Source organism: Rubrobacter aplysinae (assembly GCF_001029505.1).
GTDB classification, from domain to species: Bacteria; Actinomycetota; Rubrobacteria; order Rubrobacterales; family Rubrobacteraceae; genus Rubrobacter_A; species Rubrobacter_A aplysinae.
In genome coordinates, this window is sequence record NZ_LEKH01000015.1 from 1 (window position 1) to 56,246 (window position 56,246).

At 65.7% G+C, this 56,246-nt stretch carries 53 protein-coding genes; 8 read left to right on the forward strand and 45 right to left on the reverse strand.

The annotated features are described in order from the left end of the window. Nucleotides 1-369: 369 nt before the first annotated feature. The 4 genes from ABD53_RS12675 to ABD53_RS12690 form a co-directional block, all read right to left on the reverse strand. Complete coding sequence (locus ABD53_RS12675; protein WP_047866187.1) at nucleotides 370-1,761, reverse strand: dihydrolipoamide acetyltransferase family protein; 1,392 nt, start codon at nucleotides 1,759-1,761, stop codon at nucleotides 370-372. Next, entirely contained in the window at nucleotides 1,761-2,759 is a 999-nt protein-coding gene (locus ABD53_RS12680; RefSeq protein ID WP_235401600.1) for an alpha-ketoacid dehydrogenase subunit beta, read from the reverse strand. The genes ABD53_RS12675 and ABD53_RS12680 overlap by 1 nt, the downstream gene beginning before the upstream one ends. A 1-nt stretch (nucleotide 2,760) precedes the next feature. After that, nucleotides 2,761-3,816 carry a thiamine pyrophosphate-dependent enzyme gene (locus tag ABD53_RS12685; protein WP_047866188.1) on the reverse strand — a complete coding sequence of 352 codons (1,056 nt, stop codon included), beginning with the start codon at nucleotides 3,814-3,816 and terminating at the stop codon, nucleotides 2,761-2,763. Between the two features lie 123 nt (nucleotides 3,817-3,939). Next, on the reverse strand, nucleotides 3,940-4,512 hold the full coding sequence (locus ABD53_RS12690) for a non-canonical purine NTP pyrophosphatase (protein ID WP_160309694.1): 573 nt from the start codon (nucleotides 4,510-4,512) through the stop codon (nucleotides 3,940-3,942). A 360-nt stretch (nucleotides 4,513-4,872) separates the two neighbouring features. On the opposite strand from ABD53_RS12690, the gene ABD53_RS12695 reads away from it, so the two are divergent. Together ABD53_RS12695 and ABD53_RS12700 are read left to right on the forward strand one after the other, a co-directional pair. Beyond that, on the forward strand, nucleotides 4,873-6,198 hold the full coding sequence (locus ABD53_RS12695; protein WP_047866190.1) for an aminotransferase-like domain-containing protein: 1,326 nt from the start codon (nucleotides 4,873-4,875) through the stop codon (nucleotides 6,196-6,198). A 6-nt stretch (nucleotides 6,199-6,204) separates the two neighbouring features. Then, nucleotides 6,205-7,161, forward strand: a complete 957-nt coding sequence (locus ABD53_RS12700) for a D-alanine--D-alanine ligase family protein (RefSeq protein ID WP_047866191.1) — start codon at nucleotides 6,205-6,207, stop codon at nucleotides 7,159-7,161. 48 nt (nucleotides 7,162-7,209) lie between these two features. Here ABD53_RS12700 and ABD53_RS12705 read toward each other — a convergent pair whose 3' ends face one another. From ABD53_RS12705 to ABD53_RS16130, 13 genes are all read right to left on the reverse strand, one after another. Continuing rightward, the gene (locus ABD53_RS12705; protein ID WP_047866192.1) at nucleotides 7,210-8,028 is read right to left on the reverse strand and encodes an SDR family oxidoreductase; all 819 of its coding nucleotides are present in this window, start codon (nucleotides 8,026-8,028) and stop codon (nucleotides 7,210-7,212) included. A 93-nt stretch (nucleotides 8,029-8,121) separates the two neighbouring features. After that, on the reverse strand, nucleotides 8,122-9,471 hold the full coding sequence (gene trmFO, locus ABD53_RS12710) for a methylenetetrahydrofolate--tRNA-(uracil(54)-C(5))-methyltransferase (FADH(2)-oxidizing) TrmFO (protein WP_047866193.1): 1,350 nt from the start codon (nucleotides 9,469-9,471) through the stop codon (nucleotides 8,122-8,124). 256 nt (nucleotides 9,472-9,727) lie between these two features. Further along, nucleotides 9,728-10,153, reverse strand: a complete 426-nt coding sequence (locus ABD53_RS12715) for a hypothetical protein (protein WP_047866194.1) — start codon at nucleotides 10,151-10,153, stop codon at nucleotides 9,728-9,730. Between the two features lie 262 nt (nucleotides 10,154-10,415). After that, nucleotides 10,416-10,844 (reverse strand): hypothetical protein, encoded by a 429-nt coding sequence (locus ABD53_RS12720; protein WP_047866195.1) that lies wholly within the window; start codon nucleotides 10,842-10,844, stop codon nucleotides 10,416-10,418. 20 nt (nucleotides 10,845-10,864) lie between these two features. Further along, the gene (locus ABD53_RS12725; protein ID WP_047866196.1) at nucleotides 10,865-11,641 is read right to left on the reverse strand and encodes an SDR family oxidoreductase; all 777 of its coding nucleotides are present in this window, start codon (nucleotides 11,639-11,641) and stop codon (nucleotides 10,865-10,867) included. A gap of 123 nt (nucleotides 11,642-11,764) precedes the next feature. Further along, a complete protein-coding gene (locus ABD53_RS12730) occupies nucleotides 11,765-13,411 on the reverse strand; it encodes a long-chain-fatty-acid--CoA ligase (protein ID WP_235401603.1) in 1,647 nt (548 codons plus the stop codon). A 122-nt stretch (nucleotides 13,412-13,533) separates the two neighbouring features. Then, nucleotides 13,534-14,070 carry a PaaI family thioesterase gene (locus tag ABD53_RS12735; RefSeq protein WP_053058047.1) on the reverse strand — a complete coding sequence of 179 codons (537 nt, stop codon included), beginning with the start codon at nucleotides 14,068-14,070 and terminating at the stop codon, nucleotides 13,534-13,536. A gap of 49 nt (nucleotides 14,071-14,119) precedes the next feature. Continuing rightward, the gene (locus ABD53_RS12740; RefSeq protein WP_047866197.1) at nucleotides 14,120-14,596 is read right to left on the reverse strand and encodes a MaoC/PaaZ C-terminal domain-containing protein; all 477 of its coding nucleotides are present in this window, start codon (nucleotides 14,594-14,596) and stop codon (nucleotides 14,120-14,122) included. Continuing rightward, nucleotides 14,593-15,048, reverse strand: coding sequence for a MaoC family dehydratase N-terminal domain-containing protein (locus ABD53_RS12745; protein ID WP_047866198.1), 456 nt, complete (start codon nucleotides 15,046-15,048; stop codon nucleotides 14,593-14,595). Before ABD53_RS12745 ends, ABD53_RS12740 begins: the two co-directional genes overlap by 4 nt. An 8-nt stretch (nucleotides 15,049-15,056) precedes the next feature. Next, nucleotides 15,057-15,812, reverse strand: coding sequence for a 3-oxoacyl-ACP reductase FabG (gene fabG, locus ABD53_RS12750; protein ID WP_047866199.1), 756 nt, complete (start codon nucleotides 15,810-15,812; stop codon nucleotides 15,057-15,059). After that, nucleotides 15,805-16,683, reverse strand: a complete 879-nt coding sequence (locus ABD53_RS12755) for a 3-hydroxyacyl-CoA dehydrogenase family protein (protein ID WP_235401607.1) — start codon at nucleotides 16,681-16,683, stop codon at nucleotides 15,805-15,807. The genes fabG and ABD53_RS12755 overlap by 8 nt, the downstream gene beginning before the upstream one ends. A gap of 2 nt (nucleotides 16,684-16,685) precedes the next feature. Continuing rightward, nucleotides 16,686-17,768: a phosphotransferase family protein gene (locus ABD53_RS12760; protein ID WP_047866200.1), complete on the reverse strand. Its 1,083-nt coding sequence runs from the start codon at nucleotides 17,766-17,768 to the stop codon at nucleotides 16,686-16,688. A 111-nt stretch (nucleotides 17,769-17,879) separates the two neighbouring features. Continuing rightward, complete coding sequence (locus ABD53_RS16130) at nucleotides 17,880-18,632, reverse strand: 2-phosphosulfolactate phosphatase (RefSeq protein WP_053058048.1); 753 nt, start codon at nucleotides 18,630-18,632, stop codon at nucleotides 17,880-17,882. A gap of 142 nt (nucleotides 18,633-18,774) precedes the next feature. On the opposite strand from ABD53_RS16130, the gene ABD53_RS12770 reads away from it, so the two are divergent. Then, nucleotides 18,775-19,179 (forward strand): hypothetical protein, encoded by a 405-nt coding sequence (locus ABD53_RS12770; RefSeq protein ID WP_047866201.1) that lies wholly within the window; start codon nucleotides 18,775-18,777, stop codon nucleotides 19,177-19,179. 37 nt (nucleotides 19,180-19,216) lie between these two features. On the opposite strand, the gene ABD53_RS12775 is transcribed toward ABD53_RS12770, so the two are convergent. Beyond that, nucleotides 19,217-19,669, reverse strand: a complete 453-nt coding sequence (locus tag ABD53_RS12775; RefSeq protein WP_047866202.1) for a universal stress protein — start codon at nucleotides 19,667-19,669, stop codon at nucleotides 19,217-19,219. Nucleotides 19,670-19,763: 94 nt separating this feature from the next. Further along, complete coding sequence (locus ABD53_RS12780) at nucleotides 19,764-21,164, reverse strand: deoxyribodipyrimidine photo-lyase (RefSeq protein WP_047866203.1); 1,401 nt, start codon at nucleotides 21,162-21,164, stop codon at nucleotides 19,764-19,766. Between the two features lie 212 nt (nucleotides 21,165-21,376). Between ABD53_RS12780 and ABD53_RS12785 the strand changes: the two genes are divergently transcribed. Then, entirely contained in the window at nucleotides 21,377-22,309 is a 933-nt protein-coding gene (locus ABD53_RS12785; protein ID WP_053058049.1) for a YidC/Oxa1 family membrane protein insertase, read from the forward strand. A gap of 52 nt (nucleotides 22,310-22,361) precedes the next feature. Here the strand turns inward: ABD53_RS12785 and ABD53_RS12790 are convergent, their stop codons facing one another. The 13 genes from ABD53_RS12790 to ABD53_RS17835 all read right to left on the reverse strand — a co-directional run bounded on the left by ABD53_RS12790 (nucleotide 22,362) and on the right by ABD53_RS17835 (nucleotide 38,848). Continuing rightward, nucleotides 22,362-23,165: an enoyl-CoA hydratase/isomerase family protein gene (locus ABD53_RS12790; RefSeq protein WP_047866204.1), complete on the reverse strand. Its 804-nt coding sequence runs from the start codon at nucleotides 23,163-23,165 to the stop codon at nucleotides 22,362-22,364. Between the two features lie 117 nt (nucleotides 23,166-23,282). Then, nucleotides 23,283-24,677, reverse strand: coding sequence for a short-chain fatty acid transporter (locus ABD53_RS12795; RefSeq protein ID WP_047866205.1), 1,395 nt, complete (start codon nucleotides 24,675-24,677; stop codon nucleotides 23,283-23,285). A 198-nt stretch (nucleotides 24,678-24,875) separates the two neighbouring features. Further along, entirely contained in the window at nucleotides 24,876-26,915 is a 2,040-nt protein-coding gene (locus ABD53_RS12800; protein ID WP_047866206.1) for an acetoacetate--CoA ligase, read from the reverse strand. After that, nucleotides 26,915-28,969, reverse strand: a complete 2,055-nt coding sequence (locus ABD53_RS12805; RefSeq protein WP_235401610.1) for an acetyl-CoA carboxylase biotin carboxylase subunit — start codon at nucleotides 28,967-28,969, stop codon at nucleotides 26,915-26,917. Before ABD53_RS12805 ends, ABD53_RS12800 begins: the two co-directional genes overlap by 1 nt. After that, nucleotides 28,966-29,757 (reverse strand): enoyl-CoA hydratase-related protein, encoded by a 792-nt coding sequence (locus ABD53_RS12810; RefSeq protein WP_047866207.1) that lies wholly within the window; start codon nucleotides 29,755-29,757, stop codon nucleotides 28,966-28,968. The genes ABD53_RS12805 and ABD53_RS12810 overlap by 4 nt, the downstream gene beginning before the upstream one ends. Nucleotides 29,758-29,763: 6 nt before the next feature. Next, on the reverse strand, nucleotides 29,764-31,386 hold the full coding sequence (locus ABD53_RS12815; protein ID WP_047866208.1) for a carboxyl transferase domain-containing protein: 1,623 nt from the start codon (nucleotides 31,384-31,386) through the stop codon (nucleotides 29,764-29,766). Beyond that, nucleotides 31,383-32,576 carry an acyl-CoA dehydrogenase family protein gene (locus ABD53_RS12820; RefSeq protein ID WP_047866209.1) on the reverse strand — a complete coding sequence of 398 codons (1,194 nt, stop codon included), beginning with the start codon at nucleotides 32,574-32,576 and terminating at the stop codon, nucleotides 31,383-31,385. Before ABD53_RS12820 ends, ABD53_RS12815 begins: the two co-directional genes overlap by 4 nt. A gap of 32 nt (nucleotides 32,577-32,608) precedes the next feature. Next, entirely contained in the window at nucleotides 32,609-34,279 is a 1,671-nt protein-coding gene (locus ABD53_RS12825) for an AMP-binding protein (RefSeq protein WP_047866210.1), read from the reverse strand. A 240-nt stretch (nucleotides 34,280-34,519) separates the two neighbouring features. Then, on the reverse strand, nucleotides 34,520-35,263 hold the full coding sequence (locus tag ABD53_RS12830; protein WP_047866233.1) for a 3-hydroxybutyrate dehydrogenase: 744 nt from the start codon (nucleotides 35,261-35,263) through the stop codon (nucleotides 34,520-34,522). Nucleotides 35,264-35,422: 159 nt separating this feature from the next. Next, nucleotides 35,423-36,778, reverse strand: a complete 1,356-nt coding sequence (locus ABD53_RS12835) for an MFS transporter (RefSeq protein ID WP_047866211.1) — start codon at nucleotides 36,776-36,778, stop codon at nucleotides 35,423-35,425. A gap of 65 nt (nucleotides 36,779-36,843) precedes the next feature. Further along, nucleotides 36,844-37,977 (reverse strand): zinc-binding dehydrogenase, encoded by a 1,134-nt coding sequence (locus tag ABD53_RS12840; protein WP_200900382.1) that lies wholly within the window; start codon nucleotides 37,975-37,977, stop codon nucleotides 36,844-36,846. A 45-nt stretch (nucleotides 37,978-38,022) separates the two neighbouring features. After that, nucleotides 38,023-38,634, reverse strand: coding sequence for a 2-hydroxychromene-2-carboxylate isomerase (locus tag ABD53_RS12845; RefSeq protein ID WP_047866213.1), 612 nt, complete (start codon nucleotides 38,632-38,634; stop codon nucleotides 38,023-38,025). 79 nt (nucleotides 38,635-38,713) lie between these two features. After that, on the reverse strand, nucleotides 38,714-38,848 hold the full coding sequence (locus ABD53_RS17835) for a hypothetical protein (RefSeq protein WP_268778291.1): 135 nt from the start codon (nucleotides 38,846-38,848) through the stop codon (nucleotides 38,714-38,716). A 271-nt stretch (nucleotides 38,849-39,119) separates the two neighbouring features. On the opposite strand from ABD53_RS17835, the gene ABD53_RS12850 reads away from it, so the two are divergent. After that, on the forward strand, nucleotides 39,120-40,748 hold the full coding sequence (locus ABD53_RS12850; protein WP_047866214.1) for a long-chain fatty acid--CoA ligase: 1,629 nt from the start codon (nucleotides 39,120-39,122) through the stop codon (nucleotides 40,746-40,748). Between the two features lies 1 nt (nucleotide 40,749). Here ABD53_RS12850 and ABD53_RS12855 read toward each other — a convergent pair whose 3' ends face one another. Together ABD53_RS12855 and ABD53_RS12860 are read right to left on the reverse strand one after the other, a co-directional pair. Next, nucleotides 40,750-41,271 (reverse strand): acyl-CoA thioesterase, encoded by a 522-nt coding sequence (locus tag ABD53_RS12855; RefSeq protein WP_200900386.1) that lies wholly within the window; start codon nucleotides 41,269-41,271, stop codon nucleotides 40,750-40,752. Next, nucleotides 41,180-41,953 (reverse strand): enoyl-CoA hydratase/isomerase family protein, encoded by a 774-nt coding sequence (locus tag ABD53_RS12860; RefSeq protein ID WP_047866216.1) that lies wholly within the window; start codon nucleotides 41,951-41,953, stop codon nucleotides 41,180-41,182. The genes ABD53_RS12855 and ABD53_RS12860 overlap by 92 nt, the downstream gene beginning before the upstream one ends. Nucleotides 41,954-42,154: 201 nt before the next feature. On the opposite strand from ABD53_RS12860, the gene ABD53_RS12865 reads away from it, so the two are divergent. After that, entirely contained in the window at nucleotides 42,155-43,465 is a 1,311-nt protein-coding gene (locus ABD53_RS12865; RefSeq protein ID WP_047866217.1) for an APC family permease, read from the forward strand. A 101-nt stretch (nucleotides 43,466-43,566) separates the two neighbouring features. On the opposite strand, the gene ABD53_RS16135 is transcribed toward ABD53_RS12865, so the two are convergent. Further along, nucleotides 43,567-43,875 (reverse strand): thiol-disulfide oxidoreductase DCC family protein, encoded by a 309-nt coding sequence (locus tag ABD53_RS16135; RefSeq protein WP_053058052.1) that lies wholly within the window; start codon nucleotides 43,873-43,875, stop codon nucleotides 43,567-43,569. Between the two features lie 180 nt (nucleotides 43,876-44,055). Then, complete coding sequence (locus tag ABD53_RS12875) at nucleotides 44,056-44,949, reverse strand: 1,4-dihydroxy-2-naphthoate polyprenyltransferase (protein ID WP_047866218.1); 894 nt, start codon at nucleotides 44,947-44,949, stop codon at nucleotides 44,056-44,058. Nucleotides 44,950-45,054: 105 nt separating this feature from the next. Between ABD53_RS12875 and ABD53_RS12880 the strand changes: the two genes are divergently transcribed. Further along, nucleotides 45,055-45,693, forward strand: a complete 639-nt coding sequence (locus tag ABD53_RS12880; protein WP_200900383.1) for a M23 family metallopeptidase — start codon at nucleotides 45,055-45,057, stop codon at nucleotides 45,691-45,693. Between the two features lie 6 nt (nucleotides 45,694-45,699). Here ABD53_RS12880 and ABD53_RS12885 read toward each other — a convergent pair whose 3' ends face one another. The 9 genes from ABD53_RS12885 to ABD53_RS12925 all read right to left on the reverse strand — a co-directional run bounded on the left by ABD53_RS12885 (nucleotide 45,700) and on the right by ABD53_RS12925 (nucleotide 53,703). Further along, nucleotides 45,700-47,070 (reverse strand): FAD-binding oxidoreductase, encoded by a 1,371-nt coding sequence (locus tag ABD53_RS12885; RefSeq protein WP_047866219.1) that lies wholly within the window; start codon nucleotides 47,068-47,070, stop codon nucleotides 45,700-45,702. Nucleotides 47,071-47,085: 15 nt separating this feature from the next. Next, complete coding sequence (locus ABD53_RS12890) at nucleotides 47,086-47,931, reverse strand: fumarylacetoacetate hydrolase family protein (RefSeq protein ID WP_053058054.1); 846 nt, start codon at nucleotides 47,929-47,931, stop codon at nucleotides 47,086-47,088. Between the two features lie 89 nt (nucleotides 47,932-48,020). Then, entirely contained in the window at nucleotides 48,021-48,665 is a 645-nt protein-coding gene (gene pdxH, locus ABD53_RS12895; RefSeq protein WP_047866220.1) for a pyridoxamine 5'-phosphate oxidase, read from the reverse strand. A gap of 1 nt (nucleotide 48,666) precedes the next feature. Next, nucleotides 48,667-49,161, reverse strand: coding sequence for a DUF427 domain-containing protein (locus ABD53_RS12900; protein WP_047866221.1), 495 nt, complete (start codon nucleotides 49,159-49,161; stop codon nucleotides 48,667-48,669). Nucleotides 49,162-49,277: 116 nt separating this feature from the next. Further along, the gene (locus tag ABD53_RS12905; protein ID WP_047866222.1) at nucleotides 49,278-49,673 is read right to left on the reverse strand and encodes a RidA family protein; all 396 of its coding nucleotides are present in this window, start codon (nucleotides 49,671-49,673) and stop codon (nucleotides 49,278-49,280) included. A 101-nt stretch (nucleotides 49,674-49,774) separates the two neighbouring features. Then, nucleotides 49,775-50,776 carry a glycine betaine ABC transporter substrate-binding protein gene (locus ABD53_RS12910; RefSeq protein ID WP_047866223.1) on the reverse strand — a complete coding sequence of 334 codons (1,002 nt, stop codon included), beginning with the start codon at nucleotides 50,774-50,776 and terminating at the stop codon, nucleotides 49,775-49,777. A 95-nt stretch (nucleotides 50,777-50,871) separates the two neighbouring features. Continuing rightward, entirely contained in the window at nucleotides 50,872-51,702 is an 831-nt protein-coding gene (locus tag ABD53_RS12915; protein WP_047866224.1) for an ABC transporter permease, read from the reverse strand. A gap of 55 nt (nucleotides 51,703-51,757) precedes the next feature. Further along, nucleotides 51,758-53,059 carry an ABC transporter ATP-binding protein gene (locus tag ABD53_RS12920; RefSeq protein ID WP_327287049.1) on the reverse strand — a complete coding sequence of 434 codons (1,302 nt, stop codon included), beginning with the start codon at nucleotides 53,057-53,059 and terminating at the stop codon, nucleotides 51,758-51,760. Next, the gene (locus ABD53_RS12925; RefSeq protein ID WP_047866225.1) at nucleotides 53,056-53,703 is read right to left on the reverse strand and encodes an ABC transporter permease; all 648 of its coding nucleotides are present in this window, start codon (nucleotides 53,701-53,703) and stop codon (nucleotides 53,056-53,058) included. Before ABD53_RS12925 ends, ABD53_RS12920 begins: the two co-directional genes overlap by 4 nt. A 787-nt stretch (nucleotides 53,704-54,490) precedes the next feature. On the opposite strand from ABD53_RS12925, the gene asnB reads away from it, so the two are divergent. After that, on the forward strand, nucleotides 54,491-56,035 hold the full coding sequence (gene asnB, locus ABD53_RS12930; protein WP_084709653.1) for an asparagine synthase B: 1,545 nt from the start codon (nucleotides 54,491-54,493) through the stop codon (nucleotides 56,033-56,035). The last annotated feature ends 211 nt before the right edge of the window (nucleotides 56,036-56,246 follow it).

Sequence of the window (56,246 nt, forward strand, 5' to 3'; positions counted from 1 at the left end):
GGTCCGGGCAGCCTGGGCTTTTGACCTCCCGCGCTCCACGGCAGTGGCTATCTTGCTTCGCAGGTCTTCTGAGTAACCGTTCATGCAGCGATGTTCTCACCAGTCCATCTCTACCGCAACATGCTGTGAGGCTATTGGCGAGTACGCACACGAACAAAACCAACAGTTGATCAAATCTGTAAACCTCGCTCGCGCTATGTTAGTTTCGACGTTACAAACCCTGGTCACAAACGGCTGGACTGAACCACGTTTTTATTATCAAGTAGAAGGCTCTTCGGAAACGTAATAGCAGCTCTGCAGTATCAAATCGTAAGATCATCAGGATGTCCTCTACCTTGGCGAGGACATCCTGACTCGACCCACTTACCTTTAAGCTACGAGTAGCATCGGGCTCTCCAGCAGCCGCTTTACCTCGGCCATGTACTGCGCGCCCTCCGCGCCGTTCGCTATGCGGTGGTCGGCGGAGAGGGTGAGCTTCATCATGTTCGCCGCCACGACGTTACCCTCGTCGTCGAAGTCCGGGCGTCGCTGGATGCTGGAGACGGCGACTATCGCGGCCTGGGGCTGGTTGATGATCGCCGAGAAGCTCTCCACCCCGAACATGCCCATGTTGGAGACCGTGATCGTGCCGCCCTGGTACTCGTCGGGCATTAGCTTACCGTCGCGGGCGCGCTTTGCGAGGTCCTTGGAGGCCCGGGAGATGGCCGAGAGCGACTTCCCGGCGCAGTCCTTTATGACCGGGGTAATGAGTCCGGCCTCTAGCGCCACGGCCATCGCCATGTTAACCGTCTCGTGCACCTCGATGCCTTCAGAGGTGTACAGAGAGTTGATCTTGGGATACCCGGCGACGGCGAGCGCCACGCCCTTCATTACGAAGTCGTTTACGGAGAGCTTGTCCCCCTGCTCTTCGAGGGCCGCGTTTAGCTGCTTGCGCAGGGCGAGTGCCTCGTCCATCCGCACCTCTACCGTGGCGTAGAAGTGCGGGACCTCCTGCTTTGACTGCTGCATCCGCTCGGCGATGACCTTCTGCATCCTGGAGGTCTCCAGGATCTCGGTCCCCTCCGCCCCGGTCGGCGGCGGTAGCTGCGTCTCTCTGGGAGCAGACTGTGCGGCGGCCTGGGGCTGTGCCTGCTGCTGTGCCTGCTGCTGGCCGTCTCCGGTCTCTTCGGGCGCGGACTCTGGCGCTCTCTTGGCGGTGCCGCTCTCCATCGCGGCCCGCACGTCACGCTCGACGATGCGTCCGGCGGGACCGCTCCCGTCTACCCGTGAGAGGTCGAGGTCGTTCTCCTTCGCCAGCCGCCGGACTATCGGGGAGGCGCGGAACTGTCCATTCGAGCTTCCGTTCGCGCCATCTCCTGGAGGCGCCGCCGGCTGTGTCCCGGACTCTGCGCTTTCGCCGCCTCCGCCGCTCCCGGTCGCGGTAGCCGTTTCGCCGCCGCCTGAGGCGCCTTCTTCCCCGCCGGCCTCTGCCTCGCCGCCACTCGCGGAAGCGCCTCCGGCGCCACTTTCTGCGGGCGGCTCTTCGCCTTCGGCCAGGATCACGGCCACCGCGTCGCCGACGGGGATGTTGTCGCCTTCGGAGGCCCGGAGCTCGTGCAGCGTGCCCGAGTTCTCGGCCTCTAGCTCAAGGGTTACCTTGTCGGTCTCTATCTCGGCGAGCGGGTCGCCCTCATTCACCTCGTCGCCCTCGGAGACGATCCAACGTACGAGGGTGCCCTCCTCCATCGCGTCGCCCATCTTGGGCATAATGACCTCCGGCATTACACCACCTCCTGATAAAGCACCCGTTTTGCAGCCGACGCCACCTGTTCCTCACCCGGGAACGCCTCTATCTCCAGGTTCCTGGCGTACGGTGCCGGTACCTCCGCGCCGCTCACGCGCTCCACGGGGGCGTCGAGGTGATCGAACGCCTGCTCCTGGATAATGGCGGCCACCTCGCTGGCAACCCCGAACCACTTCCACTGCTCCTGCACCACGACGGCCCGGTGGGTCTTCTGGACCGACTCCACGATGGTCTTCTCGTCGAACGGCCTCAGGCTCCGCAGGTCTATGACCTCCGCCTGTATACCCTCGTCCGCCAATGTATCGGCGACGCGTAACAGCAAGTTCACCTGCCGCCCGTAGGAGATCAGCGTCACGTCCGATCCCTCGCGGGCTATGCGCGCCTGCCCGAAGGGGACGGCGTTATCTCCGTCCTCGACCTCGCCCTTGGTGCCGTAGAGCGCGCCGGCTTCGAGGAAGATGATGGGGTTCGGATCCCGGATGGCGGTCAGCATCATGCCCTTGGCGTCGTTCGGGGTTACCGGGGCCACGACCTTCAGACCCGGGAAGTGGCCGTAGAAGCTCTCCAGGGAGTGGGTGTGCTGGGCGGAGAGCTGCACGCCGCCTCCGTTGGGGCCGCGAATGACCATCGGCACCTGTACCTGACCGCCGGAGAAGTACCTTAGCTTCGCGGCGTTCTGGATGATCTGGTCCGCCGCCAGAAACGAGAAGTTCCAGGTCATCATCTCCACGACAGGCTTCAGGCCCATCATCGCCATGCCGATAGCCGCCCCGGTAAAGCCGCCCTCGGATATAGGAGTATCCATTACGCGCTTGGGGCCGAAGGTGTCTATGAGGCCGTCGGTTATGAGGTGAGTGCCGCCGTAGACGCCGATGTCCTCGCCCATGAGCAGGACGTCCTCGTCGCGCTCCATCTCCTCGGACATCCCGGCCCGCAGGGCTTCACGATAAGTCCTTGTTTCGCTGCTCTCAGCCAACCTACTCCTCCCCCATGTACTCGTCGGCTCCGGCGTAGACGTCGGTGTAGAGCTCGCTTATGTCCGGCTCCTCGCTCTCGTCGGCAAACTTTACGGCCTCGTTCACCGTCTCGCGGGCCTCGTTCTGGTACTCCTCCAGATCGCCCTCGGTAACGGCCTCTCTATCCAGCAGCTTCTTCTCCAGAAGCCCTATCGGATCGCGCTCGCGCCACTGCTCGACCTCTTCCTTCGTGCGGTACTTCTCGAAGAAGTCGCCCGCGCCGTGGGGGGCGGTGCGGTAGGTTATGACGTCCACGGCGTGGGGCTGTCCGGTCTCGCGCACCTTCTGCGTGACCCTCTCGGCGCACTCCAGCACGGCCTCGAGGTCCATGCCGTCGACCTTCTCGTTCTCGATGCCGTAGGCGTCGAACTTCGCGGCGAGGTCGGTCATCGCCGTGGACCGCTCCACCGAGGTGCCCATGCCGTACTGGTTGTTCTCCAGAATGAACAGGCACGGGTTCCAGCCTTCCTTGCCCCACAGCCCGGAGAGGTTGGCGGCCTCGTGGAAGGCGGCGTTGTGCATGGAGCCGTCCCCGAGGTAGAGCTGCACCATCGAGTCTTCATCAGACTCCTCGGAACCTTCGTGGTAGCGCATGGCGTAGGCCATCCCCACCCCGAGCGGTATGTGCCCGGCGACGATGCCGTAGCCGCCCATCAGGCCCCGCTCGACGTCGAACAGGTGCATCGAGCCGCCCTTGCCCTTGACCATCCCGGTGCCCTTGCCGTACAGCTCGGCCATGACCTCCTTGGGGTCCGCGCCGAGCAGGAGGGCGTGGGCGTGGTCCCGGTAGGCGGTTATGACCTTGTCCCCGTCCTGCTTGTGGTCGATGAAGCCTGTCGCCACCGCCTCCTGGCCGATGTAGACGTGTAGATAGCCCCCGACCTTACCCTGCCGGAAGCCCTTCTGAGTCGCCTCCTCGAAGGTGCGGATCTCGACCATCTTGCGATACAACTCGACGAGACGCTCGCCGTTCGTGGCTACGGAACCACTCTCGGCCTGCTTTTTACCCTCTGACATAAAGAGTCCCCTTCCCTGGAGGTCACACCCGGCAGCTTACCCTATACCTTTGTCTGTTGTACGTTCCACGAAGCAGTATATACTTTTCCTATATCTGGAATCAAACTTTTCTATACCCCGGTCTCATTCCGCTTTTTGCAGTCTTATAAGGTGCTCGCGGGCGGCTTTGAAGGCGCGGGCGCGGTGGGAGTCGGCGTGCTTGGCGTCGCCCATCTCGGCGTAGGTGCGAGCGTCTCCCTCCGGGATGAAGATGGCGTCCCACCCGAAGCCGCCCTCGCCGCGGGGAGCACTGGCGAGGCTCCCGGAGACCTCGCCGGGGAAGACCTCCACGCCGTTCGCGGCGGCTATGGCGACGGCGCAGACGGCACGGGCGTCGCGGGGCAGGCCGTCGCGCAGCATGCCGCAGATACCCTCGTTGCCGACGGCGGACATGAACCACTTGGTAAACGCCCCCGGCAAACCGTTCCAGGCTTCGATCACGAGCCCGGAGTCCTCGACGAGCACGGGGAGGTCGGGAGAGCCCAGGGCGCGACGGGCCTCGCGGGCCTTTTCTGCGGCGACCTCCCGCGGGTCCAGGGCCTGTATCTCCGGCACTTCGGGGCTCTCGGAGCGGAGCTCCACGCCCAGGATGCCCGCCGCCTCCCGGCGCTTGTTCTCGTTCGAGGTTACGAATACGGCTTCCACGTCGGCTTCCACATCGGCTCCCATAGCTCCCATGTGCGCATCATCTCACGGTGCGAGGTTTCGGGCGCGGCCCGGCATCAGCGCCGGACCCGGTCGCTTTATACGCTTACCTATACTACGCGCGGCGCGTATGGTACAGTCGCCGTCATGCTCGTCGCCAGGGTCGCAAGCTCGAAACGAGACGGGGGTCGGGTCTACCCCGCAGATCCCCGCTCCAGATCTTATGCGGGTCCGGCGCGGCGCTTTTGCGGTACTTATGTAGATAGTCGTGTAGGTAGCTATGTAGGTGCTCGTGCAAGGTATTTACGAGATGTACACGTTAATTCCGTGACCTCCGCGTAAGAGACGCTACCGGGAAGAGGTAAGTCAGGTATGGCACTGGTTGATCTGGATCGTTTCGACTTTCTGTACGCCAACAGGGTAAAAGGCATGAAAACGGCGGCGACCCGCGACCTCATGGCCACGCTATCGCGGCCCGGGATCATCTCGCTGGCCGGAGGTTTCCCGGATACCAAGGCATTCGGCGAGGAGGCTTTCAAGGACCTCTCGGACGACGTGGCCCAGGGCTTCGCCCAAGCCCTGCAGTACGGGCCGACCGGCGGTCTGGAGACCATAAAGGACGTCATAGTGGACGTGATGGAGGCCGAGGGAGTCTCCACGCGCCAGGAGGACGTCTTCATAACCACCGGAGGGCAGCAGGGCCTGGACCTCGTCGCGAAGACCTTCCTGGACGAGGGTGACGGGATAATCTGCGAAGGCCCGACCTACGCCGGGGCGCTCAACGCCTTCGCCGCCTACCGGCCCAGGATCATGCACGTCCCGATGGACCGTGCGGGCATGATCCCGGCCGCCGCCCGCGAGTCGCTGGAGAAGGCGCGCAAGCAGGGCGTACACGTGAAGTTCATCTACACCGTGCCCAACTTCCAGAACCCGGCCGGGGTGACGCTCGCCAAAGAGCGCCGACGGGAGCTACTAGAGCTTGCCAGAGAGTACGATCTCGTGATCCTGGAGGACAACCCGTACGGCATGCTCCGCTTCGAGGGCGAGAGCCTGCCCACGCTCGCCTCGCTGGAGCAGGAAGACAACGGCGAGGTCGAGCGGGTGGTATATCTGGGGACCTTCTCGAAGATATTCGCCCCCGGCGTGAGGCTCGGGTGGGTCCACGCCCAGCCGGGGATACTGCACAAGATCAACGTCGGCAAGCAGGGAGCGGACCTCTGCTCCTCGAACCTCTCGCAGATGATGATCTCCTCCTTCTTCCAGAACTCGGACTGGCGTGGCTACGTGAACCGCCTGAACGACATCTACCGCGAGCGGCGCAACGCGATGCTCGACGCTTTAGCGGAGTTCATGCCCAAGGACGTGCACTGGACCCACCCCGAGGGCGGGCTCTTCGTGTGGGCCACCCTGCCGAGCTACATAGACGCCACGGCGATGCTGCCCCAGGCGATAGCAAAGAACGTCGCCTACGTCCCCGGCGAGGGCTTCTACGCCGGAGACGAGGGCAAGAACTGCATGCGGCTGAACTTCTCGTTCGTGGAGTCGGACAAGATCCGGCGCGGCATCGAGCTTCTGGCGGAGGTGATCCGGGAGCGCATGGAGCTGCGCGGCAGCCTGGAACGTGGCTCACACTCGGGCTCGCACGCCTCGCAAGCCTCACAGGCTGCGGAGAAGTCCTCCAGCAGAAAGTCCGGGTAGCGGTAGATGGCCCGGGTAGCCGTCCTATCCGGCGGGCACTCGATGGAGCGGGAGATCTCCATCGTGACCGGCACCCGTGTACGCCGGGCGCTGGAGCGTCTTGGACACGAGGTCCATAGCCTGGACCTGGACGAGAGCACCACCGATACCTTGATGCAGAGCCGCCCAGACGCCGCCTTCGTGTGCCTGCACGGCGTCGGTGGCGAGGACGGCACGGTGCAGGCGGTGCTCGAAACCCTCGGCATCCCCTACACCGGCAGCGGCCCGCTCTCCAGCATCCGCTCGATGGACAAGGACTACGCCAAACGGATGATGCTCGCCGGGAACGTCGCGACCCCGCCTTTTCGCACCTTCCTCCGGCGCGCCATGCGCGAGATGGGCGCGGCGAGCGCGCTGGAGGAGGCGGCGGAGTCAATCGGCTATCCGCTGCTCGTAAAACCCGCCCGCGGCGGCTCCGGGATGGGCATCTCGACCGTGGAGTCCGGGGAAGGTCTGCTCGACGCCGCGTACGAGGCCCTCGGCTACGACGCCAAGATCATCCTGGAGAAGCTGGTATCCGGGACCGAGATCACGGTCCCCGTAATAGAGCCTCACGGCGAGCCCCCGCGCGCGCTCGGCCTGGTCGAGATAAGGCCCCAGGACGGGGCCTACGACTACGGGGCCCGCTACACCCCCGGCATGACCGACTTCGCCATCCCCGCCGAGATCCCGGCCGAGGCGGCGGTGAAGGTCGAGGAGGCCGCGCTCGACGCCTACCGCACCCTGGGATGCTCGGGATTTGCGCGGGTGGATATGATCCTGTCGGACGACACGCCCTGGGTGATAGAGGTCAACTCCATTCCAGGCTTTACCGAGACCTCCACGCTACCCATCGCCGCCGAGGCGGCGGGCCTCTCCTTCGACGACCTCGTCGAGACCATCCTTGAAAGCGCCCTCCACACGGAGGCGACGGCCAAGCTGTAGCTCAACCCGCTTCTTGTCGCGGATGGGGCAACGTTATGGGTGTGCTCTCTAACCCCCGTGGGCCTCGACCGAGACGGGTTGCCACTCGTTCCACTCGGCCAGGCGCGACTCGTAGTCCTCGGTTGCGATCTCAATCGGCTTCTCGCCGAAGAAGATCCGCAGCGGCGGCTCTTCGGCGTCTACCACCTTGAGGATCGCGCTCCGGGTCGCCGCCGGATCGCCCGGGCTGGCGGCCGACGGACGGTTCTTTGCCGCCTCACGGACCTCAGCGTAGGCCGGGTTCTCCTCGCTTTTCGCCGCGGACGCTCCGGACCATTCCGTCGAGTACGGGCCGGGCTCTATCAGGGTTACGTTGATGCCGAAGCCCGCAGCCTCCCGTGAGAGCGACTGAGAGAATCCTTCGAGAGCCCACTTGGAAGCGTGGTATGCGCCGACCGTCGGGAACGCGCTGATGCCGCCGATGCTCGACACCTGGATGATGTGTCCCGAGCCCTGCTCGCGCATGATCGGCAGCGCCGCCTGCGTGATCCACAACGCACCAAACAGGTTCGTCTCCATCTGGCCCCGGATCTCACTCTCGCTGAGCTCCTCGACCATGCCAAAGTGCCCGTAGCCAGCGTTGTTCACGACCACGTCGAGCCGGCCAAAGTGGTCCGCGGCCCTCTTCACGGCGTCGAAGTCGGCGTCGCGGTCGGTAACGTCGAGCTGTATCGGCAGGAAAGCATCGCCGTAGGCGTCGACGAGCCCATCCAGGGTATCGAGCTTACGGGCGGTCGCGGCCACCCTGTCTCCCCGCTCCAGGGCGGCCTCCGCCCATTCCCGTCCAAAGCCCTTCGACGCACCGGTGATAAACCATGTCTTGGTCAAGGTAATTCCTGTCCTTTTGGATAGCTAAGCAGGCCCAGTACCCGAGTCTAAACTATCAATCCTCTACGTCAGATAAAACAGGGCCGCGACGCTCTAGCTTACGGCCTCTTCCGCCGCCACGGCCGAAGACTCCGATACGAAGCGATCCAACTCCGCCAGGGCCATCTCGGATTGGCGCTCACGGCGCTCGGGCTTCGAGAGCCGGCGGCCATTCTCCTTTTTCGGGGCGGTCGGGACGAGGCCCCAGTTGGAGTTTATTGGCTGTAGGGTGCCGTCCTTTACGGTGATGTAGCGGGAGAGGGCCCCGATCATGGTCTCCTCCGGCAGCCGTACCTCTTCTTCGCCCCGGGCGGCGCGGGCGGCGTTTACCCCCGCGATGAGACCCATCGCCGAGCTCTCGGTATAGCCCTCCACGCCGGTCAGCTGTCCGGCGAAGTACAGCGGGGGGCCTCCAGAGTCACCCGAGCGGACGCGCATCGTCTCGGTGAGCATCCGGTTGGAGGGGAGGTAGGTGTTGCGGTGCATCACGCCCATGCGCGCGAACTCGGCGTTTTCCATGCCGGGGATCGTGCGGAACACGCGCCGCTGCTCGGGCCACTTGAGCCGGGTCTGGAAGCCGACGAGGTTGTATAGCTGGCCCTCGGCGTCGTCCTGACGGAGCTGCACGACGGCGTAGGGCTCCTCGCCGGTTCGCGGGTCGGGCAGCCCGACGGGCTTCATCGGGCCGAAGCGCAGGGTCTCGGGGCCGCGGCCGGCTATGACCTCGACGGGCATGCAGCCCTCGAAGTACATGTCCTCCTCGAAGTCCTTTATCGGGGCGAGCTCCGCGTTCGTCAGCTCCTCGACGAAGGCGTAATATTCTTCTTCGTTCATCGGGCAGTTGAGGTAGGCGGCCTCACCCTTGTCGTAGCGGCTCGCGAGGTAGACCCTCTCCTCGTCCACGGACTCGCGGAAGATTATCGGGGAGGCGGCGTCGTAGAAGTACAGCGTCTCGCCGGATAGCTCGGCTATGTGATGCGCCAGCGCGTCCGAGGTGAGCGGGCCGGTCGCGATCACGGTCGGACCGGACGGGATCTCCTGCATCTCTTTTCTAACGAGCGTTATGTTCGGGTGGGACTCAATCGCCTCGGTGACGGCGGCGGAGAAGTCCTCGCGGGCCAGGCCGAGCGCGCCGCCGGCGGGGACGCGGGTCCTGTCGGCACAGCGCAGGATCATGGACCCCAGCCTGCGCAGCTCCTCCTTCAAAAGACCGGACGCGGTGGTTAGCGAGAGGTTGCCCAGAGAGTTGGAGCACACGAGCTCCGCCAGGCCCTCGGTGTGGTGCGCCGGCGTGGGCTTCTCGGGACGCATCTCCCAGAGCTCGACCGAGCAGTCGGCCTCCGCCGCCTGCCACGCCGCCTCGCTACCGGCAAGCCCCCCACCGATCACCGTTACATCCGCCATGTCCAGACCCCGTCCGTCTCGTTTGCACTATGCAGCGCCATGCAGCGCCGTGCAGCGCCACGCCACGCTCTGCCCGCGTTCCGCTGGCGCGCATTCTACGTCAGGGTAGCGGGATTTCAAACAGAGCTTTGCGAGCATAGCAGGCTCCCGGAGCGGGGACCGCGGGTGAGCCGGGGCGGGGCCGGAGACCGGGAGGCTCAGAGGGGAAACCATGGTGCCAGATGCGACCTGGCGGAGCATCCGGGGGTTCTAGCGCTCAGCTCTGCTCCTCGGAGTCCTTGTCCTCGGCGAGGGTGAACTCCAGGCCCAGCATGCTCAGGTACGTGCCCGTGGCGAGAAAAGGGCACAGAAACCACGCGAGGCCGCTGCTCACGAGATACCCGGTCAGGGTCGCCACCGCCACGCTCAGGCCCACGGCGGGGATGTGGAAGTTGCCCCAGAGCTCTACGCTGTGCAACTGCCCGCCAGAGTGCCCCCGGATGCCACCGTAGGCCAGCGCCCCGACCACCGCGAAGGCCAGTACCACCCCCACGATGAACACCAGGACCTGGGGAGGACCCGGTGAGCTCCGAAAGCTCGACGTGACCGCGCCGGTACTCCAGACGGCCAGCGTGAAGCCGTACGGGGCGGCGCTGGTGCCGATCGCCGAGCGCAGGTTCCTCCAGTACTCGTGGCCTTCCACGTCTCCCCTTTCCGCTAGCCCTCTCTGCCCGTTTACCCCTCCGAGAGCCGAATAAACCCAGCCCCCCCACGAGGCCGCCTCCCGGGCAGGGATCGTGAGCTTCGTAAGAACGAGACACGGGCAAGACGTACGGCATCCCCAACGATGGTACAAATCGGGCCCGGACGTTTTACGGGCAACGCGTCCAGACACCGGTTAATCTGGACGTTTCCCTATCTTCCGCGGGGCTCTAGCGGCTAATACGCGGCCCCGGCCGCTTACGTTAGTGCTCGCCGTCGCCGTAGTACCGGCCCTCGGCGGCGGTAAACTCCGCGCCGAGAGCGAGCAGGTAGCAGGCGGTGGAGGCAAAGGTGGCGAGCAGCCAGACGAGGTCCGTGTGTACGAGGCTCGTAACGAGCACGGCGGCCCCGATGGCGAGCCCGACGGACAGGAAGTGGAAGTTTCCCCAGAGCGAGGTCTTGGGTCGTTTCTCGCCGTTGTCGCCGGTAAAGTCACCGAAGGCCATAAAGCCGATGAAGGCGAAGGCGAGCACGGAGCCCGCCGCGAATGAGAGGGCGTTTATCGCGCTCGGGAGTCCCTGGGAGTCAATGATCACGGCGCCCGTGGTCCACACCGCGAGGGTAAAGCCGTAGGGGGCGGCGCTCGAACCCACCGCCGCCCTGAGGCTTCGTCCGTAGCGCCGCCCGATCACGTTCTATCCCCGCTCCGCTGTTACCAGGCGGTCGCGCCGCCGTCCACGGAGACGGTCTGGCCGGTCATGTACGAGGCCGCGTCAGAGGCGAGAAAGACGGCCACGCCCTTTAGCTCCTCGGGGCTGCCGAAGCGGTGCAGCGGGATGTCGCGCAGCATCTCGTCCTCGAATCGCTCTATGAGCGCGCCGGACATCTTTGTCGGGAACCAGCCGGGGGCTATGGCGTTGACGTTTATGCCGTACTGGGCCCAGCTGGTGGCGAGGTCGCGGGTCATGGAGACCACGGCGCCCTTGGTGGAGTTGTAGCCCACGGTCTGCATGTAGGGCGGCCGGCCGCCGGAGAGCGCGGCCACGGAGGCGATGTTTATGATGCTCCCGCCCGAGCCGCGCCGGATCATGCGCTTGCCGACCGTCTGGGCCATTATGAAGGTGCCGCGCAGGTTTACGTTCACCACCTGATCGAAGCGGTCGAGGGGCATCTCCTCCGGCGGGGCTCCCCAGGTCGCGCCGGAATTGTTCACGAGGATGTCCACGCCGCCGAACTCGCTCTCGGCGGCGTCCACGACGGCCTGCACGCTCTCGGGGTCGGAGACGTCGCAGGACATCGAGATCGCCTGCCCGCCGCGCCCGTTTATCTCGTCCTTTACCTCGTCACAGGCTTCCTTCTTTCGCGAGCACAGGACGACCTTCGCCCCGGCGTCGGCCAGGGCTTCGGCCATGTAGCGCCCGAGGCCTCGGCCACCGCCGGTCACGATGGCGGTCCGGCCGTCGAGCCGGAAGAGATCCAACGTATTCAAAAAAGCTCCTCCCTGATCACGTCCTACGATACCCGCATACATACCCGCGTGTGTACCCGCGTATCCTACCGGAACTTCGAAACGCCGGGTGGGCGACCGCCCTCGGCGCTCCGCCATACCCCTCTAGCTCGGGGAGGGCGGGCTCGCGGCTTCAGCCTCTGCCTCGTCGGCGAGCACGCGCCTCAGGAGCTTGCCGACGGTGGACTTCGGAAGCTCCTCGCGGAACTCCACGGACTTCGGCACCTTGTACGGGGCGAGCCGCTCCTTGCAGAACTCCAGTATCTCTTCCTCCGTGGCAGAGCCGCCGTGACGGACGACGAACGCCTTGACCGACTCGCCCCGGTACTCGTCCGGCACGCCGACGGCGACCGCCTCGGAGACGCCGGGGTGCTCGAAGAGGACCTCTTCGATCTCCCGCGGGTACACGTTGTAGCCGCTGGCCAGGATCATGTCCTTCTTGCGGTCCACGATGTAGAAGTAGCCCTCCTCGTCCATGCGGGCCACGTCGCCGGTGTAGAGCCAGCCGTCGCGGAGGGTGTTCTCCGTCTCTTCGGGCATACCCCAGTAACCCTTCATCACCTGCGGACCCTTTACGACGAGCTCGCCGGGCTCCCCGACGGGCATCTCCCTCTCGCCGGTCTCGGAGTCCACGATCTTTGAGTCGGTCGAGGGGATCGGGACGCCTATGGAACCTTCCCGATTGTCGCCGAGAAACGGCGGGTTGAAGTGGGTGACCGGGGAGGCCTCCGAGAGCCCGTAGCCCTCGTACAGCGTCTTGCCGGTCTTCCTCTCGAAGGAGCGGGCGAGCTCCACGGGCAAGGCGGAGCCACCGGAGTTGTAGGTGCGGATCCTGTCGAAGCCGTAGTCCGCGAGGTCTTCGAGGGCGGCGAGGCCCGTGTACATTGTGGGCACCGCGGCGAACATCACCGGCTCCTCGCGCTTTACGAGCTCGGCCATCTCCCGCGCCTCGAAGCGCGGCACGAGCAGCTGGTTCAGCCCCTGCCGGATGCCGAACATCATCACGCAGGTCAGCCCGAAGATGTGGAAGTACGGCAGGACGCCCACGATCTTCTCGTTGTTAGAGAAGGCCGACTGATCGTCTATGAACAGATCCAGGGTCTGGGAGACGTTGGCCATGAGGTTGCGGTGCGTGAGCATCGCGCCCTTTGAGAGACCGGTCGTCCCGCCGGTGTACTGCAGGGCGGCGAGGTCCTCCTCGGGGTCTATCTCCACGCCGGGTGCGGCCCCGGATGCCGACTTCAGGTAGTCGTCGAAGAGGCTGTCTTCCTCCTGTATCTCTGCCGAGCCCTGCAGGTCCACCACGATGACCTCGTCAACGCCGGTCTCGGACTGGACGGCCTTTACCCGAGGGTACATGTCGGCGTAGACGATCACCTTCTTCGCTCCGGAGTCCCAGAGGATGTGCTCGATCTCCCGCTCGACGTACATCGGGTTTAGCTGGGTGACGGTCGCCCCGAGCCGCACGGTGGCGAAGAACGAGACGATGTACTGCGGGCAGTTCGGCAGCATCACGGCCACCCGGTCGCCCTTCTGCACGCCTCTCTCGTGTAGCGCCCCGGCCAACCCCTCGACCATCTGCCCGAGCCCCTGGAACGAGATCTGACGCCCGTAGAACGTGACGGCCGTCTTATCCGAGTGCTCCTGCAACGCCTCGTTCAAGAGGTCGGTCAGGGAACCCTCCGGTATCTCGGTCTCGGGCTCCGCGAACCCCGCATAGTGCTTTATCCACGGCTTCTCCGTAGCAGCCAAAACTTCTCCTTCCAAAAGGGCCGCGGACCACTACCGGCCGGCGGCGCGTCCTTCCCACATACCAGATACTATAATCAAAAATGATATCTTGCGAACGTTGCGGACAGCCTTTGGACCGAGGCTCACACGCTGGTGACGCCCTCGCTCTCGAAGACGCGGAAGGTGCCGGTGCCCATCGCCACCAGGTTCCCCTCCTCGTCATAGACGCTGCCCTGGGCGGTAGCCATGCGGCGTGTGCGGTGCAGCACCTCGGCGTGGCAGATTATGCGACCGCCGTTCACCGGGCCGAGAAAGCGGGTGTCCATCTGGATGGTCGCCGCCCGCAGGCCGACCTTCGAGAGCACGGAGATGCCCATCGCGTTATCTATCAGGGAGGCGTAGACGCCGCCATGCAAGGTGCCGTTGCCGTTTAGGTGATGATCCTCGACGTCTATGTACAGTATCGCCCGGCCGGGCTCGACCTTCTCGACCCTGGAGCCTATGTGGCGGGAGAAGGAGATCGCCTCGTCGAAGTACCGGGCGAGCTTCGTGAGCCGCTCCTCGTCCAGGGCTCCGGTATCCAGGCCGTTCTCCACCGCCTCCTTCTTGAGCTCCTCCAGATCCGCCTTCTCACCCTGCGACAAGCGACCGTCCTCCGGGCTCTCTGAGTTTTCTGGCATCGTTCCCTCCCGCTGATAGTGATCTAATTAGGCTGGTGAGCTACCAGGGTTATCCGGCTTCGTGGACGATGGGCTCCACGAACTCCGCGGTGCCGGTAATCATCGTCTCTAACGGGGTCCTGGCGTACACCTCGAAGCCGTACGTAAACCTGTCGGGTCCGCGCCGTGCCTCCATGCCGCCCTTGACCTCCTTGGCCTCTTTGAGACCTGTCGCCGTACCGCCGACGCGCAGGGTATCTCCGAGCCGGACCATGCCCGTAAAGCGCACGTCGAGGCTGCTCACGTACCCGTAGGCCAGATGCGGCGAGAACAGACGCCCCAGCGTGGCGGCGGTCAGCATACCGTGAGCTATTATCCCGGGCAGCCCGGACTCGTGGGCGGCCTCGTCAACGGTGTGGATGGGATTGTAATCGCCGGAGGCCCCGGCGTACTTTATGAGGTCGAGGCGGGTGATCGGCTCTAGCTCGATCTCCTCCAACTCCTCGCCGGCCTCCCAGCGCGACCCCGGCGCTCTCGCCCCGCTCACCGCGCCAGCCTCTCCCGCACCTGCTCCGTAACGACCACGGTGTCGTCTGAGGTGAAGATGCGCTCCCCCTCCGGCGTCTCGCCGGTGCGCTCAAACACGAGGAACCCGAGCCTGCCGCTACGCCCCTCACGGTCGAAGGACCGTTTCAGCTCGACCCGGCACACGACACTCTCTCCGACGTACAGCGGCCGCTCGTACACCGTGTTGTGGCCGCCGTGGATCAAACCCTCCAGCGGTAGCTCGGCGCCGGGCACCGAGCCATACTCGAAGGTGCGCGGGAAGGTCGGCGGCGCGATGAGCCCACCGTGTACGCTCCGCCGGGCCGCCTCCGGGTCGGTGTAGACCGGGTTCGGGTCGCCTATGGCCTCGGCAAAACGGCGCACCGCGACCCGCTCCACCGGGTTCTCCACGGGCTCCGAGCACCGCCCGACATACTCCTCGAAAAGCGCCAAGCTACCCTCTAGGCCTTTGGCCCGCCGGCGGCGTACAGCACCTGGCCGCTTATGAACGACGCCTCCTCGGAGGCGAAGAACAGCGCGGCGGCCGCGACGTCCTCGGGCCTGCCGCCGCGCCCGACGGGTATCTCCTTCGCCCGCAGGGCCGCGAACTCCTCGAAGTCCTCGTACCCCAGCCGGGCGGCGGTGGTCCGGGTCATCTCGGTCTCTATGAAGCCCGGTGCCACGGCGTTGGCGGTTATGCCGAACCGCCCGAGCTCGGCGGCCAGGGTCTTGGTAAAGCCCTGCAGCCCGGCCTTGGCGGTCGAGTAGTTGGCCTGCCCGCGGTTTCCGAGCGCGCTCGTGGAGGAGATGTTCACGATCCTGCCGTACCCGCCGTCAACCATGTAACGCTGCGCCGCCCGGCAACAGTAGAAGGCTCCTGCGAGGTGCACGTCCATCACCGACGCCCACTCCTCGTCGGTCATCCTGAAGAGCAGGTTATCGTGGGTGACTCCCGCGTTGTTTACCAGGACGTCCAGGCTTCCGTGGCGCTCCGCTGCCTCCTCAACCACCCGGTCCACCGACTCGCGATCCGAGACGTCCAGCGAGACCCCGTACGACTCCCCGGGCAGCCCGGAGGCGGTACCCGCGGCGGCGTCCCCGTCCAGATCCGCGACGCACACCCTCGCGCCCTCCCCGGCGAAGCGCCGGGCTATGGCCGCTCCTATGCCCCGCGCCGCGCCGGTGACCAGTGCCGCGCGGCCCTCCAGCCTACCCACCGCTTTCGTTCCCCTCCCCGGAATCGTAGAATCCGCCGCCGGTCTTGTGTCCGAGCCTGCCGGCCCGCACCAGACGCTTCAGAGAGTTCGGAGGCGTGTAGTACGGGTCGCCGGTCTCCTCGTGCACGTAGTCCGTAACGTCGAGCGCCACGTCCAGCCCGATAAAGTCCCCGAGCTCGAACGGACCTATGGGGAAGCCGAGCCCCTTCTTGACGAGGAGGTCTATCTCCTCCTTGCTCGCAACACCCTGCTCGTACAGCCTCACCCCTTCGAGCATGAACGGCATCAGAAAGCGGTTAGCCACGAAACCGGGCACGTCGCCCTCGACCACGACCGGCAGCTTGCCGAAGCTCTGTATTAGCTCTTTCACGCGCTCAACGGTCTCGTCGCTCGTGTGATACCCCCTCGGCACCTCTACCGCCTCCCTGACCGGCGGCGGGGTAAAGAAGTGCGTGCCGCAGACCCGGTCGGGGCGCGCGGTTGCGGAGGCGAGATCCGTTATGGAGATGGACGAGGTGTTAGTGAGCAGCAGGGCTTCCGCCGGCAGCAGCACGTCCAAAGCGGCGAAGGCCTCCTTCTTGGGCTCCACCCGCTCGACTATCGCCTCTATTACCGCGCCGCAGCCGCCAAGCTCTACCACGTCGGTGGTCCAGGAGACCCGCCCGTACACCGTCTCGGCATCCTCCGGTAGACGCCCTTTGGAGGCTAGCTTCTGTAGCCCCTCCCGCACGTACCGCTGACCGCCTTCGAGCGCCTCGACGGAGCTGTCGCACGCGACGACCCCGTAGCCGCCCTGCGCCGCGACCTGGACTATGCCCGCGCCCATCGTACCCGTACCCAGCACGCCTATCGTGCTTATGTTTTGCGACAAAGTTACTCCCCTCTCCGAGAGAGTTCGTAGGCGTGTTGGATCAGGCTCTGGACGCGTTTACCGAACGAGGCGAAGCGTTCGTCGGAGGTCTGTCCGGCGACGTAGCGGGCGTAGATCTGCTGCAGGATCACGGCGAGCTTGAAGTAGCCGAAGGGTAGATAGAAGTCCATGGCGGACAGGTCGCGGCCGCTCTTCTCGGCGTAGCGTTGCATGAACTCCTCCCGGGTGAAGAATCCGGGGGTGTCGGTGACGGTCGGCAAGACCTCCTTGAGGTCCTCCGGATCGTCGGGCTCGACCCAGTAGGAGAGCGAGACGGCGAGGTCGAAGAGCGGGTCTCCGATGGTGGTCATCTCCCAGTCGAGGACTGCCCGCACGTCGGTCAGGTCTCCGGGGTCGAGGACGAGGTTGTTTAGCTTGAAGTCGTTGTGGATGATGGTGGCCGGCGGGCTCTCGGGCACGTTCTCTGCGAGCCAGCGGGTAAGCGGCTCCACCTCGGGATACTCGTCGGTCTTGGCCTTCTCGTAGCGCCCGATCCAACCCTCCACCTGACGCTGGAGGAAACCTTCCGGCCGCCCGAGGTCCGACAGCCCCGCCCCCTCCCAGTCGACGGCGTGGAGCTCGACGAGCGTATCCACCACGGTGCGCGAGATGCCCTGGCAAAGCTCCTCGTCCGGCTCTACTCCGGGCGGGAACTCGGCGTCCAGCACGAGGCCCTTGCGGTGCTCCATTACGTAGAAGGGCGCGCCTATCACGCTCTCGTCGTCGCAGAAGAAGTACGGGGCGGGCGCGAGCGGATAGCTCTCCGACAGCCGCGCCAGGATGCCGGACTCGCGGCCCATGTCGTGGGCCTTGGGCGGCACCGGGCCAAACGGCGGGCGGCGTAGCACGCCTTCCCAGGCTGGCTCGTTACCCTCGCCGCTCTCGTCGCGGATTCGCAGCAGATACGTGAGGTTGGACGCGCCGGAGGGGAACTGCTCGACCTCCAGCTCACCGGCGGGGAGACCGTCTATGTGTTCCCGCAGGTAACGCTCGACCGCCGCGAGGTCGAAGCCTTCTCCCTCGCGGACCCTGATCGTCTCCGACATCTAGGCTCCGTCTCTCTCGTCGGCGGGCTTGCGGGACACCAGGGCCCACTCTCTCTTCCGGGTCGTCAGATTTGTCACAACTGTCGGGTGCATCGTTTTCTCCTTTCCCGGCTAACTTCTCTCCGGCGCGGGGCGCGGCTCTTGCGGGCTCCCGGAATCCAGGCGGAACAGGCTTCCGTCCCGCACGGCGGGGACCAGGCCGCTAGCCCCCACGTCTCCGACGAACCGGAGCGTCTCTTCACGGTCGTTACCCGCGAACCAGCGTCCGGCCCGGCTCTCGCGGAGGGCTCCCAGAGGATCGTCTCCGAGTCTCTGGGCGGAGTCCAGCGCGAGCCGGGCGGCATCGTTGAGCCTGGCCCCGGAGTTGACGCCGGACGGATCCAGTCGGGACGTGATCTCCACGGCCCCGAGAAAGTCCTCCAGCGTGAAATGTCCTCCGGAGCCCGCGCAGACTACGTACAGCTTCTCCGGGTCGGCGCGCAGCAGGTAATCCGCCACCGCCGGGGCGTTGCGGAGGCAACCGACCAGCAGCTCCCGGGCCGTGGCGGCCGCCGAGAGGGCGCGGGTGCCATTCGTGGTTACGAAGATCACATCCCGCCCGGAGACCAGCGAAGGCGGGTACTCCTCGGGCAACGGCCCGCAATCGTAGCCCTCGATGTCCCGGGCGTCCTGCTCGCCGCCGTAGATCGGGGTCTCGGGCAGACTCGCGCCGATCTCCGCAGCCTCCTCTAGACTGTCCACCGGGAAGACCCGGCGAGCGCCGTTCTCGAAGATGGTCAGGAGCGTGGTAGTAGCCAGAAAGGTGTCTATGACGACGACCGTGGCGTCGGCGATCCTCTCCGGCGACACCTCCTCCCGCGTCATGAGAACCCTGATCCTCCGCACGGGCGCTATCTTACATAACTCCGCCCCGCCGGACACGCGACGCCCGCGCGCCGGCCCATCCGGGGTCGCCGGAATATAATCCGGTCCGTGAGCGGGAGTCGTCACCCGGAGGATCGCCGGCTTGGATAGCAAGAATCGTTTCCCCTACCTCAGGCTGGTGCTCGGGGTGGCGTGTATCGCGGCGGGCATAGTAGCGGGTCAGCTGGTGGACCAGAGACTGATGCTGATCGCGATGTTTCCGGCGGTCGCCCTGCTCTCGGGCGTTATAGTGAGCCTCACGGCCCCGCGAGCCCCCAAGACGCCCGAGACGCCAGGGACCGGGCAGCCTCCATCCTTCTCGTCCGCGGAAAGGGAGCTCATGGCGGCGGTGTGGAACGCCGGTGGGCTGCGCCCCGCAGAGGCCGCGGAGAAGACCTCACTCTCCGAAGAGGAAGCCTCGGAGCTACTCGCCGGCATGGCGGAGAAAGGCTATCTCAGGGTGAGATCCGGAGAAAACGGCCCCGTATACGAGCGCGCCGCCGGCTAGCCGGTTACTCGGAGGGCCCGGCAGTTCCGTGCGTGGCTCAGTGACGCACCACCATGACCGGGCAGTGGGCGTTGCGCACCACGGAGTCCGAGACGCTACCCAGTAGCGCCCGCCGCATACCGCCGAGGCCCCGGCTGCCCATCACGATCAGCCCGACGCCCTCTTCTTCTCCGAGGGCCACGATCTCCTGATCCCGGCTCTCACCGACCCTGACGTGGGCCTTCTCCACCTTGCCACCGGACCGCTCGATCTTGCTTACCTGCTCCTCCAGCGTCTTCTGGGCGCCCTGTCTGACGTTCTGTATCAGTTGCTCGTAGTTGAGCGTCGGACCGGCCTCGGTCAGATAAGCCGGGTCCGGGCTGCGCGCCACGGTGACGACGTGCAGCTCGGAGTTGGTGCTGTTCGCCAGGTCTACCGCCGTCGCGTTGGCCAGCTCCGCGTCCGGGGAACCATCGGTGGCGAGCAGTATCCTGGTCGGGAAAACGCTCACGGCAAGCTCCTCCTCTCGTCCGGAACCTTTTGAAACCTACCTATATAGTATCATAAATTCCTAGCGCGTGGAAGCTCGTGTTGCGTAAGGGCGGCTACCCGTGCAGGGTCTCGCCGGTTCTTTCTTCTATCTTCTGCACGTACTGTTTTGGCTTCGTCTTGCGCTCCAGGCCGTTCGCGGCCATGTAGCGGACCTTGCCGAACACGGGGCGCTCTTTCCAGCCCTGGTCGTGCTGGCCGAAGACCCAGGATACGTTTGCGTAGGAGTTCGCGTCGCGGCCGTCTATGAAGTACTTGTTGTTGAGGTACAGGGTTCTCTGGTAGGCGTCTTGTGGGTCCTCGGTCCACTCCAGGATCTTCTTCCCCCAGTACATGCGCATGTAATTGTGCATGTAGCCGGTGTGGACCATCTCCATCATCGCGGCGTTCCAGTACTCATCGTGGGTCTCGCCGTTCTCTAGCTGTTCCGTGGTGTATACGTACTCGCGGCTATCCTGCGCGTGCTTTCTGAGGGTGTCCTGCGCCCAACCGGGCAGACACGAGAAGGAGTCGTAGTCGGGCTCGTAGAACACGAAGTTCATCGCCAGCTCCCGCCGCACGGTCAGCTCCTCTATAAAGGAGTCCTTGTCCTCCTGCGGGCCGCCGGAGCCGAGGACCGTCAGGGCTACCTCTATGGGCGAGATGTGACCGTAGTGCAGATACTTGCTCATGTGCGAGACGTCGTCGGTCTGGGGCTGGTTGCGGTTGCCAGAGTAGGTAGAGATGTTGCTTTCGAGGAACGCGTCCAGCGCCCGGCGGGCTGCGGTGTGACCGCCGCGGAACAGGTGCCCGAGCGGCTCTACACCGCGGTCCACGTCCAGAGAACCGAGAAGCTCCTCGGGGCGGTCGAGATCCTCCCCGGAGACACTCATGTTCAGGGACTGCTTGTCCGGGATGGTAGGGTCGAGTCCAATTAAAAAGTCGTCACGATGGCGCTGTATCTTGGGCCGTAGCGTGCGGGCGGCGGTCTCCTTCTTGTCGGAGGCGAGCTCGACCGGCACGACGACCTCGGACTCCACCTGCACGACCTCACGCCCGGCCTCGTTCGCCACCTTCTCGCGCCAGGCGCGCTGGTGGCGCAGGTAGCCCCGGTCACAGACCACGAGCGATGCGTCGGCGGCGAGATCCAGGGCCACCGCGTCGGGCGCGCCACGCCGCACCACGAGCTTCAGCCCGCGCTCCTTGAGACCGTCCCGCACGTCCCGCAGCCCATCCACCAGGAAGGCAAAGTGCCGCAGGTTGGCCTCGGGGTAGTCGTCGGTGAGGCCAAAGGCGACGAGCAGGCGCTGGTCGAGGGAGTTGGCGCGCTGCACGGCGTACTCCAGCGCGTGGTTGTGGCGGGCGCGGACGGCGGCCTGCATCCAGTACAGGACGTAGTCGCCCCCGACGGTATCCTCCCCGTTTAGCGGCTGTATCCGCTCGCTCTGTATCTCCGCCGTGCCGCGTGTCGTGGACAAATCACCCTCCCGGTTTCGAAGCGAACTCCTGGTCTGATCGGGCTACATCTAGCAGAATCCACGCGCCGGTACTGGGTTAGCGGCTACACTCTCGTGCACATAGCGCGTACACGTCACGGTTACAAGGTCACCCAGGACTGATAACATCAGCTTCTAAGACGATACAGGGTCCGCGCCGCACCGGAGCGCGCGGTCCAGAGGAGATAGGCTGCTTGGTAGAATTCTTTTCAAACCTGTTCCACCCCATGATCGTGCTGCTCGGCGGCATACTCACGTTCTTTCATGGACTGGGGGCCCCGTGGTGGCTGGCGATAGCCCTGCTCACGATAGTGGTGAGGGGTGTGCTCTTCCCGCTCACCGTCAAGCAGGTAAAGAGCATGCGCCAGATGCAGGAGTTGCGCCCAAAGCTCAAAGAGATTCAGGATAAGCACAGCGGCGACCGCCAGAAGCTCCAGGAAGAGCAGATGAAGCTGTATCAGGAGACCGGGGTAAACCCGGTTGGCGGATGTCTGCCGCTTTTGATCCAGATGCCGATCTTTATCGGGATCTTCTACACGATACGCGAGTTCGGCGGAACCTCGGGCATGATCGGGGTTCCCGACACCGCGGGCACCATAGAGAGCTTTACCAGCGGCGGGATGCTGTGGTTCCAGAACCTCAGCCAGCCCGACCCGCTATTCTTGCTGCCCGTGATCTCGGCCGTAACCATGCTCGGCTCGATGGAGATGACCAACAAGCAGATGGAGCCCCAGATGCGCTGGGTCATGCGCCTGATGCCGATAGTGTTCGTCTTCTTTACCATCTTCTTCCCCGCCGGTCTTCTGGTGTACATAGTTACCAGCAACCTCGTGACCGTGTTCCAGAATTACCTGATCTACTACCGCGGTCCCGGCCGTCAGGACGCCGCGGAGACCGGGAGCGCCGGAGATACCAACGGCAAGCAGTCCGGGAAGGCGGGCTCCACGAGCTCTGCCGACGGAAACTCTGCTAACGGGAGCGGGAAAAAGACCTCGAACGGCGTCCAGTCCAGCCAGTCAAACAAGGCGGCTCAGGCGAATGGGCATAACGGCGGCTCGCAGCAGGGCGGCTCCAAGCAGGGCTCGTCCTCTAGCAAACGCCGCAAGAAAAAGAAGAAGAAAAACTGAAGTCCGGGAGAGGCGGCGGGGATAACCGCGCCGCCTCTCCCGGCTATTTGCTCTACTCGCCGGTAAAGGCAGGCTCGCGCTTGTCGAAGAAGGCGGAGATCCCCTCGCGATGGTCGGCGGTGTGGCCGCAGAGGGTCTGGCCCTCGGCCTCCCTTTCGAGAGTCTGCGGAAGGTCGGCGTCGAAGCTCTCGTGCAGGGCAGCCTTCATCTCGGCCAGCGCCCGGGTGGGGAGCTTCGAGAGGCGCTCGGCCAGCTCACGCCCCTCTTCGGTGACGGAGCCTCCGGGGACGACGCGGCTCACGAGACCGAGGCGCCGGGCCTCGGCGGCGTCGAGGTCGTCGCCGAGCATGGACATCTCAAGGGCGCGGCCCAGGCCTACCATGCGCGGCAGGAAGTAGGTGATCCCGGCGTCGGGCATCAGCCCGATCTTTATAAACGCCACCGAGAACCGCGCGCCCTCCTCGGCGACCCGCAGGTCGCAAGCGAGCGCGATGCCGAGCCCCGCGCCGTAGACCGGCCCGTGCAGCACGGCGACCACCGGCTTCCGTAGACCCACGATCTTCGTGACCAGGCGACTGTAGGTGCCGCGCAGATACTCGCCGAGATCTGGCCCTTCTCCACTCTCCTCGCCATGCTCGACGACCTCTCCGAGGTCGGCCCCGGCGGAGAAGCCCCGGCCCTCACCACGTAAGAGCACGGCGCGTACCTCATCATCGGCGTCGGCCTGCTCGAAGGCGGCGTAGATCTCCTCGTGCATCTTGCCGTTGAAGGCGTTCATAACCTCCGGGCGGTTCAGGGAGATCTCGGCCACCCCGTCCCGCTTCTCGTAACCTATGGTCTCGAACGTTTCCTGCAAGTTTGTATCCTTTCAAAGAAGGTGCCTGGGCTGTGGCCGGCGACACTTCAAGAGGTGTCCGCTTCCCGCGGGCATTGTAAAGGAGCAGGCCCGGGGCGTGTCGTGATGGCTGGGGCACTAGAGGATAAGCAGCCCGCCCCCGATCACCACCCCGCTCACGATCAGGATCAGCGCCGTGTAGCCCATTATGTCCCGGATGGTGAGGCCCGCTATGGCGAGCAGCGGCAGGGTCCAGAACGGCTGCACGAGGTTGGTCCAGGCGTCGCCCCAGGCAAGACCCATCGCGGTCTTCGCGGAGTCCGCGCCGAGCCCGCCCGCGGCCTGCATCATCACCGGGCCCTGCACGGCCCACTGGCCGCCGCCGGACGGGACGAAGAGGTTGACGATACCGCCGCTTATAAACGCCCAGAAAGGCAGGGTGCCGGCGGCCGAGAAGCTGGTAAAGAAGTCAGCGATGGTCGTTATGAGCCCAGTCCCGCTCATGATGCCGAGTATGCCGGCGTAGAAAGGGTACTGGAGGATGATGCCGTAGGCCGTGCGTGCCCCGTTCGAGAGGCTGTCCAGGTAGTGCCGGGTGTCCGGCACGAGCAAGAGCCCGAGCACCAGAAAGGAGAAGATGGCGATGTTCAGCTCCAGCGTCCCGCCGTCGAAGACGTACACGGCTATGTAACAGAGCCCGAGCAAGCCCAGTATCAGCGGCACGAACCTCATACGCTCCAGCCTGACCGAGATCGGGGGCCGCCCGGCCGCCGAGTTCTCCGGGTTTTCAGAGCTATCCGGGCCCTCCAAAGACCGGCCGTCTTCTTGTTCCTCTTGCCCTTCTTCCTCTTCCCGGTGTCCCTCCGCCTCGGCGACGACGCTCTCGGGGATGTCCACCCTCTCGGAGGGGTCTCTGGGGCGCATCAGCACCAGCGCGAGGGGGACGATGATCACCAGGGCGGCGAGGATAATGAGCGTCGTGGAGGAGAAGAGGGTCTGGGTAACGGGGATGACGCCTATCTCGCCGGCCAGGAAGTGATCCTCGGTGGCTATGAGCAGCGGTACCGATCCGCTGTATCCGGCGTGCCAGACGATAAACCCCGAGTAAGAGGCGGCGACTATGAGAGGGTAGTGGACCCGGCCCCGGTGGACGACGCCCATCTCCCGGGCCACTATCGCCCCGGCGACCAGGCCGAATCCGTAGGAGATCCAGCTACAAACCATCATTATCAGCACGGTCGCCACGATAACCTGCACCTCGTTGCGCGGCAGACGGGCGAAAGCCTTCAGGGCCCGGCTCACGGGCGGAGTGTTGGCGAGCGCGAACCCGAGGACCACGAAGAGCGTCACCTGCATGGTGAACTCCAGCAGGTCGAAGAAGCCTTCGCCCCAGTACCCGACGACCTCCACGGGCCCGGAGCCCTGGAGCATCCCGAACACGAACACGAGGATGGTTATAAAGAACAGAAAGATGAACGCGTCCGGCAGATAACGCTCGGCGACGCGGGTAAACACCCGGGCGACTGCTTGCACTAATATTCTCCTCTCCCCGGTCCCGCCGCCCGCACCCGGCCTTTGCCGGATCTCCGCGGACCCTTGTGGCTCTTGCTTCCGGCTCTAGTATCCGCCGTATGCGCGAGCGCGGGACTTTTCCCTTCCCCGAGGCTCCGGGGCCTCTCGGAGAAGATTAGTTCAAGCGCGGGTCCGGGTCAAAGAGGGTCGAAGAGCCGCTCAGTCTCCCGAAACCGTCAGCCCCGCGAAGTAGTCCAGGGCTCCGGGATTAGCCAGGGAATCGCGGCTTGCGGCCTCCTCCACGGGCTTGCCGGAGAGGATCTTCTTTACCGGCACCTCCAGCTTCTTGCCGTTCAGGGTGCGCGGCACCTCCTCTATGACGAGCAGCTCGTCCGGCACGTGGCGCGGCGAGCAGTGCTCCCGGACGCCGCGCTTTATGCCGGATGCGAGATCCTCGTCTAGCTCTGTATCCTCCTCTGGGACCACGAACAGGTAGATCTTCGTCTCGGTGCCATCCCCCACCGGCGCGTCCACGACCAGGCTGTCTGCCACGCCCTCCACGGACTCCACGGCGGAGTAGATCTCGGCCGTCCCCATCCTCACGCCGCCCCGGTTTATGGTGGAGTCCGAGCGGCCGTAGATCACACACGCCCCGGTGTGCTTTACCTGTAGCCAGTCCCCGTGGCGCCACACCCCGGGGTAGTGCTCGAAGTAGCTCTCGTGGTACTTCTCCCCCTCGGGGTCGTTCCACAGGTAGAGCGGCATCGAAGGCATCGGGGCGGTGATGACCAGCTCCCCGACGTCGTCTATCAGGGGCAGCCCTTCTTCGTCGAAGGCGTGTACCGAGGCCCCGAGAGCCCGGCACTGCAGCTCCCCGGCCCGGACCGGCAGCAGCGGGCTGCCGCCTATGAAAGCGGTACACATGTCGGTGCCGCCGCTGGTGGAGAACAGGTGCAGGTCTCCCTTCACGTGCTCGTACACCCACTCAAAGCCCTCCGGCGGCAGCGGGGAGCCCGTGGAGCCTATGGCCCGGAGCCTCGACAGGTCATGGTCCCGGCCGGGCTCTATTCCGGCCTTCATGCACGCCGTGAGGTAGCCGGCGCTGGTGCCGAACACGGTGATCCCGGCCTCTTCGGCGAGCCGCCACATCGCGTCCATGTCCGGGTGGCCGGGGCTCCCGTCGTAGAGGACTATCGCACCGCCGCCGAGGAGCCCGGAGACGAGCAGGTTCCACATCATCCAGCCGGTGGTGGTGAACCAGAAGAAACGGTCCTCCTCCGAGAGGTCCATGTGCAGGTACACCTTCTTCAGGTGCTCCAGTAGTATCCCCCCGTGCCCCTGCACGATCGCCTTCGGCAGCCCCGTGGTGCCGCTGGAGTACAGGACCCACAGCGGATGGTCGAAGGGGACCTGCTCGAAATACAGCTCCGAGCCCTCGTGGTTGTCCAGGAACTCGTCCCAGAGGGTGAGGGTGCCTCCGGGAAGGCTGGAGGTGTCTAAAATCTCGGGACTCTCGTTCAGGTACGGTAGCAGTACGGTGTGCTCCAGGGAGGGGATCTCCCATCCGAGCTCGGCCACGGTCTCCAGGCGGTCGAAGTCCTTGCCGCCGTAGCGGTAGCCGTCGCAGGCGAATAGCACTTTGGGCTGTATCTGGGCGAAGCGTTCTATAACGGCCGGTGCGCCGAAATCCGGCGAGCAGCTCGACCAGACCGCCCCGACCGAGGCCGTCGCGAGAAACGCCACCACCGTCTCCGGGATGTTCGGCAGGTAGGCGACCACCCGGTCGCCCTTCTGCACGCCAAGCTCCCGCAGGGCAGAGGCCGTCGCGGCGACCCTCTCTCTGAGCTCGCCCCGGGTTACGGCGCCGAGGCCCCTCGTCTCGGAGGCGTGGATCACGGCCGGGCTCTCCGGATCTTCCGTCTCTCTTCCGTCCCCGAAATCACGGAGCGCGTTCTCCGCGTAGTTCAGGAGGGCTCCGGGGAACCACTGGCCATCCTCGACGGGCATGGCACGGCCGGTCAGCACCCGCTCGTAGGGCCGGGAGTGGACCACGCCGCAGTACTCCCACACCGAGGCCCAGAACTCTTCTATCTCCCGCACGGACCACTCCCAGAGCCTCTCGTAGCCCTCTCGGCCATAGCCCGGGAAATGCAGGCCTCTCTCCTCGGAGAGCCAGTCCATATAACGGGCCGTGCCCGAATCGCGGCGCCGCTCTTCTGAGGGCTCCCACAGAAGCGCGCCTTCACCTATCGTGTCCACTAGGTATTCACCTCTTGCTCTCCGGATTGCTCTTTGGCTTCTTCTGCTTCGTCCATCTCGGCCAGGACCGCACCGCCGGATACCCTGGAGCCTCCCTCGAAGGGCAGTTTGCGCACGATCCCGGCGTACGGTGCCTGTATGGTTTGCTCCGTCTTCATGGCTTCCAGTATCAGGATGGGCTGACCGGCCTCTACCTCCGCCCCTTCCTCGACTAGAACCTTGATAACCGTCCCCGGCATCGGAGCCGTAAGGCTCGTGCCCCGTGAGGCTCCAGCGCCGGAGCCGAGGTCGTCGAGGTTCAGCGAGCGGCGTTTGCCCAGCCTGTAGACGTAGCCGTCCAGCCCCACGAGCAGGTCCCGGCCCTCCTGGACCACGCCGCACTTGATCCGGCCCTCGTCATCCAGAAGATACAGCCTGCCGCCGCGGCGGGCAACGACCTCGACCTCCTTCTTATGCTTCTCATGACCGTCGAGTTCGAGCATCCACCGACCCCGGCTCCCGCGCTCGGCCCACACCTCCCACTCGGTATCTCCCAGCAAATAACGCACGCGATGTCCGCCGCCGGGCCGCACCCGACCGGCCGCGAACGGGTCCGTGGCCGGGGGCCTCTCGTCCGGCGCGTCCGACAGCTCGGCCACGGCGGCGGCGACCAGCGCTTCCGGCGGAGTCTCCACCTCGGAGGGGGTGGTGAGACCGTACTCCTCGAGAAACCCGGTCGTGAACTCTCCGGCCCCGAAGGCCTCGTGGTCGGCTATCTGCCTCAGGAGTGGGAGGTTGGTCGTGACCCCGAGCGCCAGATATTCCCTGAGCGCCTGACGCAGACGTCTCACGGCCGCCGGGCGGTCCGGGGCGTGGACTATGAGCTTCGCGAGCATGGGATCATAGTCCAGCGGCACGGAGTCCCCGGTCTCTACCCCGGTGTCGTTGCGGATACCGGGGCCCTCCGGCGGATCGAACAGGAGCAGCTCTCCGCCCGACGGCATGGCTGTCTGCGGATCCTCGGCGTAGAGGCGCACCTCTATGGCGCTGCCACTCACCCGGACCTCGTCCTGCGTAACCTGCAACGCCTCCCCGGCGGCGACGGCCAATTGCAGGTGCAAGAGATCAAACCCCGTCACGAGCTCGGTCACCGGGTGTTCGACCTGTAGCCGCGTGTTCATCTCCAGAAAGTAGAACTCCTCTCCGGATGGCTCCTCCCCCGAGAGCAGAAACTCCACCGTCCCGGCGTTGCGGTAGCCGGCGGCTTTCGCCAGCCGCACTGCGGCGGCCCCGAGCTCCTGGCGGCGCTCCCCGATGATAGCCGGTGAAGGTGCCTCCTCGACCACCTTCTGGTGCCGGCGCTGGATGGAGCAGTCCCGCTCGCCGAGGTGGACGACGTTGCCGTAGTCGTCGGCGACGATCTGGACCTCTATGTGACGCGGGTCAACCACGGCTTTTTCGAGAAAGACTGTGCCCTCGCCGAAGGCTGCCTCCGCCTCGCGCGTGGCGCTCTCGAAAGCATCCTGAAAATCCTCCGGACGCTCGACCATCCGCATGCCGCGCCCGCCGCCTCCGGCGCTGGCCTTGACGAGCACGGGGTAGCCGATCTTTTCGGCCTCGGCGGCGAGTTCTTCTGGAGTCGCCTCGCCGCTGAAGCCCGGCACGGTCGGAACTTCGGCCTCTTCCGCGAGCCGCTTTGCCGAGACCTTCGAGCCCATGAGGTCCATCGAATCCGGCGACGGACCGACCCACGTCGCCCCGGCCCGCTCGACCGCCCGCGCGAACTCCGCGTTCTCCGCCAGAAAGCCGTAGCCCGGATGCACCGCGTCGGCCCCGCTCCTTTCGAGGGCCTCTACTATTCTCTCTATGCTAAGGTAGCTCTCCGCGGCCGCCGCCGGTCCAATAAGGTAGGACTCATCGGCCAGCCTGTGGTGCATGGCCCCGGTGTCCGGCTCGGAGTAGACCGCCACCGTGCGTATACCAAGCTCCCTGCAGGCCCGAATGATGCGGACCGCGATCTCACCACGATTGGCGACGAGCAGCTTCTCCAGCTTACGAGTATTACGGGTACTCACCGCTCGCTACTCCAGCGCGGCTTGCGCTTCTCCAGGAAGGCGGTCAGCCCCTCCTGCCCCTCCTCGCCCGTACGCAGCTCCGCGATACGCGCGGCGGTGATCCCGGCCGCCTCCTGCGGGCCGGCCTCTTCGAGCTCTCCGAGAAGCCTCTTCGTGCTCGCCAGCGCCTCCGGCCCCCCGGAGACGAGCTGCCCGGCCTTCTTCCGCACGAGCTCGTCAAGCTCCTCTCCCGGGGCGACCTCGTGTACGAGCCCGATCTCCCGCGCCCGTTCAGCGCCGAACCGCTCTCCGGTCAGAAACAGCGACCGGGCGTGGGAGTGCCCGATCTTGCGCAGCACGAAGGGCGCGATGGTCGCCGGCGTGATACCGAGCCTCACCTCCGAAAACGCGAACACACAGCCCTCCTCGGCCACACCCACATCCGCGGCCGCCACCAGCCCGACGCCGCCGCCGATGGCCGCCCCCATGACGCAGGCCACTACCGGTTTCGGGCAGGCGGCGATGGTCTCGAAGAGCGCCGCCAGGCGTCTGGCGTCTCCGAGGTTCTCCTCGTAGGAGAAGCCCGCCGTCTGGCGCATGTAGCCGATGTCGGCCCCGGCGCAGAAGGATTCCCCCCTGCCGGTCAGGACCACCACGCGCACGTCCTCCAGCTCCGACATCTCGCCCATACAACGCGTCAGCTCTTCGATAAGCCCCGCGCTCAGGGCGTTGCGCACGTCGGGGCGGTCGAGCGTTACCGTGGCGACGCCGCCCTCTACGCTAGCCTCCAGGTGTTCGTAGTCGGTCATGCCCGGCTACATCCTGAAGATGCCGTAGCGGGCATCCTCGATCGGGGCTCCGGCGGAGGCTGCGAGGCCCATCGCGAGCACCTGCCGGGTGTCGGCGGGGTCTATCACGCCGTCGTCCCACAGGCGGGCGGTTGAGTGGTAGGGGTTTCCCTCCTGCTCGTACTTCTCGAAGATAGGTCGCTTGAACTCCTCGCGCTCTTCCTCTGTCATCTCCTTACCTTCGCGGGCGAGGCCTTCTTCGCGGACGGTGAGCAGCACGTTCGCAGCCTGCTCCCCGCCCATGACCGAGATGCGGGCGTTCGGCCACATGAACAACAGGCGCGGCGAGTAGGCCCTCCCGGCCATCCCATAGTTCCCAGCCCCATAAGAGCCGCCGATTATGACGGTAAACTTTGGAACCGGGGCGTTCGAGACCGCCATGACCATCTTCGCGCCGTTCTTTGCTATGCCTTCGTTCTCGTACTGCTTGCCGACCATGAAGCCGGTGATGTTCTGCAGAAAGACCAGCGGTATCTTGCGCGAGCTACACAGCTCTATGAAGTGGGCGCCCTTTAGGGCGCTCTCGGAGAACAGGATGCCGTTGTTGGCGATTATCCCCACCGGATGGCCCATGAGGCGGGCGAAGCCGCACACGAGCGTCTCGCCGTAGAGCGGCTTGAACTCGTGCAGGCGACTGCCGTCCACGACGCGGGCGATGATCTCCCGCACGTCGTAGGCCTTGCGCGGGTCGTCGGGGATCACGCCGTACAGCTCTCCGGGGTCGTGGAGCGGCTCCTCGGGCTCGGTGAGCGTCCAGGGGGCTCGGTCCCTGGCGATGGAGCTCTCTCCGTTCAGGCTGGCGACGATCTCACGCACGTAGGCCAGGGCGTGCTCGTCGTCTTCGGCGAGGTAGTCCGCCACCCCGGATAATTGTGTGTGGACCTCCGCACCGCCGAGCTCTTCGGCGGTGACCTCCTCGCCGGTCGCGGCCTTCACCAGCGGCGGACCTCCGAGGAAGATCGTGCCCTCCCCCTTTACCATCACGACCTCGTCGCTCATCGCCGGTACGTAGGCGCCCCCGGCGGTGCAGCTCCCCATCACGGCCGAGATCTGGGGTATCCCCTTGGCGCTCATCTGGGCCTGGTTGTAGAAGATGCGCCCGAAGTGCTCGCGGTCGGGGAAGACCTCGTCCTGCAGCGGCAGAAACGCCCCGCCGGAGTCCACGAGATACACGCAGGGCAGGTGGTTCTCTTCCGCAACCTCCTGCGCCCGGAGGTGCTTCTTGACCGTCATCGGGTAGTAGGTTCCGCCTTTAACGGTGGCGTCGTTGGCGACGATGACCACCTCGCGGCCCGAGACGCGCCCTATGCCGGTCACGATCCCGGCCGCCGGCACCTCGCCTTCGTACAGCCCGTGCGCCGCCAGCGGCGAGAGCTCTAGAAACGGCGTATCCGGGTCCAGGAGGAGCTCTATGCGGTCGCGGACCGGGAGCTTGCCGCGCTCCTTGTGGCGTTCCAGGGCGCGCTCTCCCCCGCCACGCCGGGCCTCTCGCTGGTGCTCCCGGAGCTCAGCGACGAGCGATTCGTAGGCCGCGGCGTTCTGTTTGAACTCCTGGCTATCCGCCGCGACGTTACTGCGGATGGTGCTCACTGGGCGACCATCTCCTCCTTCGCCCGCTCTGCGGTCTCGTCTTGGAGCAGGGAGCGGGCGATGAGCTGGCGGTTGATCTCGGAGGTGCCCTCACCGATCTCGTTGATCTTTACCTGCCGCCAGTAACGGGCCACCGCGCTCGTCTCCATGAAGCCCTCGCCGCCGTGGATCTGCACGGCCTGATCGGCGGCCCGCTTTGCGGTCTCCGAGGCGAACACCTTTGCCATGCTCGCCTCGCGCCCGAACGGACGCCCCTGGTCCTTGAGCCACGCAGCCTTTATCATCATGCTCCGCGCAAGCTCTATCTCCATCGCCATGTCCGAGAGCTTGAACTGTATGGCCTGGAACTCCGCGATGCTCCTGCCGAACTGCTCGCGCTCCCTGGCTCTAGCCAGAGCCTCGTCCAGGCACGCCTGCGCCAGCCCGACCGAGAGCGCCGCCACCGCAACCCTGCCGGCCTCCAGCGTAGAGAGGAACTGCCTGAACCCTTTCCCGCGCTCGCCCAGGGTGTTTGCCTCCGGCACCCGCACGTCTTCGAAGTAGAGCTGGCGCTGATCGGAGGCGCGCCAGCCGGTCTTCTCATAGCCGGGGCCGCGGGTAAAGCCGGGGGTGTCCTGCGGGATGATGATCGCCGTCAGCTCCGGCTTGCCGTTCTCGCGCTCTCCAGTGCGGGCGATCGCCGTTACGCCGGCGGTGATGTCGGTGCCAGAGTTGGTGATCCACTTCTTCGAGCCGTTCACGACCCACTCGCCGTCCACCAACTCCGCCGTGGTCCGGGTGCCGCCGGCGTCGGTGCCAGCGTGCTCCTCCGTAAGCCCGAAAGCCCAGAGCCTCTTGCCGCCCCGTACCTCCTCGGCGAGAAAGCGCCGCTTCTGCTCCTCGGTTCCGTAGGCGGCCAGCGGGGCGCAGCCCAGGGATATGTGGGCCTCCATCGTGATGCCAACGGAGGTGTCGGCGCGGCAGATCTCCTCCAGCGCCATGTTGTAGGCGACGAAGTCTCCGCCCGAGCCGCCATACTCCTCGGGAATGGTGAGGCCCATCAGCCCGAGCTCCGCCATCCTCGCGACGATGTCGTAGGGGAACTTCTGCTCTTTGTCTAGCTGGGCGGCGCGCGGGGCTATCTCCTCGCGGGCGTAGTCGCGGGCGACTTCTTGCCAGCGGAGCTGCTCGCTCGTGGGGTCGAAGTTCAATGCTCTCCTCTCGTCGCTTTCGTCGCGCCCGTCTAGTTGCTAGCGGCCTCTTCGAGGCCCAGACTCTCGACGGCGGCCTGGCGGAGCTTGTACTTCTGGATCTTGCCCGAGGCCGTCATCGGATACTCCTCGACGAACTGTATGTAGCTTGGGACCTTGAAGCGCGCGATGCTCTCCCGGCAGTAGCTCAGGATGCCCTCCTTATCCGGCTCGGCGCCCTGGCGGGGGATGATCGCGGCGGCCACCCGCTCGCCGTAGCGTTCGTCGGGGACGCCGTAGACCTGCACGTCGGAGACGTCGGGGTGCGTGTACAGGAACTCCTCGATCTCCCGCGGATACACATTCTCGCCGCCGCGGATGATCATATCCTTCGCCCGCCCGGTGATGCTGAAGTAGCCGTTCTCGTCCATGACGGCCAGGTCTCCGGTATGCAGCCAGCCGTCCTCGTCTATGGCGTCCGCGGTCTCCTCGGGCATCTTGTAGTAGCCGCGCATCACGTGGTAGCCGCGGGTCCACAGCTCGCCCTGCTCGCCAGCTGGCGCCTCCTCGCCCGTATCCACGTCCACCACCTTCGCCTCCACGCCCGGCAGTACCTTTCCGACGGAGGAGACCCTGATCTCCAGCGGGTCGTCGGTGCGGGTCTGGGTAATTACCGGGCTCGACTCCGTCTGGCCGTAGGCTATGGTGATCTCGGCCGCCCCCATCACGTCCACGACCTGCTTCATCACCTCCATCGGGCAGGTGGTGCCGGCCATGATCCCGGTCCTCAGAGAAGAGGTGTCGAACCTCTCGAACTCCGGGTGCTCCAGCTCCGCGATAAACATCGTCGGCACCCCGAGTAGTGCCGTGCAACGCTCCTCGTGTACCGCATCTAGCACCCTCACGGGGTCGAACTGCTCCACGGGCACCATCGCCGCCTCGTGGGTTACGGCGTTCAGCGTGCCGAGCACGCAGCCGAAGCAGTGGAAGAACGGCACCGGGATGCACACCCGATCCTCCGGCCCGAGCTCCATGCACTCGCCTATGTAGAAGCCGTTCTTGACGACGTTGGCGTGGGTGAGCTGCACGCCCTTCGGAAATCCCGTGGTGCCCGAGGTGTACTGCATGTTTATGACCTCGTCCGGGTCGAGCGAGGATTGCCGCTCCTGGAGCTCCTCCTCGGAAACCCTCCCGGCGAGCCCCAGAAACTCCTCGTCGTAGCCCATAATGGGTAGGCCGGACTTCGACCCCCCGCCCATGAGGACCACGCTCTCCAAATAAGGCAGGTCTCTTGCGGAGACCCCGTCACCGGAGTCCTCCGAGAGATCGGGCACCGCCCCCTTCAGGATGTCCACGAAGTCCGCGCCTCTAACCCCCTCGGTAAGGAATAATGCCCTGGAGTCGGACTGCTCCAGTACATAGTGCAACTCCGTGGCCCGGTAGGCCGGGTTTACGGTGACGAGCACCGCGCCTATCTTCCCGGTGGCGAACTGGAGCGTCACCCACTCGGGCTTGTTCTGACCCCAGACGGCGACCTTGTCGCCCTTATCGAGCCCTAGAGCCATAAGCGCCCGGGCGCACTCGTCCACCTTCTCCTTGAACTCGCGGTAGGTGTAGCGCAGGCCGTGCTCGGGATACACCAGGGCGTCGCCCTCCGGCCGGCGCTGCTCCACCAGGTCCAGCAGTCCGCCTACCGTAAGGTCTTCCACGTCCTCTGGCCGCATAAGATCTCCTCCGAGGCCGGTTGTCTAGTGAGCGTCTCGGAAGCGCTTTGCCGGAGCGCCGTCCCTGTTAAAAGCTCCGGGTACACGTCTTCTCAGGTCCCCGCATCACGAGACCGTCAGTGTGCTTGTGGGTGGCAAAGCCCTTCCCGACCCTTTCCGAGCTCCACGCAAGCACTGTACAAGAACGCCTCCACTCCGGCAACTCGGGCTACAAACGCGTCCCCTGATACCCGGAGAGGCTCAGCGCGCACTCCAGCCACCGTCCATGGTAAGAGAGGAGCCGTTCATGAAAGACGCGGCGGGCGAGCAGAGGAAAAGCACGGCCTCGGCGACCTCCTCGGGCTCCACGAGGCGCTTTATGGCGGGCTCTGTGAGCATGATCTTCTCCACCACCTCGTCTTCCGAGATGCCGTGGCGTTCTGCCTGAGCCTGGATCTGACCCTCCACCAGCGGCGTCCTCACGTACGCCGGACAGATGCAGTTAGAGGTCACGCCCCTCGGCCCGCCTTCGAGCGCGATGGTCTTAGAGAGACCTTCGAGGCCGTGCTTCGCGGCCACGTACGCGGACTTGTACTCCGAGGCGCGCAGGCCGTGGACGCTGGAGATGTTGACGACCCGTCCCCAGCCCCGCTCGTACATCCCCGGCAGCGCCTCGTGGACCAGCCGGAAAGGCGCTTCGAGCATCACTCGCAGCATCGCCGCGAACCGCTCGGGTGGGAACTCCTCGACCGGCGCGACGTGCTGCATACCGGCATTGTTCACCACGATGTCGGCGTCAACCGCGAGAACGTCGAGCACGTCCGGGTCGGAGAGGTCCGCGACGAGCGGCCTGCCGCCGATCTCCCCGGCGGCCCTACCGGCGGCGTCCGAGTCGAGATCGAGCACGGTCACCGCCGCCCCGGCCCGGGCGAGCCTGCGGGCACAGGCCAGTCCGATGCCGCTCCCGGCACCGGTCACGAGCGCCGTGCGGCCGCCCAGGTCCAAGCTGACCTCCTCGCCAGCGTACGATCCGGTGCCGCCTTCCGTGCTTGCCCCGCCTTCCAAACCCACCTCGCTTTAGAGTTTTCCGTGGTCGTTGTGGTAGCCGGGGGCCGCTCCGGTAGCGGCCCCCGGAATCCATCATCTAACTTCCCCTGACTTACCTTACCTGACCCTGGAGCCGCTGGCCTCAGCGCTCTGCGCCCGTTCCGCGGCGTGCGGCGCCTCTATGTCGTCCTGGTAGCTCTCGGTCGCGAAGTACACGGCGGCGATGGTTATGAGGGCCATGAAGCCGAGGTACACGGCAACCGGCCAGTAGCTACCCGACCAGCCGAGCAGGGCAACCGCGATAAAGGGCGAGAGCCCGCCGGCGAAGACCGAGGCGAGCTGGTAGCCCAGCGAGGCCCCGGAGTAGCGCACCCGGGTACTAAAGAGCTCGGAGAAGAAGGCCCCCTGCACCCCGTACATCGCGGCGTGGCCGACGACCAGCGCGAGGACGATGGCGAGCCAGATCAGCAATGTACTCTCCGTGTTCACCAGCCAGAAGAACGGGAAGGCAAACACCAGCGAGAATACCGCACCGAACATATACACCGGCCTGCGGCCCACGCGGTCGGTAAGCGCCCCGAAGAACGGTATGGCGAAAAGCTCGATAAACGAGGCGATCATCACGCCGAGCAGCGCCAGCGTACGCGGCAGCCCGAGCTGGTCCACCACGTAGGTCAGCACGAACACGGAGAACACATAGAACGAGCCGTTCTCCGCCACCCGCAGCCCCATCGCTATGAGCACCTGCTTGGGGTACACGCGCAAGACTTCCACTATCGGCATCCGGTGCTGGGACCCGGAGTCCTGCACCTGCTGGAAAGCCGGAGACTCAAGTATCTTCAGCCGGATGTACAGCCCGACGGCTATCATAACGACGCTCAGGAGAAACGGTATCCGCCAGCCCCAGGCGAAGAACTGCTCGTCCGGCAGCAGCGAGAACAGGTAGACCGCGCCGGTACCGAGCAACAGCCCCGCCGGTACCCCGATCTGGGGCCAGCTACCGTAGAACCCGCGCCTGCTGGGCGGGGAATGCTCGACGGCCATTATTATCGCGCCGCCCCACTCGCCGCCCACGCCGAAGCCCTGGAAGATGCGCAGGAGCACGAGCAGTATGGGCGCCCAGACCCCTATCTGGTTGTAGGTGGGCAAGAACCCTATGAGCAGCGTCGAGACGCCCATGATCATGAGCGTCGTCACCAGCATCGCCTTGCGGCCTATCTTGTCCCCGAAGTGGCCGAACACCACGCCGCCCACGGGCCGGGCGAAGAACCCGACCGCAAACGTAGCCAGCGAAGCCAGCACGCCCGCCAGCGGCGAGAAGTCCGGGAAGAACACGGTCCCGAAAACGAGCGCCGCCGCCGTTCCGTACAGGAAGTAGTCGTACCATTCTATAGCCGTCCCGATAAAGCTCGCCAGCGCGACCTTCCGGATCGACTCCTCTCTTATCGCGCCGCCTGAAGCACCTTCCGACATCCGCTCCTCCTATCCCCTTCTCCTGCGGTCCCCACCGCTCTGTACCAGACTCCGCACTCGATCCGCTACATGACCACTATGGCCCTCCCGTTGATCTCGCCGTTATCCAACGCCCGGTACGCCTCGTCCACCTCTTCCAGCGAATACCTCCTCGTGACGGTCTGCTGTGGGGTAAGAAAGCCCCGGGCCGCGAGGTCGAGTATCTCCGGCATGTCCGTCCGGGTCCTGCCGCCGTAGGAGCCTATGAGACGCTGACTGCGGCGCACCAGGCGGGTGATCTCGACCGGAGCCGTGGTCTTGCCGGGCGCTATGCCGACCGCGACCATCCGTCCGCCGTCCCGGAGCATCCCGGCGGCCTGGGTGAAGGTCTCCGGTCTGCCCAGCGCCTCGAAGGCGACGTCCACGCCTTCACCGCCGGTTAGCTCCATAACCTTCTCGACGGCGTCCTTCTCGGCCCCGTTCACCGCGTCGGTCGCCCCGAGTCCGCGGGCGGCTTCGAGCTTCTCGGCGGAGACGTCTACCGCGATTACGCGCGAGGCCCCGAATGCGCGGGCGATCTGGACCATGTTCGATCCGACCCCGCCCATCGCCACCACCGCGGCGGTCTCTCCGGCTCTCAGGTCGGCCCCGTTGCGCACGGCGCCGTAGGCGGTAAACACGGCGCAGCCCAGGATCGCGGACTCCTCTGGCGGCAACCCTTCGGGCAGCGGGAACACGTCGGTCACCGGGACCACCGCATACTCCGCGAGCCCGGCCATCGAGTACATCGCGAGCGGCGTCCCATCCTTCCGCTCTAGCCGGGTCTCGCCGTCGTAGAGCACGCCCTTCAGGCGGTTCATGGAGAAGAACTTCTCGCACACGTCGTCCCGGCCCCGCACGCAGTACCGGCACTCGCCGCACGGCATGATGAAGCTAGCCGCCACCGGGGTGCCGGGCTCCGGCCCCTCGACACCGGGCCCGAGGCTCTGTACGGTGCCCGTGATCTCATGCCCGAGCACCGCCGGGGTCGGGAACGGGGTCTCGTCCTTTATTACATGCAGGTCCGTGTGGCACACGCCGCAGGCCCTGACCTTGACCAGCACCTCCCCGGCCCGGGGCTCTGGTACGGGTATCTCCTCTACCTTTAGCCCGGTATGCGGGGCTTCGAGCACCGCCGCCCGCATCGAGCCCGCAGCATCTACTGCGCCATCAACCACCATCTCACCCCTTTCACTCCGCCTGGTTAGTACCCGGCCATCGGCGTCTCAGCCGGCGCGCTCCAGCTCCCGCTCGACGAACTCGAGCCGGTCGTTGCCCCAGAACATCTCGTCGCCCACGAAGAACGTCGGCGCGCCGAACGCGCCCCGGTCCAGGGCGTCGGAGGTGGCCTCCTTTAGCTCCTCCTTGACCTCCGGGTCGGCGGCACCGGCGAGCACAGCTTCCGGGTCGGCCCCGATGCGGCGGGCCACCTCTGAGATGGGGCCGTCCTCGTCGGACTCCTCGCGGCCGCCTGGCGCGCCGTTCTCCTCCCAGTACAGCTTGAAGGCTTCCCGGGTAAACGGCTCCAGCTCGCCCCGGCCCCGGCAGAACAGGGCCGCCCGCATGGTCTTTAGCGTGCGGAACGGGAACGGCTCCGGGAACCTCATCGGCAGGCCGTAGTGCTCGGCCCAGCGCTTGAGATCCTGGTTCATGTAGCGGCCCTTCGCCGGGATGGAGACGGGGGCCTGTATCCCGGCGGCGTCGTGCAGGGCCCCGAGCAGAACCGGGTGCAGAACGAGCTCGGCGTTTTGGCGGGCGCAGATCTCACCCAACCGCCCGTATGCCAGGTACGAGAACGGGCTTACAAGATCGTAGAGAAACTCTACCCTTCCCCCCAAGATCACTCCTCTCTTAAACGTCCCAGCCTAGCTCCGCGAGTCTGTAGGCGGAACTCTGGGGCTTCTGGTGCTTCTTGAGCTAGCCTCCGTTGTCCTCGGAGTCGTGACGATGACGTCGGCGTCGGCTCGGGGCGTACACGAACCAGTAAGAGCCTATCAGTATGGCGACGAAAAGAACCAGGGCCGCCGCGAACTGCAACAACTCGGATCCCAAACAAACCTCCTCTCGATGGCCTAGATGGTCTCGACGGCCCACGAAGGTCGCAGACGACCCCGCGGGCGGTCTTCCTCCTCCAACCCTGTTTGACCGGGATTCTACGCTAGCCCGCCCCCGGCCGTCGTGGCGGATTCGGCCGCAGACTCTATCTCGGGAAAAAGTATAGGGAATATAGGGAAAACAGATCCCGGTCACGCCCCGCCGAAGACTCCGGGCTATCTGTGCTGGTATCATTACTCATAATTTATCTCTCGGGAAAGGAGATGCGTTGAAGGGTCTTACCTCTGACTATCAGCTAACGCTGCCCGCCATACTAAGGAGGGCGGAAGAGTTGTTCGGCCACAAGGAGATCGTCACCCGCCGGCCGGACAAGAGCTTCCACCGCTACACCTACAGCGACTTCGTCCGGCGCTCCAAGAGGCTCGCCGTCGCGCTCGGGGAGCTCGGGCTACAGAAGGGCGACCGGGTGGCCACGCTCGGCTGGAACTCTTACCAGCATCTGGAGTGCTACTTCGGCCTGCCGTCCGCGGGGCTGGTGATCCACACCCTGAACCCCCGGCTCTCGCCCGAGGACCTCTCCTACATAATCGGACACGCCGAGGACCGGGTGCTGATCGTGGACGAGACCTTGTTGCCCGTCTTCGAGGGCATCCGCGATAAGGTGGACCTCGAAAGGGTCCTCGTCTTTACCTACGAGGGCTCTGACACCGAGATGCCGGATGGCGTTGAGAGGTACGAGGATCTCCTGGAGCGCGGCGACGAGAGCCGCTTCGAGTATCCGGACCTCGATGAGAACGACGCGGCGGCGCTGTGCTACACCTCCGGCACCACCGGCCGTCCCAAGGGCGCGCTCTACTCCCACCGGGGCCTGTGCCTGCACTCGATGGCGCTCGCCACCGCCGACGGTATCGGTATAGGCGAGGCCGACACCGTGCTGCCCGTCGTCCCGATGTTCCACGTCAACGCCTGGGGAATGCCGTTCACCGCCACCATGACCGGGGCAAAGCAGGTCTTCCCGGGGCCGCACCTGGACCCCGAGAGCCTGCTTGAGGACCTCGAACAGGAAGAGGTCACCATAACCGCCGGGGTGCCCACGATCTTCCTCGGCGTGTTGCAGACGCTCGACGCCGAACCCGGCGCCTACGACCTCTCCAGGCTACGGACGCTCGCCGTCGGCGGCTCGGCCGCGCCGGAGTCCATGATCCGGGGCTTCCAGGAGCGCCACGGCCTCTCCATCCTGCACGCCTGGGGCATGACCGAGACCAGCCCGGTCGCCACCGTCTCCCGGCTCACGAGCGGAGTCCAGGACGCCTCCGAGGACGAGCAGTACCGCTACCGGGCCAAGCAGGGAATCCCGCTGCCGTTTATCGAGGTGCGGGCGCAGGGCGAGGACGGCTTCATCCCCTGGGACGGCGAGAGCATGGGTGAACTGGAGGTGCGCGGTCCCTGGGTGTCGCGCTCCTACTACAACACGCCGGAAGGCGACGACAAGTTTACCGGCGACGGCTGGTTCCGCACCGGCGACGTGGTCAGCATAGACCCGCTCGGGTACGTGGAGATCCGGGACCGGGACAAGGACCTCGTGAAGTCCGGCGGCGAGTGGATCAGCTCCGTGGACCTCGAAAACGCCCTGATGGGCCACGAGGCGGTCGCCGAGGCGGCTGTAATCGCCATCCCCGACCCCCGCTGGCAGGAACGTCCGCTCGGCGTGGCGGTCCTCAAGGAAGGCGAGAGTGCGACGGCCGAGGAGCTAATACAGCACCTCGCCGGGAGCGGATTCGCCAAGTGGCAGCTCCCGGACAACGTGGAGTTCGTCGAGGAGATACCACGCACCGCGACCGGCAAGTTCCTGAAAATGCGGCTGCGCGAGCAGTTCGAGGACTACACCCCGGCATAGCTTACCCTTCCGAGGGTTCCGAACGCAGAGCTCCGGCAAAATCCTCCGGGATGCGTCGGGGCCGGCCGCTGGCTATGTCAACGCAGCCGTGGCGAGTGTAGCCGGTCGAGATCTCCCCGCCGCCGCGCAGTACGGTGTACTCGAACCGGAGCGAGGCCCGGCCAAGCTCGGCGAGCGTGGTACGCAAGGTTAGCTCGTCGTCGAAGCGGGCCGGGGCGCGGTAGCGGGTCAGGGCCTCGGTGACCACGAGGCCGATGCCGCGCTCCTCCAGCTCGCGGTAGGAAAGCCCGGCGGCGCGCAGCCACTCGACGCGCCCGATCTCGAAGTACGAGAGATAGTTGGCGTTGTTTATGATGCCCTGGGAGTCGGTCTCGCCGTAGCGGGCCCGGATGGGCGTCTCGTGCGCGGCTCCGGCGGCTATCTCAGCTATCCTACTGTCCCTTGAAGTCCGGCTTGCGCTTCTCGGAGAAGGCTCCCATGCCCTCAGCCGCGTCCTCGGTGGAGAACAGCAGAGCGAACTGATCCGCCTCGTACTCCAGGCCGCTTACGAGATCCACGTCCAGCGCCTTGTTCGCGGCGGCCTTGGCGTAGCGCACGGCGAGCGGGCCGTTCTTGGAGATCTCGGTCGCAAGCTGCTGGGCTGCGTTGAGCGCCTCACCCTGCGCGACGACGCGGTTCACGAGGCCCATCTCCTTCGCCTCTGCGGCCTCTATGCGGCGGGCGGAGAAGAGTAGCTCGCTCGCCAGCCCCGAGCCTATAAGACGTGGCAGCCGCTGGGTCCCGCCCATGCCGGGCAGGATGCCGAGCCCGACCTCGGGGAAACCGAACATCGCGTTATCGGCGGCGATGCGCATGTCGCAGGCTAGCGCGATCTCACATCCCCCGCCGAGCGCGAAGCCGTTTACGGCGGCTATGGTCGGCACCGGGCTCCGGTCGAGTAGCGCCATCGCGGCGTGCCCGATCTCGGCGAACCTCTTTGCCTCGACCGCAGACATCTGGCTCATCTCGGCTATGTCGGCCCCGGCGACGAACGCCTTCTCACCGGCCCCAGTAACCACGATGGCCGTCGGCGGCTGGCTCTCAAGCTCCAGCAGCGACTGCCCGAGCTCCTCGACAACCTGCGGGCTGATCGCGTTCAGCTTGTCCTGCCGGTCTATGGTCAGGGTCGCGACGCTACCCTCGCGTTCCACCTTTACGAAATCCAACGTAGCTCCTCTCGGTCTCCTCCGACTCCTCTATCTCCCTAGTCTCCCCACAGGGCTCGCACATTCTAGCGGAGTCCACCGTGGCCCGCGCCGGTCCGCCCTTGACGGGCATGCTAGATTCATCCTGTTTGCACGGTGTATTAGATAAAGTGTTGGATTGCCTGAGACGGCGACCCCGGTGAGGTCGAGTGGAGGCGTAGGTTGCAGGAAAGTCTACAGCGGGTTCTAGGCACCCCGGCGGTGCTCCTGATCGGCATAAACGCGGTGGTCGGCGGCGGCGTGTTCCTTTTGCCGGGCCAGCTCGCGGCGGAGGCGGGGGCTCTGTCGGTGTTCGCGTATCTCGCGGCAGGGCTACTGGTGATGCTCATGGGGCTCTCCTACTCGGAGGTCGGGACGATGTTCTCGCGCACCGGGGGGCCCGTGGTCTACGCCCAGGAGGCGATGGGCCGGACGGTCGGGTTCTCGGTGGGTTGGATGACGTGGATGACCTACCTCGCCGGGTGGTCGGTGCTCGCAAACGGCTTCGTGGACTACCTCTCGGACCTCGTGCCCGGCATCGGGGGCGTCGCCCGGGTGCTGATTATCGCCGGGATAATAGTGATCCTGTGCCTGCTCAACACGCTCGGCGTTCGGCTCGGCTCGGGGGTGATCCAGGTCTTCTCCGTGGCGAAGCTCGTGCCGCTTCTGGTGCTCGTGGTCGCGGGGCTGACCTTCGCCGGACAGACGGGCAACGCGGGGCTCGGTGCGGTGCCCGTCGGGGCCGGCGGTTTCCTGGCGGCGGTGTCGCTAACCATCTTCGCCTTCGGCGGCTTCGAGGGGACCACCGTGCCCTCCGGCGAGATGCGCAACCCGGGGCGCGCCATCTCGGTCGCCGTGCTCGGCACTCTGGGCGGCGTGACGGTCTTCTACATGCTGATACAGTACGCCTCCCTGCGCATCCAGCCCGGACTGGCGGAGACCGGCTCGCCACTAACCTCCGTGGGGGCGGCGATGTTTACCGGCGGCCTGGCGCTGGTGACCATCGGGGCGCTCATCTCCATCTTCGGAACCCAGAGCGGCGTCGCGCTGACCGCGCCGCGCAACCTCTACGCCCTCTCCCGGGAGGGGATGCTGCCGGACGTGCTCTCACGGGTACACCCGCGCCTCGCGACCCCGGTCGTGGCGACCTGGGTGACCGGGGGGCTCGTGCTGGTGCTGGCTACGACCGGCACCTTCGAGCAACTCCTGCTGCTGAACGTCGCCGCCAGACTCTACCAGTACCTGATGGTCTGCCTCTCGGCGGCGATCCTGCGCCTGCGCCGGCCTGAGGCAGAGCGTCCCTTCAGGCTGCCGCTCGGGCCGGCCATACCGGCGGTCGCCGCCGTCTTGAGCCTCGCGCTGCTCGTAACAGGCCAGGACGCCGTCAACCTGCTGGCCGCGGCCGTCGCCCTCGGCATAGGGCTCCTGCTATATATCGCCACGAGACTGGCCGCGGCGCGCAATGGTGACAGAGGCGACAGCGAGTCAGGATAGCTCGCCGAGGCGCAGCGGGATGCGATGAGGCATGGAGCCCACTCCGCATAGCACCCATCTCTGCTTCAGCGCGCCCTATCCGGGTAGGTAGCAGGAACCCTCTACCGGCACTCCTCCGGGTACTGCTCGCAGTACGGGGTATCGCCCGGGACCTTGCCGCGGTTGGCCGCCACCCAGTCGTAGACCTTCTCCTGCAGAGAAGGCATGCCGGGCAGCTCGTACAGCCGGTGCGGCAGCGGGATGCCGGTCGCCACCGCGACCGACATGTTTATGGCCTCCGCCCCCCGGTGGCGCTGCGGGGGATTGCCCGGCTCGCCGGGGACGTAGCTCCAGGCGGCCGCCTTACAGTCCTCCTCGGAGAGCCCGGCCTCCTCCGGGACGCCGCTCTTCTGATACGGGACCACCGTCACGCGGTGGTTGCGGTCCAGCGCCCCGACGAGGCGCGCGCACCGCGTTCAAAAGTGTCAGCCGCCGTCGAATATCAGTACCAGATGCTCGGGTAACGCCGCCATCCTGGCCTCCTCGTCTTATCGCCTAGCCGTCCACGGTACAGAGCCTAACAGCATCAGGCCGGAAGGTGTTACAGGGGTTTACAAGGGTACGCCGATCACCACCCCGGCGGCGTAGAGCAGGCCGAAAACGGCGTGCAGCCCAGAGGTACCCTTCACCACCGGCGCCAGCCGCGCCGGTACGGTAGACGACGCCACGCCGCGCCACAGCCGCAGGGCCAGCGGCAGGCTCAGTAGCGCGACGAGCGTCGTGACCGGCACCACGCCAGAGAGGACGAGCGGCGCTAGCAAGACGTAAGTCCCGGCGAGCAGGCCCCGGTACACGGCTATACCGCCCCTGCGGCCGAGCACTATGGGCAGGGTGCGACGTCCGCCCCGGACGTCCTCGTCCAAGTCCCGGATGTTGTTCGCGAGCAGGATGGCGGCGACCGGGCAGCCGAGCGGGAGCGCGGCCAGAAGCACGCCCGGCGGAAACCCGCCGGCCTGCACGGCGTAGGAGATCGCGACTATGAGCACGCCCATGAACACGAAGACCGTCGCCTCGCTGGCCGGGGTCGAGGAGATCGGACGCGGCCCCCCGGTGTAGAGGTATCCCGCGAGCGCCGACACCAGCCCGAGCGCTAGTATAACGAGGCCGCCCACGGCGACGAGGTATAGCCCGAGCACGAAAGCCACCGCGTACAGCCCGAGCGCCGCCAGGAGCACCGAGCGGGCCCGCAGCTTGCCCCCGACGATGGAGCCGGATTTGCCGACCGAGTCAACCGTATCCAGGCCGCGCTCCGCATCGTAGTACTCGTTGAACATATTGGTCGCGGCCTGTATCAGGAGGCTCGCCGCGAGCATCGCCACGAACGGCCCGGCGCTAAAGCCGCCGTCCCGCAGCGCGAGCGCCGTCCCGAAGAGAACCGGCACCGCCGCCGCCGTCAGGGTGACCGGACGTGCGAGCCTTACCCACTCGCCGGGGGTCGCGCTCACGCCGGCCTCCGCGCGGTGGTCGCCGGCTTCTCTATTGGCGGGGTTAACGGAGTCACGCGCAACATCTTACAGGCTCCGCGCCGCCGCGCTGTTAGCATCCACCCGGTGTACAGTCCAAAGCAGAAACCCCCCCGCCGCACTCTTATCCTCGTTCTGGGCCTGATCCTGATGCTTTCGGCGGGATGCTCGGCCGCGGGCGGCGGCTTCCTGGAGCCCGAGCCTCGAAAGGCCGTGTTCCCGCTCCCGGAGCAGTACACGGGCGGGTACACGGACGACTGGGGCGCCACCAGGCCGCAGGGCGGCCACGAGGGCACGGACATATTCGCCCCGAGGGGTACGCCGGTGCGCTCGATCACGGCGAGCACGGTGGTGGATGGCGAGGAGTCCAGTGAAGCGGGCTGGAACACACTCGGCGGCTACACGGTGAACGTCCGGGCCGCCAACGACGTTGGACCCGTCGAGCGCGGCGATCTCTTCTACTATGCGCACCTGAGACGGTCCACCGCCCTAGAGCCGGGCGACGAGGTGGAGGCCGGAGACAAACTGGGCGAGGTCGGCTCCACCGGCGGAGGTCCACCCGGCACCCGCGAGGCCGGGCCGCCGCACCTGCACCTGGGCTGGTACACCGCATCCGAGCCGGACCAGCAGGCCGAGAGCGGAGCCCGGAACCCGTACCCGCTGCTCGAACGTCTCAGGCTAAACGGCGGCTCTTTCACCGTACAGCCCGAAGGTCCGTTTTCATAACCTAGGCTACGTCTCGTTCGGGAGCACCTTGCCGGGGTTGAGGATTCCGTCCGGATCCAGGAGGCGCTTTATGCCGCGCATCAGGGGGATGCTGTCGCCGTGCTCCTTCTCCAGGGAGCGGCGCTTGCCGGAGCCGATGCCGTGCTCTCCGGTGCAAGTGCCGCCCCGGGCGAGGGCGTAGTCCACTATCTCGGCGTTCACGCGGGAGGCGCGATCCACGTCTCCGGGGTCGGAGGCGTCCATCGGGAAGATCGCATGATAGTTGCCGTCGCCGACGTGGCCCAGGATCGCGCCCTCGAACCCGGCCTCGGAGATGGTCCGCCGGGCCGCTCCGAGGGCTCCGGGAAGATCCGAGATGGGCACGCACACGTCGGTGGAGATCGTGGCCTTCCCGGGGTTCAGGGCCCGGACGGCGAGCCCGGCCTTGTGCCGCGCCTCCCACAGCGTCTCGCGGGCTGCGGGGTCTTGCTCGTGCTCGAAGGAGTCGCAGCCCCCGGAGCGGGCGATCTCCCGTGCCCTGCCGGTGTCGGCCTCGACGGCGGCCTCGTCGCCGCTAAACTCCAGGAACAGCGTCGGGGACTCCGGGTAAGCGGTGCCAGAGTAGGCGTTTACAGCCGCCACCGTGCGCTCGTCCACCAGCTCCACGCGGCCGACGAGCATGCCGGAGCGGATCATGACTATAGCCGCCTCCCCGGCCTCCTCGACGCTCCCGAAGGTTGCGCGGGCGGCGATAGCCATCTCGGGCAGGGGCTTGAGCCTGAGCGTGATCCCGGTAAACACCCCTAGCGTACCCTCCGAGCCCACGAACAGGCTCGTGAGGTCGTAGCCGGCGGAGGACTTGGCGGATAGCCCACCGGTCGTCATGAGGCTCCCGTTGGCGAGTGCGACCTCTAGCCCGAGGACCTGATCCCGCATCACCCCGTGGCGCACGGCGTTGGTTCCGCTCGCGTTCGTAGCCGCCATGCCGCCTATCGAGGCGTCCCAGCCAGGGTCCACCGGGAAGAATAGCCCGTGCGGGGCAAGCTCGCGGTTCAGGCGCTCGTGGGTAACCCCGGGCTCGACGCGCGCGATGAGGTCCTCCGGGCGCAGCTCGACAATACGGTCCATGCGAGAGGTGTCCAGGCTTATGCCGCCCCTCTCGGGCACGACGTGGCCCTCCAGGCTGCTCCCCTGACCGAAAGGCGTCACGGACACTCCGTATTCCCCCGCGAACACGAGCACGGCGGCGACCTCCTCCCGGCTCTCGGGGTAGACGACCGCCTCCGGCGGGCGCGGCGAGTGGTCCGCTACGCCGCCTCCATGACGTCCGACCTCCTCGCCGGAGGTCACGACCCGGTCCTCCGACAGGATCGCCGCAAGCTCAGAGGCGAGGCTCACGGCTGCCACCTCCCTTTACTCCGCCCGCACCGGGTTGGTCAGGGTGCCGAGGCCCTGTATCTCGACGGTCACCTCGTCGCCGTCCCCCAGAAACACCTTCGGGTCCCGCGCGGTGCCGACGCCCGCCGGGGTGCCGGTGGAGATGATGTCGCCCGGCATCAGGGTCATTCCGGTGGAAAGGAACGCTATAAGCTCTGCGACGGGGAAGATCATGTCCGAGGTGTTGCCGTCCTGCATGGTCTCGCCGTTCAGCACGCAGCGCACGGACAGAGCCTGCGGGTCCGGCACCTCGTCGGCGGTGGCGATGTACGGACCGATGGGGAAGAAGGTGTCTATGGACTTCGAGCGGGTCCACTGTCCGCCCTCGGAGAACTGCAGGTCGCGGGTCGAGACGTCGTTGCAGGCGATGTAGCCGAAGACGTGATCCAGGGCCTCCCCGGCCGAGACGTTGCGCGCCGGACGCCCGATAACCACGCCGAGCTCGGCCTCGTAGTCGGCCTGCTCCGTGATCGGGGGTATGCTTATGGCCTCGCCGGGCGCGGCGATGGTGTTGGCGTACTTGGCGAAGAGTATGGGCTTCTCGGGTAGCTCGGCCCCGGTCTCCTCGGCGTGGTCGCGGTAGTTGAGGCCGATGCCCAGGATCTTCTGCGGCCCCCGCGTCGCACCACCGAGTGGCGCGTGGAGCTCGACCTCGGCCATCGCCAGCGACTCGTCCTCGTCGGGCCTGTCCTCCGGATCGCGGCCGTGCTCTATGAACTCCAGCATGCTAATGCCAGGCTCCGCCATCTGCCGCACCCGGCCATCCTCGAGATAACCGATCGTCGGCTCTTCTCCGGGCCGTGAGTAAGTTACGAGCTTCAAAGGTTCCTCCCCGCTTCTATCAACTGTATTACCCTGTTTACGGGAGGCATCTTAGCAGCAGTGACCGACTCCGCGCCGGTAAGAAACGTCTATGGCTGGAGGCGCGTGATCTCCCAGCCGCCTGAATCGTCTGGCGTATACAGCAGCCTGTCGTGCAGGCGGCTCTCGCGGCCCTGCCAGAACTCCACTCTCTGTGGCGCGAGCCGGTAGCCGCCCCAGCCTGCGGGACGTGGGACCTCGCGTCCCGCATATCTTTCCTCTAGCTCTCGCTGGCGCCGTTCCAGCGCGGCGCGGCTGTCTATGGGGCGGCTCTGCTCGGAGACGTGGGCTCCTATACGGCTGCCCCACGGGCGGCTCGCGAAGTAGGCGTCGGACTCCTCGGCGAGTAGCCGACTTACCTCGCCTTCGACGCGCACCTGACGCTCGAGCTTGCCCCAGTAGAAGACTAGCGCGGCGCGCGGGTTCTCTTCCAGCTCGGCGGCCTTGCGCCCGGTGTAGCTGGTGTAGAAGACGAAACCGTGCTCGTCGTAGCCCTTTAGCAGCACGATGCGGGCGGAGGGCGCGCCCGAGGAGTCGGCGGTGGCGAGGGTCATGGCATTTGGCTCGTGCAGGCCCGCTTCGAGCGCCGCTTCGAACCAGCGCCGGAACTGCTCCACCGGGTCGGGTTGGGCTTCGTTTTCGGAGAGGCCGGTCCGGGTGTACTCGCGGCGCAGGCGGGCTACGGAATCCTCCACGCTACCAGCCGGTCGTGCCGGGCGCGCCCTTGAACGGGCCTACGATGTCCGAGGAGATCCAACCCCCGTAGAAATCCCCCTCCTGGGCCTCGACCTTCTCGCCGTCCACCCAGCAGTTGTCCATGAGCGACGGGTAGAAAGCGACGTAGTCCTTTATCTCCCTGAACTCCGGGGTCGGGTCCGGGTAGGCGAAGGCGGCCCGGTCGGCCTCCTTCTCGTCGGTAACGAGCCGGTAGTAGCGCGCCGCCCCCTTCCACTCGCACATCGAGGCACCCGCCTTCGGCTGCAGGTGCTCCATCCTCACGTCCTCGGGCGGGAAGTAGTACACCGGCGGGTGGCTCGTCTCCAGCACCCGCTTGGGACGGCTCGTGTACGCCACGGTCACGTCGCCGAAGACCACCTTCACCCGCTTATCCACGCTCTCGATGCGCGGCGGGCGCGGATAGTCCCACACGGACTCCTGACCCGGTCCCGGCTCCACGCGGCTCTCACTCACTCCGCAAACCTCCCGTTTCGTGGTACTCGTGGTAAGGATCTCACCCCAAGATTATATGAGACAGCGGGTGTGCGACCGTGATAAAGAACCTGAAAGACCCAAGAGGTCGAAGAAGACTAACGTCCCGGCGGGAGCACGGCCTCCGCCTCTATCTCGACCAGCATCTCGGGCGAGAGGAGCCGGCGCACCTCGACGATGGTCGAGGCGGGCCGTATCTCCTCGAAGAACTCGCGGTGCGCCCGGCCGACCTTCTCCCCGTCGCCCATGTCCGTGACGTAGATGCGGGTACGGACCACGTCCTCCATCTCCGCCTCCGCCGCCCGCAGCGCGACCCGGATGTTCCTCAGGGCCTGTACCGTCTGGGCGTAGGCGTCCCCGACACCGATTATGCCGCCGGAGCCGTCCGTGGCGGTGGTCCCGGAGACGTGGACGGAGCGGTCGGCCCTAACGGCGCGCGAGTAGCCGAACTCGGACTCCCAGGGCGTCCCGCTGGTGATGTTGTCGCGCCTCACGCCTACAGGATACCCTGGTTACGATCCAGAAGAAACGCCGGGCGCCTCGCAAAGGAGGACCCGGCGCCGTGAGCTGAGCGGCTCTGTGCTCGGCCCGGCCGCTACTCGATGAAGCCCTGCTCCGTCAGCCAGTCCTCGGCGACGTCCTCCGGGTCCTCACCGTCGACGTCCACGCGGGCGTTGAGCTCCTGCATGGTCTTCAGCGTGATCTCCTCGGATATCGGCTCGAAGAGGTCGGAGAGCGCCTTGTTCTCCTGATACACCTCTTCGCGGACGTTGATCGTCGGGTTGTAGAGCGGGAAGAAGCCCTCGTCGTCCTCGAGTGGCTTGAGGTTGAGCGCGGCGACGCGGCCGTCGGAGGTAAAGACCTCGCCGAAGTTGCACGGGTCACCCTCGTCAGCGCGATCGTAGATCACACCCTCCTGGAAACGGGAGATATTGCCCTTGGGGAACTCGTAGCCGTACTCTTTCTCCATACCGGGCAGGCCGTCGTCGCGGGCTGCGAACTCGCTGTCTACGCAGACCGTGGCCTTGTCCGGGTTCTCCTCGATGAGCTGGCCTATGTCGGAGAGCTTCTCCATCTGTGCCAGGTCCTCGTCGTACTGGTCGCTGTCCTCGTTATAGACCTCCTGGCGCACGGCGAGGGCGTAGGTGTTGTTCATCGGGGCCGGCGGCTCCAGCAGCCGGATGTCGTTCTCCTGTAACTCGGTCTCTTGGACCGTGTCGAAGAGCTTCTGTGAGTCGTCGGGCGGGTCGGTGTTGCCGAGGTGGGTGATGTAGTTGGTGCCCGTGTACTCCCAGTACATGTCGATGTCGCCGTTTACGAGCGCGCTGCGGGCCGCGTTGGTGCTGGCGAGCCCGACCTGGTCGGTTACGCTAGCGCCGGTCGACTCCAGCGACTTGACGGCGATGTAGCCCAGGATCAACTGCTCCGTGAAGTCCTTGGAGCCCACGGTGAGATCCGCCCCCGAAAGGTCCACGTCCGAGATGGGACCGGAAGCCGAGGACCCGCCGCCGACCACGCCGCCGCAGCCCGCGAGCACGAGCGAGGCAACCAGCGCCAGCGCCAGGGTTTTTACGGTTAGCTTCTTTCTCTTGAACACTAATCTCCTCCTATGTTTTTGTTTACACGATTAGCGGGTATACGGTAGCCAGAATTTTTGCGTGTCCCCGTCTACGGCGTCCGGGCGCTACCTCATCACAGGCCCTTTGGCTTGAGGATGTCCTCCGCTATTCCGGCTATGTAGTCTATGCCGAGCGCGAGCACGGCGGTTAGCAGGGCGCCGGTAATGAGGATCGAGTCCCGGCTGAGCGAGAGGCCCGTGTCTATCATGTCGCCCATGCCGCCCGCGTTGATAAAGGTCGCCAGCGTCGCCGTGCCGACCGCCAGGATGAGCGCCGTCCTGATGCCGGCGAGCATGATCGGGATCGCCAGCGGCAGCTCTATCTTGAACAGCACCGCGGTCTTTGTCATGCCCATGCCGCGGCCGGCCTCTATCACCGAGCTGTCTACCTGCTGGATGCCGACCATCGTGTTCCTGAGGACCGGCAAGAGGGTGTAGATCACGAGCGCGACTATCGCCCAGAACGTCCCGAAGCCGAGGAGTATGGCGAAGATCACCAGGAGCCCTATGGACGGTATCGCCTGCCCGATGCCCGCTACGGCGACTATTATCGGGGTCGCCGCCTTGAGCGCCGGCCGGGTCAGGAGCACCCCGGTGGGGACGGCCAGAGCGACGACCACGACCGTCGTGATCGCGGATATCACCAGGTGCTGGCGCATGAGCGTCAGTATGGTGTCCGCGTTAATCGTGCGCTCCTCGATGGAGTCGAGGCTCAGGGTGCCCACCCACAGATAGTTCGCCACGCAGACGGCCACGAGTATCAGGGGCAACGTGGCGTAGCGCAGGACCTTCCTGGCCCCGCCCCCGGAGCGGGAAGGTCCTTTCTGCTCGGTAGCCTCCGGCCGCCCTTCCGAGGCCTCTTCCTCCCTTACCTCCTCAGCCTTCTGGTCCTTGAGGTCGGTCATCGGCGGGCTCTTTCGGTTCGTGCCCGCGCGCCGGGCCCTGCGGGCCCCGTACCACTCACGAGGTCACCTGTTGGTCGGCGGCCTGGCCGGAGGGGCTCTGGTCCACCGCGCCCTGCTGGCCGGGACGCATCTCGCCTATGGCTTCGAGAACGGTGTCGAAGTCCACGACGCCCGTATAGGCGCCGTCGTCGTCAACGACCACCGCAGAGCCCTTGTAGGAGGTGATCATGGCGTCCAGCGTGTCGTAGAGGTTGGCGTCGTCCTTGACGATTGCGACCGCCGGACGGCCCATCTCGGAGAGATCTCTCCCGTCGTTCTTGAGGTCCTCGGCGGGGATCCAACGCTGCGGCCGCTTCTCCTCGTCCAGCATCAGCGCGTACTCCCGGCCGGAGTCCTGTATGGTCCTCAGCGCCTCCTCGCCGCCCGTCGAGGGCCCGATCACGGGCCAGTCGGTCGGCTCGATGTCCTTTACGGTGCTCAACGAGAGCCGCTTGATGGTCGCCCCGCTCCCGATAAAGTCCTCGACGAAATCATCCGCGGGGTCCGTGAGTATGACCTCGGGGGTATCGTACTGGGCTATTAACGCGCCCTCCTTGAGGATCACGATGCGGTCGCCCATCTTTATGGCCTCGTCTATGTCGTGGGTGACGAAGACGATGGTCTTCTTCAGGGTCTCCTGGAGCCGGAGGAACTCGTCCTGCAGCCGCTCGCGGGTGATCGGGTCTATCGCGCCAAACGGCTCGTCCATGAGCATCACCGGCGGATCGGCCGCCATCGAGCGCGCCACGCCGACGCGCTGCATCTGGCCGCCGGAAAGCTCCTTGGGGTAGCGGCCCTTGAAACGCTTGGGGTCTATGCCGACCATCTCCAGGAGCTCGTCGGTGCGCTCGGAGATGCGCTGCTTGTCCCAGCCGAGCATCTTGGGGACCGTTGCGATGTTGTCTGCGATGGTCATGTGCGGGAAGAGCCCGATCTGCTGTATCACGTAGCCGATGCGGCGCCGGAGCTGGTCCGCGTCCTGGTCGGTGACATCCTCGCCCATTAGGAATATCCTGCCGCCAGTGGGCTCGATGATGCGGTTGATCATCTTCATCGTCGTCGTCTTGCCGCACCCGCTCGGGCCGACGAAGACAACAATCTCACCCTCCTGTACGTCCAGCGACAGCTCGTGTACCGCTGGCTCGTCAGATCCGGGAAAGGTTTTCGTAATATTGTCCAGCCGGATCATGGCCTCCCCGGACCGACCGTCGGACCCGCCGGCCCCGTCGTTCATACCGGACGCCTCCGAGGCCTCCGAGGCCCCGGTTGGTCCGCCATTACCCTCTTCTTCTTTGTATTGGCTCTTGTATTGGCTCATCTCACTCCTCTAGAAGTCGCCAGCCTGCCCGCAATTCCCAGCACGCCGTCGAATATGATCGCGAGCACCACAATACCCAGGGTGCCGGTGAGAACCTGATTGAGGGCGTTCGCCCCGCCGACCCGGGAGAGCCCGGAAAAGATGTAGTCTCCGAGACCGGGACCGCCCACCACGGCGGCGATTGCCGCAATGCCCATGAGTATGAGCGCCGAGGTCCTCACGCCGGCCACTATCACCGGCCACGCCAGCGGCAGCTCTATTCGCAGGAGCGTCTGGACGCCGCTCATGCCCATGCCCTGGGCCGACTCCACGACCGCCGGGTCCACGCTCCTGAGCCCCGTGATCGTGTTGCGCAGGATGGCGAGTATCCCGTACAGCCACAACGCGATGAAAGCCGGGGTGAAGCCGAGCCCGAACCCGGCCGCGAGCGCCAGCGCGAAAAGCGCGAAGGAAGGTATCGTCAGTATCGTCGAAGCTACCGCCAGCACCACTTCGGCGGCGAACTCCCGGCGATACGTGAGCAACCCGAGAACTATCCCGGTAAGCGTCGCGGCGATCAGCGACACGAGCACCAGTTGGGCGTGCCCGATGGTCGTCTCCAGGAGATCCTCCCAGTCGTCAGCAAGAAACTCGAGAAATCCCACTATCCACCGCCCCTCTGGTCACGCTCGTGCATCCGTATGCCTCTCTCCGTCTCGCTCTTGACATCGTATTCTTCACACCGCTCGTGCCGGTAAGCCCTTCTAACCCGAAAGCGTAAAAACACACTCCAGCGAGCATTATAACCAATTCCGTATGTGTCGGCATGTTTGCGGATAGCTTGATGTTACAAACGTGTCTTTGACGTGTGTCATTCTATTGCATTTCTTGTCCTGATCCTTGCCCCGAGTTTGTCGGCGGGCCGGGTGAGGGGCCCAGAGCTGCCCCGGACGAGCCTCACGGCGGCGTCACTATGGTCGTACGGCTCGTGGCGGAGCGTTCCGGGAGACCGAGAGCCCATATGACGCCTCTTACGGCACCGGGTGGCCGGGGCTGGGAGAACCTTAAAAGAACCTTAAAACAGGGATTTTTCTCGTTCCGGGTTATCCTTTGCCGGTACCGGACGGGCCTCTGGGTGCCGGGAGAGAATCCCGGTTTGCACGGCGGTAGGTTTGACATATCCTCAATACGGGATAAACATATATACAGTATGCTAACGATACCGAGCCCGGCCGGAGACTTTCTGGAAGCTCTGGAAGGCTCCCCTCCGCTGCCGGGTGACACGGTCTCGTGTGTCGCGCCCCGGACCCCCAATGAGCAGAGTGATAGCGAGAGCCTCGGGTGCGGCGGCAAGACGAGCGAGGTCGAGGCTCGGGCGGATATTACAGGCAGCTACGAGTTACGGACACATACACTAACCGGCAGTAGCCGGAAGGGAGACGAAGGTAGACCGTGTGCGGAATAGTGGCCCAGTACGGCGGGTACGACGAGGCCTACAGGGAGTCGGCGCTGAGGATGCTGCGCCGAGTAGTCCACCGGGGCCCGGACAACGAGGGCGAGGTGCGGGTCGGTGGTAGCTGGCTCGGGCACCGCAGGCTCTCCATAGTAGACGTCGAAGGCGGCGAGCAGCCGCTGGTAGGCGAGCGGGGAGACCTGTACCTCGTCGGGAACGGTGAGATCTACAACCACGACGAGGTGCGCAGGTCCATCCCCGGCGCGAGTTACTCCACCCGCTCGGACAACGAGGTCGCCCTGCAGCTCGTGGACAAGCTGGGGCCGGGTGAGATCCACCGCCTCAAGGGCATGTTCGCGTTCGTCGTGGCCGGTGAGGACGGCCGCTTCGTGGCGGCCCGCGACCCCGTCGGCATAAAGCCGCTGTTCTGGGCGAAGAAGAACGGCACCGCCGTATTCGCCTCCGAGCTGCGCGCCTTCGACCCCGAGTGGCAGTCCGAGGTAGAGGTGTTTCCCCCCGGATACTACTGGACCCCGGAGAAGGGGCTGGTCCGGTTCGCCGCCCCCGTCCCCCACGACGTCCGCGAGCTGGAGAAGCTCGACGCCCCCACCGAGCCCGGCGCGGAGATACCGGATCACGTCCTCACCGCCGTGCGCGAGCGCCTCGTGAAGACCGTGGAGCGCCAGATGATGGGCGACGTGCCCGTAGGAGTCTTCCTCTCCGGCGGGCTGGATTCAAGCCTCGTCGCCGCTATCGCCGCCAAGTGGTGCCGCGAGCGCGGCACGCGCCTGAAGACCTTCGCCGTCGGCCTCGCGGACTCGCCGGACCTGCTGGCCGCCCGCACCGTCGCCGAGCACCTGGACACCGAGCACCACGAGAGCATCTACACCGCAGAGGAGGCGATGGAGGCTCTGCCAGAGGTGGTGAGATCCATCGAGTCATTCGACCCGGCTCTCGTGCGGAGTGCGGTGCCGAACTACATCCTCGCCGGGTTCACGGCGCGGTACGTAAAGGTCGTGCTTACCGGCGAGGGGGCGGATGAGATCTTCGCGGGCTACGAGTACCTCGACGACTTCTTCAGCGACGAGGAGGCCCTGCACGAGGAGCTGGTGCGCACCGTGGAAGGCCTGCACAACCTGAACCTCCAGCGTTGTGACCGGGTCACGATGGCGCACAGCCTCGAAGCCCGCGTTCCGTTCCTGGAGCTGGACATGATCTCTTTGGGCCTCTCCCTGCCCGCCGCGCTGAAGATACCGACCGAGGACAGGGGCGAGAAGTACCTGCTCCGCAAGGCGTTCGACGGCTGGCTGCCGGACGAGTTCCTGTGGCGCAAGAAGGCCCAGTTCGGCGACGGATCGGGCGCAACAGATGCTCTACAGGAGCGCATGGAGGCAACCGTCACCGACGAGGAGTTCGAGCGCCTCAAGGACGAGGTTGACCCGCCGCTGCGCACCAAAGAAGAGGCCGCCTACTACCGCATCTTCAACGACCATCTCGGCGACATAAACCCCGAGGACACCATAGGCCGCTTCGCCACCGCGTAGCACCCGGACCTCGTAAAACCAGCGGCCCTCTACCGGTATCTTCCGGCAGAGGGCCGTGGTGTGTCTAGCGGTAGGGTGGGGTGCTAGGGTAAATCGACATTTGAGATAGCATCACTTCACTCGCGGACAAGAGACCGAGTGAGGTAGAGATGCCTAAACGCTACGAGCTTACAGACAAGCAATGGCACCAGATAGAGGATCTGCTACCAGG

What these genes read in the sequence shown, in the direction of transcription:
- ABD53_RS12760 (WP_047866200.1), bottom strand. Translation starts at nt 17,768, where the DNA reads ATGTCGGAGACGATCAGGGTCCGCGAGGGAGAAGGCTTCGACCTCGCG.
- ABD53_RS12695 (WP_047866190.1), top strand. Translation starts at nt 4,873, where the DNA reads ATGGCACTGGTTGATCTGGATCGTTTCGACTTTCTGTACGCCAACAGG.
- ABD53_RS12810 (WP_047866207.1), bottom strand. Translation starts at nt 29,757, where the DNA reads ATGACCGACTACGAACACCTGGAGGCTAGCGTAGAGGGCGGCGTCGCC.
- ABD53_RS12835 (WP_047866211.1), bottom strand. Translation starts at nt 36,778, where the DNA reads ATGTCGGAAGGTGCTTCAGGCGGCGCGATAAGAGAGGAGTCGATCCGG.
- ABD53_RS12685 (WP_047866188.1), bottom strand. Translation starts at nt 3,816, where the DNA reads ATGTCAGAGGGTAAAAAGCAGGCCGAGAGTGGTTCCGTAGCCACGAAC.
- ABD53_RS12735 (WP_053058047.1), bottom strand. Translation starts at nt 14,070, where the DNA reads ATGCCAGAAAACTCAGAGAGCCCGGAGGACGGTCGCTTGTCGCAGGGT.
- ABD53_RS12840 (WP_200900382.1), bottom strand. Translation starts at nt 37,977, where the DNA reads ATGGTGGTTGATGGCGCAGTAGATGCTGCGGGCTCGATGCGGGCGGCG.
- ABD53_RS12675 (WP_047866187.1), bottom strand. Translation starts at nt 1,761, where the DNA reads ATGCCGGAGGTCATTATGCCCAAGATGGGCGACGCGATGGAGGAGGGC.
- ABD53_RS12700 (WP_047866191.1), top strand. Translation starts at nt 6,205, where the DNA reads ATGGCCCGGGTAGCCGTCCTATCCGGCGGGCACTCGATGGAGCGGGAG.
- trmFO (WP_047866193.1), bottom strand. Translation starts at nt 9,471, where the DNA reads ATGGCGGATGTAACGGTGATCGGTGGGGGGCTTGCCGGTAGCGAGGCG.
- ABD53_RS16130 (WP_053058048.1), bottom strand. Translation starts at nt 18,632, where the DNA reads ATGACGCGGGAGGAGGTGTCGCCGGAGAGGATCGCCGACGCCACGGTC.
- ABD53_RS12915 (WP_047866224.1), bottom strand. Translation starts at nt 51,702, where the DNA reads ATGACCGACCTCAAGGACCAGAAGGCTGAGGAGGTAAGGGAGGAAGAG.
- ABD53_RS12920 (WP_327287049.1), bottom strand. Translation starts at nt 53,059, where the DNA reads ATGAGCCAATACAAGAGCCAATACAAAGAAGAAGAGGGTAATGGCGGA.
- ABD53_RS12825 (WP_047866210.1), bottom strand. Translation starts at nt 34,279, where the DNA reads ATGCGGCCAGAGGACGTGGAAGACCTTACGGTAGGCGGACTGCTGGAC.